Genomic DNA, 57671 nt, shown 5'->3' with positions numbered 1-57671 from the left:
GATCAACCCGGAAGTCTTCGAAGTGGCCGCCTCGTAGCGGGATTGCACGTCCGCCCAGTTGACGACGTTCCAGAAGGCCTTGACGTAGTCGGCCTTGACGTTCTTGTACTGCAGGTAGAAGGCGTGCTCCCACATGTCGACCTGCAACAGCGGAATGACACCGAGCGGGACGTTGGCCTGCTGGTCGTAGAGCTGGAAGGTGAGCAACCGGCCGCCCAGAGTGTCGTAGCCGAGCACCGCCCAGCCCGAGCCCTGTAGGCCGTTTGCGGCGGCGCTGAACTGAGCCTGGAACTTGTCGAACGAGCCGAACTGGTCGTCGATCGCGGCGGCCAGATCACCGGTCGGCTTGTCGCCGCCGTCCGGCGACAGGTTCTTCCACCAGATGGAGTGGTTGACGTGACCGCCCAGGTGGAAGGCCAGGTTCTTCTCGTTCAAGAAGATGGCCGAGTGGTCGCCTTTGGCGCGCGCTTCTTCCAGCTTGGCGACCGCGTCGTTGACGCCTTTGACGTAGGTGGCGTGGTGCTTACTGTGGTGAATCTCGTTGATCTGACCAGAGATATGCGGCTCTAGTGCTGCGTAGTCCCAGTCCAAGTCGGGCAGGGTGTATTCAGCCACGGCTTTCCTTCCTTCGATGAGCGAATCGTCTGTCGTGTCCTTCGCGGGGTCCCGCCACGCGGCAACCTGGCATGTTCAACCCTGCTCCATGACCGCGCGCGCCGCAAGGACGACCCCTGCCTACCCGCCCCGTATACCCCGCGTGCGGCGGAATCAAGCTGGAATCAGGACAAGGCGATGAGGGCGAGGATTGCCAGCAGAGCGAGCGCGATCAGGCCGGCGCGCAGCGCGGCGACGACGTAGGCCTGGTTCCAGGCGGGCGATCCCGAGTACGAATTCGACGGTGTCGAACCCGGACCGAACGAATGTGTGGCCATTAAATGCCTTCCAACTGCACGTCCACCTCGCCGCGCCGAAGGGCCGAGTGAGGTGAGTCACAATGAAGCTCCGCGTCCGCGATCATAACGCTAGAAACCCGGCTTGGAAAACCGGACGCGAGCACGCGTCCGGCTCCGAGTCCCGCCGCGCGTTTGCCGTGGTCGAGAGCTGCGCCGGTGTCTACCAATTGGACGCGGCTCGCACGTTTCGCCCTCCGGGACAACGGGTAACCGAAGGCCTCAGTATGGCGAGCGATTCGCTCGGGGCGCATTGAGACTGTCGATCGACACGCCTCGTTACCGCCGCGTTATCCACAGTTTTACTGGAATCTGGCCGATAGAGGCTGCCTCCGCGACCCATCCCAACTGTGGATAAACCTGTGGAAATTGTGGATAGCTCGATTTAGCTGTGTCGTACGTCACGCCTACCGGCGGTGTGCCGCCTGTCGGTCCCGGGGGCGGGTGTGCTAAGCGAGCCGCCGATCCGCGGTATTGCGTCAGGCACCTATTAGGCTGGTCCGGTGATTCAGGTGTGTTCCCAGTGCGGCACGCGCTGGAACGTGCGCGAACGCCAGCGCAGCTGGTGTCCCCGCTGCCGAGGCGCTCTCATGGCGCCTCTGGCCGACACGCCCCCGGGCGATACCCGATGGAGCGCGCAAGCCGGACCGCAGCTGCCGGTTGCCCCCGCCGCACCCCGCACCCCGCCACGGCTGCCCCCGGGTTTCCGCTGGATAGCGGTGCGCCCCGGTGCGGCACCGCCGATCCGCCGGGTGCGGCGGCCGCTGGGCCCGACACCGCGATATGCGGTGATACCGCGCTGGGGACTGGTCGACCGTGTCGGGCCGGCGGTGCCCACGGTGTCGGACGCGCCGGTCAAAGCGGGACCCAGCCCCCAATTTGTGCGCGCTGTGATGTTCGCGACCCAGTTGGTGCTGGTCGGCGCAGCGCTGATGTATGCCGTGCGCTACGGACTGCTGATCTACAACCGCAACTCGCTGCTGAACTCGCTGGTCGCCGTTGCTGCGGACTGGCTGGGCATCGCCGCCAGCGTCGCCGCGATGGCGGCGACACTGGGCAGCTTCGTCGTCCTCGTCGCGTGGTTGATCGCGCGACGCGCTGCCGCCTTCAGTTATCACGGGCTGCCCGAGCATCGGTCGACCCGCCGGTTGTGGGCCGGCTGCCTGCTGCCCTTCGCCAATCTGGTGATGGCGCCCGTCTACGTCATCGAACTCGCTCTCGTCGAAGACCATTACGAGCGGGTGCGCAAGCCGATCTATCTGTGGTGGCTCGCGTGGGTGGTCAGTTACGCGGTGTCGCTGTTCGCCATCGCCACCAGCTTGTCCAGCGATGCCCAGGGCATCGCCAACAACACCGTCCTGGTGGTGTTCGCGTACGTGGCCGCCGCGGTCACCGTCGCGGGGGTTGCCCGTGTCTTCGAAGGGTTCGAACGCAAACCCGTCGAACGGCCGGCGCACCGATGGCTCGTGGTGGAACGCGATGGGCCAACACCCCCAGTACCAGCCGCTCCGGTTGAGCTGGAGGGACAGGAACCGGCAGCATAGGCCTATGACGCGGGCGGATGAGGTCCTCGCCGGGCACCCTTTCGTGGTTGCCCACCGGGGTGCGTCGTCGTCCCGCCCCGAACACACCCTGGCCGCATACGATCTGGCGCTCAAAGAGGGCGCCGACGGTGTGGAATGCGATGTCCGGCTGTCCCGCGACGGCCACCTGGTGTGCGTTCATGACCGCCGCCTGGACCGGACCTCTACGGGAGAGGGGCCCGTCAGCACGACGACGCTGGCCGAACTGCGGGAACTGGAATACGGCGTGTGGCATGACAGCTGGCGCCCGGACGGTACGCACGGGGATACCGGTCTGCTGACACTCGACGCGCTTGTGGCAATGGTGCTCGACTGGCACCGCCCGGTGAAGATCTTCGTCGAGACCAAACATCCCGTCCGGTATGGCTCACTGGTGGAAAGCAAGCTGCTGGCGCTGCTGCACCGTTTCGGCATCGCCGCGCCGCCGTCCGCGGATCGATCGCGGGCCGTGGTGATGTCGTTTTCCGCCGCCGCGGTCTGGCGGATCCGCAGGGCCGCGCCAATGCTGCCCACGGTGTTGCTGGGCAAGACCGGTCGCTACCTGACCAGCAGCGCCGCGACGGCCGTCGGCGCCACCGCGGTGGGGCCCTCGCTGGCCGCCCTCAGGGACTATCCGCAACTGGTGGACCGTTCGGCGGCCCAGGGCAGATCGGTCTACTGCTGGACCGTCGACGAGTACGAGGACATCGATTTCTGCCGTGAGGTTGGGGTGGCATGGATCGCCACCAACCACCCGGGCCGCACCAAGGCATGGCTGGAAAAGCGGAAGGCGAGCGAGAGTAGCGGCTGAACCCGGCCCCTGCCGAGCTCATATGCCGGACCCGCAACACCGACACCGGACAGGTCACGGCTGGTCCAGCACCGCCGCGGTCGGCACCGGCGCGTCGGCGGCCAGTGCGTCGAACAGTTCGCTGGCGGCGTCGTGATTCCACACGACCACCGAGCCCACGCCGGTGTCGGTGAATTCCGAGATGGGGACCGTCAGCGGCGTGGTGGCGCCGCGCAGAGCCCAGCCGAGGCGGGCGAGATCCCAGGCGTGGTCTCCGCGGTCGACGGTCAGGGCGGCAGCCGCCGCGCGGGGCACCGCATACCAGCGCCACGGGTTCAGCCATACCGCCGGGCTGGACGCACGGTGCAGGAGCGCCGAGATGAACTGCCGTTGGTTGACCATCCGGTCCAGGTCCGCCCGGGGCGTGGCCCGCGATCTGACGTAGCCCAGCGCACTGCGCCCGTTCAGTTGCTGGCAGCCGGCAGGCAGATCCAGCCCCGCCAGCGGATCGCGCATCGGCTCGGTGGGGCACATGGTCACCCCGCCCAGTGCGTCGACCAGAACGGCGAATCCGCCAAAGCCCACCTCCCCGTAGTGGTCCAGCCGCAAGCCGGTGGCCTGCTCGACGGTCTGCGCCAGCAAGGGCGCACCGCCCAGGGAGAAGGCGGCGTTGATCTTGTCGCGGCCGTGGCCGGGAATCGGCACGTAGGAGTCGCGCGGAATCGAGACCAGGGTGGCCCGCGCATTGGACCCGAGCCCCGGTACGTGCACGAGCATGATCGTGTCGGTACGGCCGGCGCCGGCGTCGCCACCGGTGGCCAGTTGCTCCTGCTGCTCGGGGGACAGGTCCTGGCGGCTGTCGGAACCGACGAGCAGCCAGTTGGTGCCGCGGCCAGGGGCCGGCCGGTCTGCGTAGTCGGTCAACACCGTCTGGCGGTGCACCGCGGAGTCGAACCACAGCATGCCGCCCAGTAGGCCGGCGGCCGCCAGCAGCAGCAGGATCACCAGACTCAGGGCGGTGGTACGTAGCCAGCGACGCTTGCCGCGCTGCTTCCGGCGCGTTTTAAACGGGGCGGGCGGCGGTGCCGTGCCGCGGGGTGGCGGCGGTGCTGCGGCGCGGGGCGGCGGTGCCGGCATCGCGGCGCGCACCGGTGCGCGTGGTGGCCGTGGGTCCCGGCGAATGACCTGAGAGGGTTCCGGTCGGGCTGCCGGCCTCGGCTGAGGCGGGTTCGGCCTGCGCAATCCGGGCGGTTCGGGTGGTCGATCGCCGTTCACCCGGCTAACTTACGTCGCCGACGCGGGTTAGTGGCGGGCGCGCAACCCGTTGATGAAGGGACATCCCATCAAGACGCGGATCGCCTGGCGTAGACCGCTCATATCGTCGACCGGCTTGTGAAACGGCAGCCGGACGTCGCGGTCGCCGTCGTTGCCTTCGACGCGGAATCGCACGCCGTAGCGGTCCAGCCCCAGCGGGCGTACCTGGCCGCGGCGCAATGCCGCGGGCAGCCGTGAAACCAGCCGGGCAACCACGTCGTCGTGCGCGGTGGCAAGGTGCCACAGCAACGTCGACTCGATTTCGCAGAAGGGGTCGGGGCGCGCTGCCAGCAGGTCGTCGACCGAGACCGGCTCGGCGCCGGTGGCGTCGGTCACCACCACGGACTCGATCGCGAGCCGGAGCAGGGTGTAGCGCGGTTCATCGCCGGTGTGGTCGGCGGAGCCGGCCCTGTCGACCTGAAGCAGCACCGGGTCGGGGTCCTCGCTGGCGATCAGGTCGAGGAACTTGGCCACCGCGCCCGGCGGGATCTGGTGGAGCCGGCCACGCACCCACACCAGCGACCGGACCGGTTCGCGCACCGGCAGCGGCGCGTAGTCGATGAGCTCCAGCAACGCCTGGGTCCCGCAATGCTCCAGGCCGTCGGCGTCGGTGGTGGGGACCGCCACGGCAAACGTGCCGTCATAGAGCAGATGGTGCACGGGCGTTACGACCGGTTCCCGGCCTTCCACCGCCAGCAGGGCGCCGTCAGCCCGCGAACAGGCGCTGCGGATGCGTTCTGCCGTCGTGGGTGTCGGATGTGCGACCAATGGCACCGCTCCACCTCCTTGTTAGGTAAGCCTAAGGTAACTTGGCGTCGCATCGATAGCAAGGGCGGGCTGGGTCCGCTGCGCCGTTAGGGTTGTGAGCGTGGCCCGCATCGCATACCTCGGTCCTGAGGGAACGTTCACCGAGGCTGCGCTGCTGAAGATGGCAGCCGACGGGCTGATTCCCGGCCAGGACGCCGATGCGCTGCAGCCGTTGCCGGTCGACAGCACGCCCGCCGCCCTGGACGCCGTGCGAGACGGCGCTGCGGATTACGCCTGCGCCCCGATCGAGAATTCGATCGACGGGTCGCTGGCGCCCACCCTGGACAGCCTCGCGCTCGGGTCGCCGCTGCAGGTCTTCGCCGAGACCACCCTGGATGTGTCGTTCAGCATCGTCGCCCAACCCGGCCGCAGCCCCGCCGAGGTGCGCACGCTGGCCGCCTTCCCGGTGGCTGCGGCCCAGGTGCGGCGCTGGGTCACGGCCAATCTGCCCGACACCGAGCTGAAACCGGCTTACTCGAATGCCGACGCCGCGCAACAGGTGGCCGACGGCCGGGTCGACGCCGCGGTCACCTCTCCGCTGGCCGCGTCGCAGCGGGGCCTGGAGGTGCTGGCGGAGGGCGTGGTCGACGAATCCAACGCCCGCACCCGATTCGTGCTGATCGGCCGGCCGGGCCCGCCGCCGGCACGCACCGGCGCCGATCGCACCGCCGTGGTGTTGCGGATCGAGAACGTTCCCGGCGCACTGCTTCAGGCGCTGACCGAGTTCGCGATGCGGGGCATCGACCTCACCCGCATCGAGTCCCGGCCGACCCGCACCCGGCTCGGCACCTACATGTTCTTCGTGGACTGTGTCGGCCACCTCGACGACGACGCCGTCGCCGAGGCACTCATGGCGCTGCACCGTCGTTGTGCCGATGTGCGTTATCTGGGTTCCTGGCCGACGGGCCAGGCTGCGGGTGTGCTGCCGCCGGCATCGGACGAGGCTACGAGCTGGCTGGCGGGATTGCGAAACGGGGAGACACAGCGATGAGCGGCCGGTTGGTGTTGGTGCGGCACGGGCAATCGTTCGGCAACGTCGAACGCCGGCTGGACACCCTCCCGCCGGGAGCGGCGCTGACCCCGCTGGGGCGCGACCAGGCGCGGGCGTTTGCGCGGGGCGGTCACAGCCGGCCGGCCATCCTGGCGCACTCCGTGGCTATCCGCGCGTCGCAAACGGCGGCGGTAATCAGCTCCGAACTCGATATCCCGGCCCAGGAAGTGGCCGGTATCCACGAGGTGCAGGTCGGTGCACTGGAAAACCGCAACGATGACGAGGCGGTGGCCGAGTTCCAGGCCGTCTACAAGCGGTGGCATCTCGGAGAGCTGGACGTCGCGTTGCCCGGCGGCGAGACCGCCAACGACGTCCTGGAACGGTACGTGCCGGTGCTCACCGAGCTGCGGATGCGCTACCTCGACGACGACCGCTGGCACGGCGACATCGTGGTGGTCAGCCACGGCGCGGCGATCCGGCTCGCGGCGGCGGTGCTCGCCGGCGTGGACGGCACCTTCGTGCTCGACAACCCGCTGGACAACGCCGAATCGGTGGCGCTCGCCCCCATTACCGACGGACGGTGGAGTTGTGTGCGCTGGGGTGCCCTTACGCCGCCGTTCCACCCAGCACCCAGCGCCACGCCCGTACGGGACGCTGTGGTGTCAAGCACCGACCCCATGCGCTGATCTGAGCAGATCGCCGGGCGATTCCGCGCACGAGCAACCGATTACGTCGCAGTCGACGACGAACGCATGGGTGAACAACTCGGGGGCGACGCAGTCCGGATCGGTGCATTCCGGCCTGCCCAGCCAGTGACGAATAACGGTGCCGTGGCAGTGGTCTAAGCCTGCCCGGCAGTCGCGGCAGCCTGTGCTCATAAGCCGTTCATAGCACCGGGCGCCGACAGAACCCGGCTGCCGCGCCCGGTCCTACCCGTAAAAGGCTGGCGATCAGGCCCAGCCAAGCTCATCGAGTCGGTCGTCGTCGATGCCGAAGTGGTGGGCGATCTCATGGATCACCGTGATCGCGACCTGGTCCACCACCTCGGTGTCGGACTCGCACACATCCAGCAGCGCGTCGCGATAGATGGTGATGGTGTCCGGCAGCGCTCCGGCGTAGTCGGAGTCACGCTCGGTCAGCGCCACTCCTTCGTACAGCCCGAGCAGGTCGCCCTCCTCAGGGTGGCGGTCGGCGACCAGCACCACGACGTTGTCCATGGCGGCCGTCAACCCCGGCGGGATCAGGTCGAGTGCGTCCGAGACCAACTCGTCGAACCGCTGCGGGTCCATCCGCGCGGCCACGGGCTAGCTGGGTGGGGGCTCGTTGGCGGGCGCGCCGTCGGGTGCCTGCGCCGGTGGCGCACCACCGTCAGCCGGCGGTGGCGCCTGGGTGGGGGACGGTGCCTGGCTGGCCGGCGACGAGGGTGCCCGGGTGGGCGTCACCACCGGCTGTTGGTTGGGCAGGTGCTGATCGCCGGTCGGAGTGGGCGGCGTCTGCGGCTGCTGCTGGGGCTGGGGCTGCTGGGTGGGCAGCTGCACCGGGATCTGCGGGAGGGTGAGCCGTTCCTGGGGAATGTCGGGCGGCGGGACCGGCGCCTGACCGTTGATCAGCAGCGGCCCCTTGGCGCTGTTGAGCAGTGTGGCCCAGCCGCCGTTGCCCAGTGTCGCGCCGATGCTGCAGGCCACCTCGCGGCTGCCCGCCGACCAGCTGGGCAGCGAGATTGTCGGATAGATGAGGGTCAGCGTGGTGGTCCGCAACTTGACAGGCGCGAGGTATGCGTCCGTCATTTTCGTGCAGGTGTCCTTGATGAAACCGTCCTGCTCGGCTTCCGGCGGGAGCGCGTTGGGAAACTTCTCGGCGAGGTTGACCGTGCCGGTGACTTCCATCGAGTGCGGGGCCGAGCAGTCCACCGGCACGTCCACCGGCTGGTTGGTGGCGGGGTCGATGCCCAGGCAGGTCCCCGCCGGCCACACCTTCGACTGGTCGATCTCGGCGATCTTGCCCTTGAACGCGACCTGCTCGTTGTTGGGGCCGGGCAGTTGCAGGCCGCAGAGCATGCGGCGCTCCCCGTTCTGCCGCCATGCCCGGTCGCCCGACCACAGCATGCTGACGGTGAACTTGCTGTTGGGGTCGAACTTGGGACCCAGGTAGCGGCGGACGGCCGGATCGCACTGCTCGGCGTTGATCTGCTGGATGCGGGCCGGCGAGGGGGGCGCGGCACTGGGGCCGTACTCCGAGCCGGGGAACGTGCGCATGTCGACCGACTCGGCGACCTCGAAGCGGTGGTCCTCGGCGCAGTTGACAATGGTGGCCGACTCCGGGGTGCCGTCCGGCCAGTTGAGGCAATCCCCGCTGGTGGCCCGGGCGAACGCGGGGTTGCCCTTGGATCCGGTGCTGGGCACCGGATTGCTGTCGATGAAGCCGGCCAGCCGTCCCGGCCCGGTGCCCACGGCGGGCAGCGCGGTCACCAGGCCGGCGATCAGCAAGCCGCCCAGAGCGGTCAGCAGCAGTCCACGCCGGGTGGCGGACGCCTGCAGGGAGCGCGGCCAACGGAACCCCTCTGACGGCTCGCGCGTCTGGGTCGCGTCGGCCTCCTGCGGCTCCTCGGCAGCCACCGGTTCTGCCACCTCTTCGGCGGCAGTGTCCGGTACCGGTTCTTTCTCGGGCGCGTCCAACATCGGCTCCATTCTGACAGGACCGACGCTGCGGCGTGAAAATCGTTGCTCATGTGAGATCGGGGAGAGTCCCGGGAAGTAGTCTTGCGGCCGTGATCGACCTGAAGCTCCTCCGGGAGGAGCCCGACGCCGTACGACGCTCACAACTCAGCCGCGGCGAGGATCCCGCCCTGGTAGACGCCTTGCTGAGCGCGGACACGGCACGCCGCGCGGCGATCTCGGCCGCCGATTCGCTGCGCGCGGAACAGAAGACGGCCAGCAAGAGCGTGGGCAAGGCGTCGCCCGAGGAACGCCCGGCGTTGTTGGCGCGCGCCAAGGACCTCGCCGAGCAGGTCAAGGCCGCCGAGGCGGACCAGGCCGCCGCCGAGGCGGCGTTCACCGCCGCGCACCTGGCCCTCTCCAACGTCATCATCGACGGGGTCCCGGCCGGAGGAGAAGACGATTACGCGGTCCTGGAGGTAGTCGGTGAACCGCCCGCGCTGGCTGATCCCAAGGACCACCTGGAGCTCGGCGAATCGCTGGGTCTGATCGACATGCAACGCGGCGCCAAGGTCTCGGGGTCGCGGTTCTACTTCCTGACCGGACGCGGCGCGCTGTTGCAGCTGGGGCTGCTGCAACTGGCGTTGCGGGTGGCCGTGGAGAACGGCTTCATACCGATGATCCCGCCGGTGTTGGTGCGTCCGGAGGTGATGTCGGGCACCGGGTTCCTGGGTGCCCATGCCGACGAGGTGTACCGGCTCGAGGCCGACGACCTCTACCTGGTGGGAACGTCGGAGGTGCCGTTGGCCGGGTACCACTCCGGCGAAATTCTGGACCTTGCCGATGGGCCGCTGCGCTACGCCGGGTGGTCGTCGTGTTTTCGCCGCGAAGCGGGCAGCTACGGCAAGGACACCCGCGGCATCATCCGGGTGCATCAGTTCGACAAGGTGGAGGGCTTCGTCTACTGCCGACCGGAGGAGGCTGAAGACGAGCACCAGCGGCTGCTGGGCTGGCAGCGGGAGATGCTGGCGCAGATCGAGGTGCCCTATCGGGTGATCGATGTGGCCGCCGGGGACCTCGGCTCGTCGGCCGCCCGCAAGTACGACTGCGAGGCGTGGGTGCCGACCCAGGCGACCTATCGCGAGCTGACCTCCACCTCGAACTGCACCACGTTCCAGGCACGCCGGCTGGCCACCCGTTACCGGGACGCCAACGGCAAGCCGCAGACGGCGGCCACCCTCAACGGCACGCTGGGCACCACGCGCTGGCTGGTGTCGATCCTGGAGAACCACCAGCAGCCCGACGGCAGTGTGCGGGTACCAGCGGCCCTGGTGCCGTTCGTGGGAACCGAGATCCTCCAACCCGCCGGCTGAGCATTAGCGGACGTCAAATTTGGGCATCCTGTCCGGACTGTTTTGCTGAACTGAGCCGGCGACCGCGCTGCGATTCCGCGGAGCCTTCGGTGGGGGGAGCGCGATGGGTCGGCTTGGCGCGTGGTGGTGGCAGCGCGATCACTTCGATCACCTGGCCTCCCTGTTGCAGTCCCGGGGAATGGCGGGTCGCACCCGGGCCACGATCGCGCTGATCGGCGCGTCGCTGGCCGTCTTGATCCTGGCGACCATGTGGAGCGAAACCGGACCCCGCGGGCCCGCTCGGCTGGTGTGCGCGTTCGCCGCGGCGGCCGGAGCTGCGTCGGGCGCGCTGCTGTGGACGCTGCGCTGGCCGACTCGCCGCCAAGCCGTGGGCTTCGCTGTGTTGTCCAGTGCCAGCATCGGCCTGGCCGCGCTTGCGCAGAGCGATCCGTTGGTCGCCATGCTGGCCTGCACGATCCTGGCGACGATGGCGGGCTACATCGCAGTCTTTCACGGGCCGCCGCTGATGCTGTTCAACTTCGCCATCGCGGCATTGGCGGGTGCGGTGCAGGCTGTGCGCATCTCGGTCGGCTCGGGCGTGGTCAGCGCGCTCTGCGCGTACACGGTGATCCTGACGCTGAACCTGTCGGTGCCGTTCGGAATCCAAGCGGTCGCCCAGATGCTCGGCGTCGACGCCATGCGGGCCGAACGCGATCAGCTCACCGGCCTGCTCAACCGGCGTGCGTTTCACCGGCGCGCCGCCCGGTATCTGCAGCGCGACCGCGCGCTACCGGATCAGCTGGTGGTCACGCTGATCGACCTCGACCGTTTCAAGCAGCTCAACGACCGGCACGGGCACAGCGCCGGCGACGCCGCGCTGGTCGCTGTGGCGTGCGCGTTGCGCGAGTGCACCGACGACACTGCGGAGCTGGCCCGGGTGGGAGGCGAGGAGTTCGTGATCGCCGAGGTCTGTGACCCCGGCGAGGTCGGCCTACGGGCGCAGCGGCTCTGTGACGCCATCGCGGCGCTACCGTTCGGTCTGACCGCCAGCGTCGGCACCGCCGCCGTCTACTGGCTGCCCGACGCCCCGACCTCTATCGATGAACTGATCTGTGCCGCCGATGCCGCCATGTACGTCGCCAAGCGCCGGGGCGGCAATCAGACCTGGCACCACCAGAGTGACTACCGCGGCGACGGCATCAGCGCTTGACCCTTTCCGTCAGGCGGCCACCTTCGGCGCCGGGACCACGGTCGCCCGTTCGTGCCGGTGCTGCCGCTCGATCGTGGCGAAGTAGAAGGCGAACGCGAACGCGAAGCTGGTGAACAGGCTGCTTACGAAGAACAACCAGGGTCGCTTGAACCCGCGCCGGTAGCCGTCGGTGATGGAGAACAGCGGCAGCAGGATCACGTTCGCGATCGTGTAGTCCTGGCCGGCCGAGCCCGCCGCGGGGTTGGTGAACATCAACTGGATGTACTGCGTCCAGCTGCCCGGACCCCAGATCGGGTTGTGCGACCCGTGCGCGTACTCCTGGACGAAGCGGATGTTGAAGTACCAGCCCAATGCGATCGAGGCGACGCCGACGACGTAGTACACGACTTCCAGCGGAGAGAATGCCGGACCGACCGCCGGGCGTGCATAGACCTGCCGGTTGGAGGAGACGATCCAGAAGATGACGGCGATACCGAGGACGGCGTGGGCGATGAGAGACACCATGGGCGCAGTCTCGTCCGGCAAGCGAAGTTTTGTCAATATTGTCATAACCAATTGCTGGGCGGCTGCGGTACCTTAGCGCCATGGTCAGGCCGGCACAGACGGCGCGGAGCGAGCGGACTCGCGAGGCGCTGCGTCAGGCGGCGGTGGTCCGGTTCCTGGCTCAGGGTGTGGAGGACACCTCGGCCGAGCAGATCGCCGCGGACGCCGGGGTCTCGTTACGGACGTTCTACCGGCACTTCAGCTCCAAGCACGATTTGTTGTTCGCTGACTACACCGGGCTGAACTGGTTCCGGGCCGCGCTGGACGCCCGCCCGATCGACGAGGCGGTCATCGATTCGGTGCAGGCGGCGGTGTTCGCCTTCCCGTATGACGTTGAGGCGGTGACCAAGATCGCGACGCTGCGCGGCGGCGAGCTGGACCCCGGCCGGATCGTCCGCCATATCCGGGACGTGCAGGCCGATCTGGCGGAGTCGATCCAGGCACAGCTGCTCCGCCGGGGCTGCACCAATGGTCAGGCGGGTGATGCGAGGTTGCGCAGCACGGTGATCGCCCGGTGTATCGCGGCGGCGATCTTCGGGGCGATGGAGGCCTGGATGTTGGGCAATGACCGGTCGCTCAGCGAACTCGCCAGAATGAGCCATGTGGCGCTGGAGTCGCTGCGGTCCGGCCTCAGCGACTCTTGGGCAACCTGGCCGGCCGGTCAAGTTTCGTCATAATTGACAAAACTTCGGATGCGTGCCAGCCTCCCAGTCAGGAGGTCGGCATGTCTGAATCTGGAAACCAGTACGACGCGATTGTCATCGGCGCGGGCCACAACGGATTGACCGCGGCGGTGATGCTGCAGCGGGCGGGTCTGCGCACCGTCTGCTTGGACGGCAAGCTCTATGCGGGCGGCATGGCCTCCACCGTGGAACTGTTCGACGGCTACCACTTCGAAATCGCCGGCTCAGTGCAGTTTCCGACGTCCCCGGAGGTAATCAGCGAACTCGGCCTGGACACGCTACCGACGGTCGACCTGGAGGTGACGTCGGTCGCGCTGCGCGGAGTCGGTGACGATCCACTGGTCCAGTACAGCGACCCGATGAAGATGTTCGCCCATCTCAATGAGGTTCACGGCGCCGACGCGGTGGCCGGCATGGGTGGTCTGCTGATGTGGGCGCAGGCGCCCACCCGCGCGCTCGGCCGTTTCGAAGCCGGCACGCTACCCAAGACCTTCGATGAGATGTATGCCTGCGCCACCAACGAATTCGAGCGCTCGGCGATCGATGACATGCTGTTCGGCTCCGTCACCGAGGTGCTGGACCGATACTTCCCAGACCGCGAGAAGCACGGCGCGATCCGGGGATCGATGACGGTGCTGGCCGTCAACACCCTTTACCGCGGCCCGTCCACGCCGGGCAGTGCCGCCGCGCTGGCCTTCGGCCTCGGCATTCCGGAGGGCGAGTTGGTCCAGATGAAGAAGTTGCGCGGTGGCATCGGCGCGCTCACCGCGCACCTGGCTCAGGTGCTGGAGGACAACGGCGGCGAAGTCCGGCTGCGCTCCAAGGTCACCGAGATCCTGGTTGCTGACGGCCGGGTGAGCGGAGTGCGCACCGAGGCCGGGGAGACATTGACCGCGCCCATCGTCGTCTCCTCGGTGGCGCCCGACGTGACGCTCAACGACCTGATCGATCCGTCGGTGCTGCCGGCCGAGATCCGGGAACGCTACGGACGCATCGACCACCGCGGCAGCTACCTGCAGATGCACTTCGCGCTGGACGAGACCCCGCAGTTCGTCGCGCCCTACGAGGCACTCAACGACCCCACCATGCAGGCGTCGATCGGCATCTTCTGCACCCCGGAGGAAGTTCAGCAGCAGTGGGAGGACTGCCGCCGCGGGATCGTGCCCGCGGATCCGACGCTGGTGCTGCAGATCCCGTCGGTGCACGATCCCGCTCTGGCGCCCGAAGGCAAGCATGCCGCCTCGGCCTTTGCCCTGTGGTTTCCCATCGAAGGCGGCGCCGACTACGGCCAGGCCAAAGTCGAGATGGGTCAGCGGGTCATCGACAAGATCACCCGGCTGGCGCCGAATTTCGAGCGCAGCATCATCCGCCACACCACCTTCACGCCCAAGCACATGGGCGTGATGTTCGGTGCGCCCGGGGGTGACTACTGCCACGGCCTGCTGAGCTCGAACCAGATCGGCCAGAACCGCCCGGGCCCGAAAGGCTATATCGGACAGCCGATTCCGGTGCAGGGTCTCTACCTGGGTAGTGCCGGATGCCACGGCGGACCGGGCATCACGTTCACCCCGGGCTATAACGCCGGGCGCACGGCACTCGAGGACCGTTAAGGGTTCGCCGAGCCGGCCCGCCGAACGTGAAGCTGTCGTCACGCTCGACGCCGAGCGTGACGCTACAGTCACGTTCGGCGACAGGTCAGCCGCGCTTGTCGAGCAGTTCGTCCAGGCAGGCCAGGAACTCGTCCGGACGCGCCGGGGTGAAGGCGGGTTGCGACCCCGGGATGTCGAGGGTGATCAGCGTCGACTTGAGCGGCCGGTACAGATCCAGCGGCAGCCAGCGGCGCAGGTCCGGGCTGCCCCAGATGTTGAACCGCACGGTGAACAGCCCGAGCGGCTCGGCCTTGTATCCCCGGATCTGGTCCAGGCCGATGACTTTCGCGGTACCCGAGGGAAAATGGTAGCGGCGCAAGGTGATCGCCATCTGATCCAACTGGACGGCGCCGTCGTCGTAGCACAGGTCCGCGTCAGTGCTCATGCCCGGCAGCTCCGCAACTGGTGACCACGGGTGGTCAGGCAGCGCCCGTCCTCCAGCCGCCACTGCCAGCCGTGCAAGTTACAGGTCAGCGTATTGCCCTCGACCACACCGAATTTCGACAGATCGGCCTTGAGGTGGGGACAACGCCGCTGAATTTCCCAGCCGTCCAGCGTGATCGACGCCGAGTCGTCGTGGCTCTCGGCGAACCAGCCGTCGGCGTAGGCGATCCGTTCGTCGGTCAGGCACTTGAAGAAGGTGTACAGGTACTCGTTGTAGCCGCCGACCCGCCAGGCCCGGAAGCGGGTCGACAGGAAGATGGTGTTGACCCAGTCCGGTTCGTTGTCGCGCAGCACCGTGCGCACCAACTCCGGCGCGATCTCGAACCCGTAGCGGAACTTCTCGTCGGGAATGCTCTCCCGCACAGCCCGTTTGGGAAAGTCCAGGATCACCGTCTCCGAGCCGATCACCAGTTCTACCGGGTAACCGATGCCGTCGCAGATCTCGTCGCTCTGCAACATGATCGGCTCGAACAATGCGCGCAACGGCTCGAGCAGCGGCTCTCCGGCCGCCGGAGCCCAGCCGGCTTTCTCCGCGGCCAGCACCGGCGCCATCCGCTCGGCGTAGTCGGCGATGTAGTCGGCCTTGCCGGTGGTGAAGATCGCCTCCACCTGCTCCGTGGGCAGCGGGTGCCGCAGCGAGTTCAGTTCAGAGCCGGTGAAATCGGCGACCGACCCGGGCATCATCAGCAGTCCGCGGTCGTGGCCGTGGCGGCGCATCTGGTCGAGGAACACCATCTGGTCCGGAAAGATGTTGGCCGGATCGTGGCGGTCGTCGTTGAGTTGACGCAGTTCGGGGTCCAGGAAGGCGGGCGGGCCGGCGGACGGCACCACCCACGTCGCGCCGACCTGCGCGATGTACTGCCGCGCCCGGTCCATGCCGCGCTGCCGCTTCTGGGTGGCGAAGGCCTCCTTGGCGCGGGCCGGCATGTCGTAGACCATCGGATACCAGATCGCGCCCGAGTACTGCAGCAGGTGCACGTCGATGTGCCCGAAGTCGGCGGCCAGCACGTCCAGATCGACCGGGCGTGCGTCATTCATGTTGAACACCGTGGTCTGCCCGTCGGAGACCACGAGCGCGGAGTCGCCGATCGGGCCGTCGGCCGGTGCCCGCAGGGCGATGATCATGATGTCGAGGTCGCCCTTAGGGCCGGACAACCGGTGGCTCACCGAGTCCGTGGTCTCGAAGAACCGGTGAAATCCCAGCTTCTCCAACTCATGTCGCAGGTCGGGCACCGGGAAATCCGGCAGCAGCACCACCGCGTCCTTGCTGACGTGCGCATCCAGCAGCTTGGCGTCGAAGTGGTCCTTGTGCAGGTGCGATACGTACAGGTAATCGCAGTCGCCCAGGGCGTCCCAGTCCAGGCCCGAATAGGCCGGCGAGTTGTCGGGGAACGGGAACCACGACCCGAAGTACGCCGGGTTGACCCACGGGTCGCACAAGATGCTGCCCGCCCGGGTCTGGATCAGAAAGCCGGCGTGGCCGACGCTTGTTACCTGCACAAATACCTCTCGGGACCGTGTCTGCGACGCCCCGAGTTTAGCTTGAGTCAGAGCGTCGGGTCTTCCCACAACCGCCGGTAGTAGTCGATGCGCAGGGGGTCGGGGTCGATGCCGTAGGCGGCGAAGAACTCCGGCTCCCAGTTCCGGCCGGGGTAGTTCCAGCGCAATGACAGCGTTGCCACCGCCAAGTCGGCCCACCGGTCGGCCACACCGAGCTCACCCAGATCCACCTGCCCGCAATAGCGGCCGACGTCGTCAATCAGTGTGTTGGGCGCGCAGGCGTCGCCATGGCAGACCACCAGTCGATCGATCGGCGGGGGGTCCTCCAGGTTGGCCCGGTGGGCGGGATGCAGCATCGGCAGCCGGCTGGCCACCGACCAGTCGAACGGGCATGAGGCCACCGGGAGGTTGTCGTGCATTGTGCGCAATCCCACAGCGATGGCAGTGACGGCGACCGCGGGCTGCGCTTGCCAACGCGGGTGCACCGCGGACAGGCCGGGTAAACCGGCGGTGCGCAGCCAGGCCCCGTCCGCTGCGCAACCGAAATCGATGACGGTTGGCACCGGAATGTAGGGCGCAGCCCAAGACAACCGGTGTACTTCGCCGGTGAAATCGGGCGAGTGGACCCCACCCAGCTTGACGAACTCCGCTCCGTCACCCACCCGGAAAGTGATATCGCCCAGCTCGTTGCGCCACACCGCGCGCACCGGCCGCCCGGCGGCCAGCCGACGCACCAGGTCGGGGACCGGCGGCGGCGACGACGGGAAGGACAAGGCTCACCTCTCTGCACTACGCGTTTTGCCCAGTTGGGGTATCTGGCAGCACGGAGCATTAGGCTGAATTGCTGTGGAACCTGCATACGGCACCGCCATCACCCTCGCCCGAATGATCTTCCGCTTGCAGGGTCTGAAGATCACCGTGACCGGCGTCGAGAATCTACCGACCAGTGGTGGCGCCGTGGTCGCGATCAACCACACCGGTTACCTCGACTTCACGCTGGCGGGTCTGCCGGCCTATAAGCAGGGGCTCGGGCGCAAGGTGCGGTTCATGGCCAAGCAGGAGGTCTTCGACCACAAGGTCGCCGGCCCACTGATGCGCTCGTTCCGGCATATCCCGGTGGACCGGGACAGCGGCGCCGCGTCGTATGCCGCAGCCGTCGACAAGCTCAGAGCCGGTGAGCTGGTCGGCGTCTATCCCGAGGCGACGATCAGCCGCAGCTTCGAGATCAAGGAGTTCAAGACCGGCGCCGCCCGGATGGCGATCGAGGCCGGCGTGCCGATCGTTCCGCACGTCGTCTGGGGGGCCCAGCGGATCTGGACCAAGGGTCATCCCAAGAAGATCTTCCGGCCAAAGGTGCCGATTCAGGTGATCGTCGGCGAACCGATCGAACCGACTTTGTCGACCACTGAGCTGACCGCGCTGTTGCATTCCCGCATGCAGCACCTGCTGATTCGCGCCCAGGAGCAGTACGGGCCGCACCCGGCGGGTGAATTCTGGGTGCCGCGGCGGCTGGGCGGCGGCGCCCCGTCGCTGGCCGAGGCCGCCCGCATGGACGCCGAGGAGGCGGCGGCCAAAGCGGCTCGCCGCGCGGAGCGGGCGCACCCCACCGGAGCCCCGGAGCAGTGACCGATGGCGGAGCCCATTTACCGCGCCTGCGAGATCGTGGCCCAGTTCCTGGTTCGGGCCACCGGGACGCGGATCACTTTCATGGGCGAGCAGAACATTCCCGCGCAGGGCGGCGCCGTGATCGCCATCAACCACACCAGTTACGTCGATTTTCTGCCGGCGGGTCTGGCCCTGCGCCGTCGGCACCGCCGGCTGCGGTTCATGATCAAGGCCGAAATGCAGCGGGTGAAAATCGTCAACTTCCTGATCAAGAAGAACGGTGCCATTCCGGTGGACCGCGGCTCCGGCGCGGACGCCTATGCCTCGGCGGTACAGGCGTTGCGCGACGGCGAACTGGTCGCGGTCTATCCGGAAGCCACGATCAGCCGCAGCTTCGAGCTCAAGGACTTCAAGTCGGGCGCCGCGCGGATGGCCATCGAAGCCGAGGTACCGATCGTCCCGCTGATCGTCTGGGGTGCCCAACGAATCTGGACCAAGGGGCTGCCCCGACAACTGGGGCACAAGAAGGTGCCGGTCACCGTGGCGGTGGGCGAACCGGTGCGGGCGGCCCAGGACGTCGCGCGTACCAACGAGGTATTGCGGGAATCGATGGCTGTGCTGCTGCGTCAGGTACAGCAGCACTATCCTCATCCAGCCGGCGAACGCTGGGTGCCACACCGGCTTGGTGGCGGGGCGCCGACGTTGGACGAGGCCGCGCGAATGGACGCTGAGGAGACGGCGGCAAGGGTCGCACGCCGGACACCGCGTCAGTCACGGTAGGGAAAAAGGAGACCGAAAAGATGGCCGAGCCAGTCTTCCGGATACTGGAATATCTCGTTCCGACCGCTATGGCGTTGAACGGCAACAAGATCACGTACCACGGTCTGGAGAACATTCCGTCGCAAGGCGGCGGCATCGTCGCCCTCAATCACACCAGCTATGTGGACTGGATCCCCGCGTCGCTTGCGGCCAAGGAACGCAAGCGCCGGTTGCGGTTCATGATCAAGGCCGAGATGCAGGAGGTGAAGGCGGTCAACTACGTGATCAAGCACATCCAGCTGATCCCGGTCGACCGCAGCATGGGTGCCGACGCCTATGCGGTCGCCGTGCAGCGGCTGCGGGAGGGCGAGCTTATCGGCGTGCATCCGGAGGCGACGATCAGCCGGAGCTTCGAACTCAGGGAGTTCAAGACCGGCGCCGCGCGGATGGCGGTCGAGGCGCAGGTGCCGATCATTCCGATGATCGTCTGGGGTGCACACCGGATCTGGCCGAAGGACCATCCCAAGAAGCTGGTGCGCAGCAAGATTCCCATCACCGCGGCAATCGGGCCGCCGTTGGCTCCGGGAAGCGACCACGAGGCGCTCAACGCCACTCTCCGCCAGGCGATGCAGGCGATGCTGTACTGGGCGCAGGAAAACTATCCGCACCCGCCGGGGGAGCCCTGGGTGCCGCGCCGGTTGGGTGGGAGCGCGCCTACTCCGGACGAGTCCAGAGAATTCCGTATCGCCGAACTCGCCGAACGAGCCCGCAAGCGCGCGCTCTACGACGATGCCGCGAAGAAGCGACAGAAGGCGGGACCCACTGACAACCCCAGCCGCCCGTAACTACGCCTCGGCCCGGGGCTCCGATGCCTGAGCCGACCTCGACGCGAATCTCATCGACGAACCAACCCGCGCTCATCGGGTGTGACGTCGACGGCACCCTGCTCAATGACGAAGAAGCGCTCAGCCCGCGCACACGTGCCGCAGTGCATGCCGCCGTCGCCGGGGGAGCGCACTTCGTGCTGGCCACCGGCCGTCCGCCGCGCTGGATCAGGCCGGTGGTCGAGGCCCTCGGGTTCGCGCCGATGGCGGTGTGCGCGAACGGTGCCGTCATCTACGACCCCGAACACGACAAGGTGTTGTCGGCGCAGACGCTGTCGGTCGACACCCTGGCGGTGTTGGCCGACATCGCGCGGCAGGTGATTCCGGGCGCCGGGCTGGCGGTCGAGCGGATCGGCGAACGCGCTCATGACACCGCGACCCCGCAGTTCATCAGCTCACCGGGCTACGAGCATGCATGGCTCAACCCCGACAACACCGAAGTGTCCTTCGACGACCTGCTGAGCGCGCCGGCGATCAAGCTGCTGATCCGCAAGGCCGGAGCGCTCAGTGCGGACATGGCGGCCGCGCTGGCCGGGCATATCGGCGATGAGGGCGATGTGACCTACTCGACCAACAACGGCCTGCTGGAGATTCTGCCGAGGGGCATCAGTAAAGCAAGCGGTCTGCGCGAGGTCGCCGAACCGCTCGGCATCGCCGAGTCGCAGGTGGTCGCCTTCGGCGACATGCCCAACGACGTCCCGATGCTGCTGCAGGCCGGGCTGGGGGTGGCGATGGGCAACGCGCACCCCGAAGCGGTGGCCGCGGCCGACGAGGTGACGGCACCCAACAGCGCGGACGGTGTGGCACAAGTTCTGGAGCGCTGGTGGTCTTAGCCACGGATGCCGCCGCGATGTGGGAGACTGCCCGCGTGTTGAGGAAAGCGTGCCACGGTGAGAGGGGACCGGAGGCGACCTAGTGGATTCCGAATCAGATCCGCCCGAGGGCGGTAGGACCGAGGAGACCAAGCCCGAGCGCAGTGAGCCGGCTGCGGATCGCCCACGCCGCAGTTCGTTCGGTGCGAATCGGCCGGATAAGGATGCGCCGGCGCCGGACAAAGTGCCCGAGGGGCTGATCCCGCCGATCGGTCAGCCCACGAAGGACACCACACCCAAGCTCAAACCCCTGGGCAGCATTCAGTTCCAGGACGCTGCCACGACCAAGCCCAGGCCGCCGACGCCTGCCGAGTTGCGCGCCCGCAAGAAGCACGAAGAAAAGCAGCGCGAGCTCGAAGAGGCGCGGCAGGCAGCCGAGGCCAAGCGGCAGAAGCAGAAGCGGATCCTGATGGGATCGGCGGCCGCAGTCGGAGTCGTCGGCCTGGTGGCCGGCGTGGGGTACTGGCTGTTGAGGCCGGCCAATGTGACCGCGCAATGCGTCCAGGACGACCCCAATGGTCAGCCGGTGATCGTCCCGGACAGTTACTGCACCGGCCACACGCCGGGCATGAACGGCTTCTTCTTCTGGGGCGGGCACTCCTACCGCTATTACTACGGCAGCTCGGGTTCGGTCGGGCAGCGGCCGATCGGGGGATCGACGAGCATTCCGAAGGGGGCGAACGTCACCACGAAGTCGGGTACCACGATCCAGCGCGGCGGCATCGGGGGCAGCGGCGGCAAGGGCGGCGGCGGCTCGTGAAACGCGTCAGGTCCCAGCCGCGGCCGAACTGGCAGTCGATCGTCGAATCGCAGGGGCTTGTCTACGGGACACCCGCGCGCGATGCCCGTGGCGACGACCGGCCGTATTGGGACGAGTCGGTCTATTACGAGTTCGAGATGGACGAGATCCTGGCGCTGGAAGCCGACGTCGAACTGCTCCACTCGATGTGCCTGAACGCCGTCGAACAGGTGGTCCTGATGGAGCGGTACGCCGATTTCGGCCTGCCGGAATGGAGTTGGCCGCACGTCGCCGAATCGTGGCGCCGTTCGGATCCACATGTGTACGGCCGCTTCGACCTCCGCTATGACGGCCGGCGCCCCGCGGTGCTGCTGGAGTACAACGCCGATACGCCCACCACGTTGCTGGAAGCCGCGATCCTGCAATGGTATTGGCTCAAAGACAAGTTCCCCGAAGACGATCAATGGAACTCATTGCACGAGCAACTGGTCGACCGCTGGAAGATTGTGCGGGATCTATTGCCCAGCAACGAATTACACTTCGCGTGGTCCGGCGTGGAGGCCACCGGCGAGGACCAGATCACGACCACCTATCTACAGGAGACGGCGGCGGAGGCCGGTTTTCAGACGGTCGGGCTGTTGATCGAGGACGTCGGCTGGGACTCCGCGCTGGAGCGATTCGTCGATCTCGAAGAGGACCCGATTCAGGCGATCTTCAAGCTGCACCCGTGGGAGTGGGTGCTCGACGATCAGTTCGGTAAGTATGTGGTGCAGACGCTGCCGCAGACCATGTGGATCGAACCGCTGTGGAAGACGCTGCTGTCCAACAAGGCGATCCTGGCCGTGCTGTGGGAGATGTACCCGGGGCACCCGAACCTGTTGCCCGCCTACCTCGACGACCCGCACGAACTCACCGAATATGTGCGCAAGCCGAAGCTCGGACGTGAAGGCGCGAACGTCACCGTCGTTGGCGCCGGCATGGAGACGGCCACCGGCGGCTTCTACGGCGAAGAGGGATTCGTCTACCAGCTGTTGGACCCGCTTCCCGAGTTCGACGACATGCGACCGGCCCTGGGCGCGTGGGTGGTCGGGGATACCGCTGCGGGGCTCGGCATCCGCGAGACTGCCGGACTCATCACCGATGATGGCGCGGCATTCGTTCCACACCGAATTCCACTGAGATGAACCTTCCCGATATGAACGGAGTTGATCTTCGATGACGACGACGATTGTTGCGCTGCATTCGGACTACTGGAGCTGGCTGGGGCGCGGCGCCGGTGCCATCGTGCTCTACTCGATCCTCGGGCTGGTGCTGATGATCATCGGCTTCTACGCCATTGATCTGACCACGCCGGGGCCGCTGCGCAAGATGGTCAACGCGGGCAAGCCCAACGCCATTCTGGTGGCCGCGGCCGGAATGGTCAGCATGGCTTTCATTGTGGTCATTGCGATTTACTCGTCGTCGGGCAACTTGCGGGAGGGACTGCTGGCGTCGGCGGTCTTCGGTTTGGTCGGTATCGCCTCGCAGGTGGCGATGATGCGGATCGCAGCCGTGGTGATCGGTATCGACATGGACGCGTTGTTCCCCTCCGACGAATTCAGCTACAACGCTTTGATGGTGGCAGCGGCGCAATTCGCGCTGGGGATTGTGGTGTCGGTCGCGATTCTCTGAGGCGGGTCCGCGCGCTACGCCGGCTTTATCGCCAGCGCGAGCTGCTGCGGCGTGTAGTTCACCAACAGGGGAATCAGTCCCGAGAACGGCGTGCCGAAGACGGTGACGTCGAACGGGTTGACGATGCCTGGTAGATGCGGGTCGACTGTCGCGGTAACGGGGTGCGGCGGAACGAGAATTCCGTCTGCCGGCAGGTGCAGCGTGATCGTCACGTTCTGCGGGGGTAAGCCGAACGGAAGATTCGTCGGGACCTGGATCACGCTGTCGAAGGTGTTGTGCGCATTGAGGAACCCGTCGAGTATGTTGGCCGGGGCATCGATGAGGGTGCCGGCCGCCCCCAGGAAATCGCCTGCCGCCAAGGCACCCTCGAATGTTTGCAAGCTGGTCGCCATCGCATCCAGGGCTGAGAACGGAGCGCCGGCTGCCGCGTAGGTGAACACCAGCGGCAAGCCGAAGAATGCGCTGAGCGTCCCCGTCGCGGTCAGCGGTTGATTTAGCTCCGCCGAAATGCTGGGCAAGGTGAGCGTGTTGAGCACGTTGGTAAAGTTCTGAGCCATCTGCCGAGGAATGGATGGCGGCATCAGGTTGGTGAGGAACTGCGCCTCCTGGCCGGGCAGGTTCATGATGGTGAAGAAGTCACCAAGCGGGCCGAGCACCTTCGGGCTCAGCGTGGCGGTGAAGCCAATCGGAATGTTAGCGGTAATGGTCACGGGTCCGGGGTCGAATCCGGTGACCAGGAGATGTTCAAAAGCCAGTCCGACGTCGGCTACCGCGCCGGTGTAATTGCCGGCCAGCAGCGCCCCGAACGCCACCTGGAGCTCGGAGCTGAACTGCGGCAGCCCGGCCACCAACCCGGTGATCCCGTTGACCGCCGAGGTGACAAACGTCTGGGCGAAACCGGCTTGCGTGGCGATGAACTGCTGCACGTAGTACGCGGCGTTGAAGGACATGGCCTGCCGGATGGCAGCTTCGATCGCCGCCGGAAGATTCGGCAGATTGGCGGGGATGTTTGCGATAGCAGTTGCGATCTGCTGTGCATAGCCCGCCTGGTTGGCCAGGAACTGGCGGAGGAAGGGGAAGGGGTCTGCGGCCCAGGCACTTCCGAGGGCTTGGAGGTTGGTGACCGTGTTGGTGACGAGCTGCCCGTATGCGCCGCCCGGCACCGTCGTGGCAGCGGTCGGCGCACTAACCGTACCGGCGAGAAGCTGTCCGGCAGAAGCGATTTCCGCCCCCACGTACGCCGACGCGCTACCGTTGAGCAGGCGCACGAATTCGGCGTGATACGAGGAAACCTGGGCGCTGACGGCTTGAAACTCCTCGCCGAGGCCGCCGAACAATTGCGCGACGCCGGCCGACACCTCGTCCGCGGCGGCGGCCGCAAGGCCGGTGGTGGGCGCCGAGGCCGCCGTCGTGGCCTCCTGAAGCGCCGAGCCGATACTCGTCAGATCTCCGGCTGCCGCTGCGACCCAATCTGGCGTTGTGACCAAGTAAGACATGGCCGAATCCCCTCAGAATGACTTCCCCGCCAGGTGAAGCCTAATCCGCAGCCGCCGTCGCGCGCCGGGATTCCGCGGTTCTCAGCGCCGATTGAGGCGCAGCGGCACCGAAATCGGTCCGCGCAGCGACGGCGTGGTGCTCCATCGCACGGGCCCTGCGAGTTCGAGGCCGTCGACTTCGTCGAGCAGGCAATCGATGGCCGCTGCCGCCTCGAGGCGGGCCAGGTGAGCTCCGAGGCAGAAGTGCAGGCCGTGTCCGAACGCCAGATGTCCAGTGGTATTGCGGTGGATGTCGAAGCGGTCGGGATCCTCGAATTTGGCCGCATCCCGGTTGGCTGCGGCGTAGAACAACAAAGTCCTTGCCCCCCTGGGAATCACCACGTCGTCGACTCGGTAGTCCGTGGTGGCGGTCCGGGTCACCCATTGCACCGGCGAGCCCCACCGGGCTGTCTCTTCGACGGCCGCGGGCAGCAGGCTGCGGTCGGCCTTCAGCTCTGCGAACAGGTCGTGATCTTGCGCCAGTTGAACCAGCAGCACACCCAGCAGGTTGGTCGTCGTCTCGTTCCCCGCGACCAGCAGAACCAGCACGTAGAGAAAGGCCTCTTGATCGGTCAACTCGCCGGCCGCCTTCGCCGCTTGCAGGCAGGTCAACAAATCGTCGGCGGGATGCGTTGCACGCAAGCGTAATTCGGTGTCAGCGAAGCTGCGCAGCCGCAGATAAGCCTGCATCGCCGATCCCATCAGCCGCACGACCTCCGGCAGCGAGCGGGGGCTGAACATCTGCGCAAACCGTTCCGACACCGATCGGAAGGCCGGCCACTGCTCCCGCGGGATTCCCAGAATCCGGGCGATCACGTTGATCGGCATCGGTATGGTCAGCGCCGGAACCATGTCGACCACCGCGCCGCTGCTCAGGTCCGCCACCGCCGCTTCGGCCAACGCCCGGATGTCGTCGCGCCACGTCTGGACCGCACGCTTGCTGAACAGCGGCGCGACGATGTGCCGCAGCCGGGTGTGGTCGGGCGGGTCGGTGAAAATCACCATGTTGGCCACGAACGAGCGCAACATGATGCCGTCCCTCGACGTGAAGACGGTGCTGTCCCGGACGATGGTGTGCACATCGTCGTAGCGTCCGAGCATCCACACACCGAGCCGCTCGTTGACCGTCACCCTGTGCTCCCGAAGACGCCGCAGCTCCGGATACGGATCAGCGATATTGCGCAGCAGCGTGGGGTCGAACGTGGTGCGCGGTACCGACGCGGGCGCCGAATGGGGCCGGGGCCGTCGTAGATCGCGGTATCCGCCGGCGGCGACGGGGCGCCACAGGTCGGCTACCGAGCTGCGCGCCGCCGAGACGAGCGCCAGTGGTGCGGGCCGCAGCAAATCCGTTGCCATGGAGATGACGGTAGAGCCGGGCCTGGGATCCGGTAATGCCCGATTCGGACACACATTTGATATTTTCGGACGCATGCCCGGCGCCGAAGCGCAGATCTGGGACGTTGCGCTGTCGTCGACAACGGGGCGGCACATCCTGGAAACGGCCCGGCGGCACGGCCTCGAACCAGCAGTGTGTCTATCCGGGACGGGGCTGACCGAGGCGGAAGTGCACGATCCGGCCACCGAGATCTACGCCAGCCAGGAGCTGACGATGACGCGCAACCTGATCGGCCGCCTCGGTGACCGGCCCGGGCTCGGTATGGAAACGGGAATGCAGTACAACCTCGCGGACACGGGGATCTTCGGCTACGCCCTGATGGCCAGTCCCACCTTCGGCGACGCCATCGACGTCGCCTGCCGCTACGCCGCGCTGACCGATTCCTACGTGTGCCTGTCCGCCCCGGAGGTGACGGCCGCCGAGGCGGTGATGATCTTCGACGACAGCCGGGTCCCGCGGGATGTCCGGCGCTTCGTCATCGAGCGGGATTTCGCGATCATGCTCAAACTGTTGCCGCTGCTGTTGGGGCGCAATGCCACCCCCTTGACGGTGCGGATGGAGTTGGCCGATCTGCAACTGCCCGTCGACACCGTCGAGCTCGACAATCTGACCGTCGTCGTCCAGAGCGGCCCGCGCAGCGCGCTGATCATGCCGGCCGACCTCATGCAGCGGAGCATGCCCGCCGCCGACGCGCAGACGGCCGCGATCTGCATCCGGCAGTGCGAAGAGCTGTTGAACCGGCGGCGCACCCGTCGGGGGTTCTCGGCATCCGTCCGTACCCGGCTGATTCAGGATTCCTCGGCCATCCCGTCGATGGCCACCGTCGCCAGGGAGCTGTGCATCACCGAGCGCACCCTGCATCGCAGGTTGGCCGGCGAGGGCACCAGTTTCCGCGCGCTGCTCGACGAGGTGCGCGCGGCGCTGGCCGGCGAGCTGTTGAAGTCGGGGCTGACCGTGGAGGAGACCGGGCAGCGGCTCGGGTATTCCGAGACGGCCGCCTTCACCCGCGCGCACATCCGCTGGAACGGGTATCCGCCGAGCCGGCGCCGATGACTTAAGCCTCTGCCGACGGGCCGGCGGCGCCGTTAGCCTCAGCATCCATGAGCAACCAGAGGCCGCTGCTGGGCGCGCTGCTCGCGGCGGGCGGCATCGCCGGCATGTACAACTGGGTGGGTCGACCCCTGATGTACAACTGGGGCGCCACCGACGCGGAGGTGGCCGCCGAACTGCCCGGCGACGAACTCGTCCAGCCCGGATCGGTGCGCACCACCCGCGGGATCACCATCGCCGCACCGCCGGAGGCCGTCTGGCCGTGGCTGGCGCAGATCGGTGAGGATCGCGGCGGCTTCTACAGCTACGACTGGCTGGAACGCTTGGTGGGCACCCATATTCACAACGCCGACACCGTGCATCCGGAATGGCAGAACGTGAAGGTCGGCGACACCGTCTGGCTGGCCCGGCGCTACGGCCGCAACGCGAGCCAGGTGGTCGTGGCGGTCAAGCCGCAGTCGCATCTGGTGTTGATGTCGCGACCGGACTTCGACCGGGTGCAACGCGGCGAAAAGGCCGACGCGTCATGGGCCTTCTACCTGCGGCCGCAGAACGGCGCGACCCGCCTGCTGGCCCGCGGCACCGGGGGTGTGGCCGGGATGGCGTTCTTCGACATACCGCACTTCGTGATGGAACGCGGGATGCTGCGGGGAATCCGCGAGCGCGCCGCCTGCCCGCTCTAGACGTTGTCCCGCAAAGCTTTTGGCGGCACCGTCGCGCCGATCAACGAGACGCCGTCGATGGTGAGCGGTCGGTAGGCGAGGGACTGCAGCCGTTCGGACATGAGTGACACCGGGTCTTCGACGGGTTCCGACAAGCCGGACAGGAATGCCCACTCGTGCTCGTCGCTGCCGAAATAGACCACAGTGGCGAATGTCTCGCGGAATCGCCGCCACGACGACAGCAGGGTCTCGTTGCGCCACAGCGTCGGGCAGCCCGCCTGGTCGACCACCACGCGGCCAAGTGCGCGGCACCGCTGCAGGAAGTCGATGTCGTAGAGGCGGTTGTGCTGCGCGGACCCGGAGCGCTCGTCGGGCAGGTCCACCACCACGACGTCGTATGACAACGGCGCCCCGTCCACGAAGTCCCAACCGTCCCGGTAGTGCATGGTGATCGGGCCGATACCCTGTTCGGCTCTGCGCAATTCGGCCGTCGAATACCCGTAGGGCAGATGTTCGGCGCACAACCGCACCGCTTCACGGTCGATATCGACGTGATCGACGTGGCCGGCTCCGGCGGCGACGGCCAGCTGGCTGATCACCCCCTCCCCGGAGCCGACGATCAGCACGCGCTCGACACGGCCGGCCAGCAACAGCGCGGGCACCAGCAACGCTTCGTGATAGACCAGCTGACTGAATTCGGTGCTCTGGCGTTCGCCGTCGCTGAACAGCGCGACGCCCTGCTCGGTGCGGCCGATAACCAGTTCCTGGTACCGGGTTCGGACGTCGCAGAGCACCTCGGACAGCGTCCAGCTGCGGGTCAGCCCCGGCGCCAACGGTTCGACGAGGGTGCGGGCCGGTTGCGCAGCCGCGCCGAAGATCGTTGGCAGCGGCGGGAATCCGTTGAACTGCACCGACGCGTAACTGCCGGTGTAGGCGCCGGTGTCACAAATCTCGACCGCGTCACCCGGGCGCAGTGTGACCGGCAGCGAATAACGTTGGTACAGAACGTCGTCACCGTCGCACGTGGGCCCCGCCAGCACGGCGTCCGCGACTTCGTCACCGTCGCGCTGCGTCCGCAACCGGTAGCGGATGTACTCGTTCTCGGTTTCGGCGAGACCGCTGTAGCGGCCGACATCGAGGTACACCCAACGGCGGCCGTCGGTCCCGGTGCGCACCGACACCACCTCGCATGCGATGGTGCCGGCGGAACCGACGACCACCCGTCCGGGCTCCACCGCCAGCCTCGGTGGCTGCGCACCGAAATGACGCCGCAGTGACGCCGTGATGGTGTCGGCGATCACCTCGGGATCCGGTGCGTCGCCGGCGTAGGGTAGCGGAAATCCACCGCCGGCGTTTATCGTGGTCAGTCCGCCGACAGCGTCGAATATCGCTGCCGCACAACCAATGCCGATATCCCATGCACCCGCGTCGAGTTGTTGCGACCCGACGTGAAAGCTCACGCCCTCGGCCGCTAGGCCCAACGACCGGGCGCGGGTGAGCAGTTCGCCGGCCTGGTGCGGGACGCAGCCGAATTTGTGTCCGAAGGGAGTCACCGATGACGGGAATGCCGGAGCTATCCGGCATTCCACTCGGGCTCCGGGCGCGTGCTCGGCCAGCACGGCCAGGTCGTGCGCGGTGTCGAACGCGAACAGGCGCACTCCGCGCGCGTACGCCGCCGCCACCGCCGTCGGTTTCTTGATGGTATTGCCGAAGGCCAGCCGACGACCGTCGATCTCCGCGCGGATGCAGGCGTCGGCCTCGCCGACGGAGGCGACGTCGAACGCGGAACCCTCGTCGGCCAGCAGTCGCAGCACCGGCGGGGCGGGATTGGCCTTGACGGCGTACCGGATGTCCGCGTCGGGCAGTGCGGACCGCAGCGCCCGGAAATCTGCGCGCACCCGGTCGAGATCGATCCTCAGGTAGGGCGTTTCGGGCACCCCGTGAGACTAGTTGGGCGGGTGGGCCGGCAACGAGAAGTGTTCGGGCGGCACGTTCGGGCCGCTCGGGGGCTGGGTGGACAGCGGCGTCGCGATCCCGTCCAGGACCTGGGTCATGTTGCCGGTCAGCCGTTCGAAGTTCAACGTCCCGTGCACGAAGTTCTGGGTGATGCGCAGCGGCTCCTGGATCTCCGCGCTGGTCGGCAACCCGAGCGGGCCGCGCTCGTAACTCTGCGCCGCCCAGGCGTCGTAGATGGCACCGGTGACCGGTTGCACGCCGGTGGCCGGCGACCAGTACATCGCGCCCTTGGCGAAGGTGACGAACCGGGATCCGTCCGCGCCGTCGGCCTCCGGTGAGGTCGGCGCGCCCAGCACGCTGGTCATGCCGCCCATCTCCTGCCAGTGCTGGTAGATGGCGCCGCCCTCCAGGGCCTTGATCAGTTCCTCCGGCGGATCGTTGAAATGCGCCGCGATATCCCGGATCTCGTCCATCAGCGCGTAGGCGGCGTTGCCCGGGCAATCGGTGTTGCCGACGTCGCGGTGGGTGAAGATGGCCGGCAGCCTGGCTATCGCGCCTCCCGGATAGGTGGTGTAGGAGCTGCCCGCCGACACCAGCTCCACCGTGCTTTTCGGGTCGACTTCGGCCAGCCCGAGGCGCCAACCCAGCAGGCGTCCGATGGTCCGGATCTGGATGGGGGTGGGGGCGACGTCGTCGAAGTTGCCGAGCATGGCCACGCCCCAGGTCTCCCGGTTGAATCCGCCGGTGTGGAACGCCTCGACCGGCTTGGTGAGGCCGCCCGCGCTGCCTTCGAAGACCTGGCCGTACTTGTCCACCAGGGCGTTGTAGGCGATGTCGCACCAGCCCAGGGTCTTGCTGTGGTAGGTGTAAATCGCCTTGACGATGCCGGCCGATTCCAGCGGCGAGTAGTCGTTGCTGCCGGCGGTGTGGTGGACCACGGCCGCGCGCACGCTGCGGTCGTATTCGGGGCTGCCGCACCGCAGTGACTCGTCGGCGCCCCACTCCGCGCGGCTGATGATCTGCGGCGCCTGGCCCGGCATGGTGACGCCGGTCGGCGGCGTCCAGTGGGTTTCCGCGGGCGCCTGCGGCGGCGAGATGAGGATCGCATTGATGTTCTGCCCGAACGGCTGTTCCTTGGTGGCCGGCCGGTAGCCCAGGCCGCCCGGTTGGGACGGGGCGGGGGGCGCTTGCGTCACCGGGGCGTCGACCGGCCGGGTAACGGCGATCTGCACCGCCGTGGTGGTGCCGACGAACACCGGGTCGGTGCTGCGCGGCTCGGCCGCCGATCCGGCGCCGTCCGGCGCAGAGGTCTGGTACTCGGTCTGATACCAGGGTCCCCATGACCCGTCGGGCTTCTTGGCGCGCACCCGCGCCGACGTGCCGGCCAGGTCGCCGGTCAGCGCCACCAGGGAGAACGGGGTGTCCTGGGTCAGTTCGCGGACGGTCACGCCGCCGCCGAGGCCGATCAGTGGCTGCTCGGCGAGTTGGGTATCGCGTGCCGGAGCCGGTGGGTGGTTCGCGGCCGGGGGACGCATCAAGACCCACGAGACGATGACGACCGTCGCCAGGGCGGCGGTCAGCAGCATCGTGGGTGCGCGGCCGCGAGACACCAGCTGATGTTACGTGTGTGTCTAATGTTTCTTCTGTGACGACACGGCCATTTTGGGCGAGCAGACGTGAAAGCGCCCGGGAGCATTCGCTCCGGGGCGCTTTCACGTCTGCCCGCGGGGGGCAGGAAGCTGTCGACGACACCGCAGAGGATTACCGACTCTGCGGTGCCGTCACGTGACAGGCTTCGCTAAACCGGTGGCGCCTCCGCCACCGCGGCCACCGGCGCCGCCGCTGCTGCGGCCGCGGGCACTCCCGCCGCCGCGGGAATGGCGGGCACGGCCGGCACTCCGGGCGCACCCGCGGTGGGCAGCACCGGTGTCAGGCCGGCCGCACCAGGCACGGCGGGCAGCGCGGGTGCGGCACCCGCCGCCGCCGGAGCACCCGCGGCGCCACCCTGCACCTGCTGCATGATCGCCGGCATGATCAGGCCCTTGAGCAGGTCGATGGCCTGGCTGGCACCCAGCTGGTTGGCCGCCTGCATCAGGTCGCTGACCAGGCCGCCGCCCCCGCTGCTGCCAGTGGCGGCCGGAGAGACCGGCGCAAGCCCGGTGCCGCCACCGCCGAGTCCGGAGGTGTCACCCAGGATCGGGTAGGTGCCGTCGGCACCCGGGTCGAGCCCGACTGGTGTCGAGATCGGAACCTCGCCGGTCGCGGTGGCCGGGCTGAGCGCCGACGGGCTGGTCAGGCCGGGCGCCACGCCGGCCGGGCTGGTCAGCGCCGGGTTGGTCAGGGCCGGATTGACACCCGCGCCGGTCCCGGGCGTCGGAGGTGTCAGCGTGCTACCGGGCAGGGCGCCGGGTGCGGTGGGAGTCAGGCCGGGGCTGGCGAGGCCGGGCGTGGTGCCCAGACCGGTGGTGCCCAGCCCGGGACTGGCCAGGCCGGGTGTGGTGCCTAGGCCGGTGGTCCCCAATCCGGTGCCGGCGCCGCTGGTGCCGCCGAGCGCGGGGACCGGCGGCAGGTTGACACCAAACTGCGAGAGGCCTTGCGACAGCGCGGAGATCAACTCGTTGGGCAGGTCGGCGACGCTGGCGGCCCGCTTGAACTCGTGGTGTTCCACCGGCTTGTTGTCGGCGGTCGATTCGTAAACAAGAAAGTAAGCACACGGACTTGCGACGGCCAGGGCGGCGACCGCGCTCATAGTCTTCGAGAGCTTGCGTCGGCGTCTGTTCGGCACGGAAGTCTCCTCAATCTGGATTATGTGGAGTCGGGGTCGGAGACCCACACGACCGATGGTACGAGTGAGAATGATGTGACTACTGTGGCGATACCGAATCGTGAGGGGAGTGGTTCACAGGTGTGACGTTGGCCCGACGGCACGCCGTTGTTCAGGCCGGCACCTGGGAAAACCCGGGTGGGGCCGACCCGCCAAGTCGGGTTTTGGCAGCAAGGTCGGATACCCTAGGCAACCGATGAACTCCCGTTTCGACCTCCCCGCTCGTTTTGACCTCTATGTCGTCGGCTCCGGATTTTTCGGCCTGACGATCGCCGAGCGCGTGGCCACCCAACTCGACAAGCGAGTTCTCGTTGTCGAGCGTCGCCCGCACCTCGGCGGTAACGCCTATTCCGAACCTGAGCCGCAGACCGGGATCGAAGTCCACAAGTACGGCGCGCACCTGTTCCACACCTCCAATAAGAAGGTGTGGGACTACGTCCGGCAGTTCACCGACTTCACCGGCTACCAGCACCGGGTCTACGCCATGCACAACGGGCAGGCCTACCAGTTCCCGATGGGCCTGGGTCTGGTGTCGCAGTTCTTCGGAAGGTATTTCACCCCTGAGGAGGCCCGCAAGCTCATCGCCGAGCAGGCGGCCGAGATCGACACCGCCGACGCGCAGAACCTGGAAGAGAAAGCCATCTCCCTGATCGGCCGCCCGCTGTACGAGGCGTTCGTCAAGGGCTACACCGCCAAGCAGTGGCAGACCGACCCCAAAGAACTGCCGGCGGCCAACATCACCCGCCTTCCGGTCCGCTACACCTTCGACAACCGCTACTTCAGCGACACCTACGAGGGCCTGCCGGTTGACGGCTACACCGCCTGGTTGAAGAACATGGCCGCCGACGACCGCATCGAGGTCCGGCTGGACACCGACTGGTTCGACGTGCGCGACGAATTGCGCGCCGCCAGCCCCGACGCGCCGGTGGTCTATACCGGCCCGCTGGACCGGTACTTCGACTATGCCGACGGCCGGCTGGGCTGGCGCACACTGGACTTCGAGCTGGAAGTCCTTCCGATCGGCGACTTCCAGGGCACCCCGGTGATGAATTACAACGACCCCGACGTGCCCTACACCCGCATTCACGAGTTCCGTCATTTCCACACCGAGCGTGACTACCCGACCGACAAGACGGTGATCATGCGCGAGTACTCCCGCTTCGCCGAAGACGACGACGAGCCCTACTATCCGATCAATACCGAGGCCGACCGCGCCCTGTTGGCCGCCTACCGGGCCAGGGCGAAGTCCGAGACCGCGGCAGCGAAGGTTCTGTTCGGCGGACGCTTGGGCACCTACCAATACCTGGATATGCATATGGCCATTGCCAGCGCTTTGAGCATGTACGACAACGTCCTTGCGCCGCACCTGAAAGACGGCGCGCCACTAGTGACCGAGGCCGCCTCATGACCGCCGTCAGTCTGCTGTCGCGCATCATCCTGCCGCGTCCCGGCGAGCCCCTCGATGTGCGCAAGCTTTATCTGGAGGAGTCGACCACCAACGCCCGGCGGGCGCACGCGACCAGTCGCACCTCGCTGCAGATCGGCGCCGAGTCCGAGGTGTCGTTCGCGACCTACTTCAACGCGTTCCCGGCCAGCTATTGGCGGCGCTGGTCGATCTGCACCTCGGTGGTGTTGCGCGTGGAGTTGACCGGCACCGGGCGCGTCGACCTCTACCGGACCAAGGCCACCGGGGCCCGCATCTTCGTCGAGGGCCGCGGTTTCAGCGGCACCGACGAACAACCCGCGGTGCTGGAGATCGAGGTCAGCCTGCAGCCGTTCGAGGACGGCGGCTGGATCTGGTTCGACATCACCACCGACACCAAGGTCGCGCTGCTCAGCGGCGGCTGGTATGCCCCCACCCCGGCGCCCGGTACGGCCAACATCGCGGTCGGCATCCCGACCTTCAACCGGCCCGCGGACTGCGTGAACGCACTGCGCGAACTCACCGCCGACCCGATGGTCGACCAGGTCATCGGTGCGGTGATCGTGCCCGATCAGGGCACCCGCAAGGTACGCGACCACCCCGATTTCCCGGCAGCGGCCGAGCGCCTGGGTGCCCGTCTGTCCGTCCACAACCAGCCCAACCTGGGCGGCTCCGGCGGCTACAGCCGGGTGATGTACGAGGCGCTGAAAAACACCGACTGCCAACAGATCCTGTTCATGGACGACGACATCCGCATCGAGCCGGACTCGATCCTGCGGGTGCTGGCAATGAGCCGGTTCGCCAAGACGCCGATGCTGGTCGGCGGCCAGATGCTCAACCTGCAAGAGCCGTCGCACCTGCACATCATGGGCGAGGTGGTGGACCGGACGAACTTCATGTGGACCGCCGCACCGCATGCCGAGTATGACCACGACTTCGCCGAGTACCCGCTCAACGACAAAGAGGACAAGAGCAAGCTGCTGCACCGGCGCATCGACGTCGACTACAACGGCTGGTGGACGTGCATGATCCCGCGGCAGGTCGCCGAGGAGTTGGGCCAGCCGCTGCCGCTGTTCATCAAGTGGGACGACGCCGACTACGGTCTGCGAGCCGCGGAGCACGGCTATCCCACCGTCACCCTGCCCGGCGCCGCGATCTGGCACATGGCCTGGAGCGACAAGGACGATGCGATCGACTGGCAGGCGTACTTCCACCTGCGCAACCGGCTGGTGGTCGCCGCGATGCATTGGGACGGCGACGTCTCCGGCCTGGTTCGCAGCCACTTCAAGGCAACGCTGAAACACCTTGCCTGCCTTGAGTATTCGACCGTCGAGATCCAGAACCGGGCCATCGACGACTTCCTGGCCGGCCCCGAGCACATCTTCTCCATCCTGGAGTCGGCGCTGCCCGAGGTGCGCCAGATGCGTACCGCCTACCCCGACGCGGTGGTGCTGCCGGCGGCCAGCGAGCTCCCGGCGCCGCTGCACAAGAACAAGGTGATGAAGCCGCCGGTCAATCCGGTGGTGATCAGCTACCGGCTGGCCCGCGGCATCCTGCACAACCTCAAGGCCGCCGACCCGGCTCACCATCAGCGTCCCGAGTTCAACGTGCCGACCCAGGACGCGCGCTGGTTCCGGCTGTGCACGGTCGACGGCGTCACCGTCACCACCGCCGACGGCTGCGGCGTGGTCTACCGCCAGCGGGACCGCTCCAAGATGTTCTCGCTGCTGCTGGCGTCGGTGCGCCGGCAACGCCAGCTGGCGCGCCGCTTCGATGAGATGCGCCGGGTTTACCGCGAGGCGCTGCCTGTGCTGTCCAGCAAACAGAAGTGGGAGATGGTGCTGCCCGTTAACGGCTCGGCCGACGCTGCCAGCCATGGTTGAACCGGCCGAGCCGCCGCGTGGTGAGGTCGCAGCAATGGTGGCCGTCCAGTCGGCGCTGACCCAGCGCCCCGGGGTGCTCCCGGTCACCCGTGCCATGTCGCATTTCGGCGAGCACAGCATCGGCTGGCTGCTGATCGCCCTGCTCGGGGCCGTCCTGGATCGGCACCGGCGCCGGGACTGGGTGGTGGCCGGCATCGGCACCTTCGCCGCACACGCCGCTGCCGTGGTGGTCAAGCGAGTGGTTCGGCGCCAGCGGCCTCATCATCCGGCCGTCACGGTCAACGTCGGCACCCCGAGTCAGCTCAGCTTCCCGTCGGCCCACGCCACGTCGACGACGGCCGCGGCGATCCTGCTGGGCCGGGTTACCGGCCTGCCGCTGCCGGTGGTGCTGGTGCCGCCCATGGCGCTGTCACGAATACTGCTGGGTGTGCACTATCCCAGCGACGTCGCCGCCGGCGTGGTTCTCGGTGCCGGAGTGGCCGCAACGGCCGTCCGGGTGGACAACGCGGCCCGACGAAGGTGGGTGCGATGAGCGACGATCTGGTGGAAGTGAGCGGGGCCCCGAAGAACCTGGTGACCGGGGTGATCAAGGCGATCCGCCCGCGGCAGTGGGTCAAGAACGTGCTGGTGCTGGCCGCGCCGCTGGCCGCGGCGGGCAGCGGTGACCACACCCGCCCACGGGATGCGAGCGGGCACGTAGTGCCCTACGACTGGGGCGCCATGGGCGTCAAGGTCGCAATCGCCTTCGTGGTGTTCAGCCTGGCGGCCTCGGCGATTTATCTGATCAACGACGTGCGAGACGTCGAAGCCGACCGGGAGCACCCCACCAAGAGGTTCCGGCCCATCGCCGCCGGTGTGGTGCCCCCGTGGCTGGCCTACACGCTGGCGGTGGTGCTGGGCGCCGCTTCGCTGGGCCTGTCCTGGTGGCTGACGCCCAATCTGGCCGTGGTCATGGCGGTCTACCTGGTGATGCAACTGGGTTACTGCTACGGGCTCAAGCACCAAGCGGTGATCGACATCTGCATCGTCTCCTCGGCGTATCTGATCCGTGCGATCGCCGGCGGCGCGGCCACCGGCATCCCGCTGTCCCAATGGTTTCTGCTGACGGCGGCCTTCGGGTCGCTGTTCATGGTCGCCGGCAAGCGGTACGCCGAGCTGCAATTGTCCGAGCGCACCGGCGCTCAGATCCGCAAGTCGCTGGAGAGCTACACCAGCACGTATCTGCGCTTCGTCTGGACGCTGTCAGCCACCGCGGTGGTGATGTCCTACGGGTTGTGGGCCTTCGAGCGGGACCGCTATTCGGGTTCGTGGTTCGCGGTGTCGATGATTCCGTTCACCATCGCGATCCTGCGCTATGCGGTGGACGTCGACGGTGGGCTGGCCGGGGAACCCGAGGACATCGCGCTGCGTGACCGTGTGCTGCAGCTGCTGGCCCTGGCCTGGATCGCAACAGTTGGTGCTGCTGTTGCTTTCGGCTAGCGAAAGGTTCAAAGCCCTCCAGGCGGCGGCACTCGCGCGGCGACCGTCCGTCCGACGGGTCAAGTGGCCGGTATTCCCTTACACCACCACGGTGCGAATCAGCCTGTGGGTGAGTGTCGCGCTGGTCGCCCTGTTGTTCGGCTGGGGCGCCTGGCAACGCCGCTGGATCGCCGACGACGGGCTGATCGTGCTGCGCACGGTGCGCAACCTATTGGCGGGCAACGGGCCCGTGTTCAACGCCGGTGAGCGGGTGGAGGCCAACACCTCGACTGCCTGGACCTACCTGCTGTACGCCTGCAGCTGGGTGGGCGGTTCCGTGCGACTCGAGTACGTGGCGCTGGCCGTGGCCCTGACACTGTCGGTGGCCGGCGTGGTGCTGTTGATGCTGGGGACGGGCCGGTTGTTCGCGCCCAGCCTGCGTGGTCGCCGGGCGATCATGCTGCCGGCCGGAGCCTTGGTCTACATCGCGGTGCCACCGGCCCGCGACTTCGCGACGTCCGGCCTGGAGAGCGGGCTGGTGATGGCCTATATCGGGCTGCTGTGGTGGATGATGGTTTGCTGGGCTCAGCCGCTGAGGGTGCGTCCGGAAAGCCGGTGGTTCATCGCGGCGCTGGCCTTCGTCGCGGGTTGCAGCGTGCTGGTGCGGCCCGAGCTGGCGCTGATCGGCGGCGCCGCACTGATCATGATGATGATCGCCGCCCGCACCTGGCGGCGTCGCGGGCTCATCGTGCTGGCCGGCGGGCTGCTGCCGGTCGCGTATCAGATCTTCCGGATGGGCTACTACGGCCTGTTGGTCCCGGGGACCGCCCTGGCCAAGGATGCGGCCGGCGACAAATGGTCCCAAGGCCTCATCTATCTCGCGAACTTCAATGCGCCGTACTCGCTGTGGGTGCCGGTCATCCTGCTGGTGCCGCTGAGCGTCGTGCTGGTGCTGGCGCGGCGCCGGCCCTCGTTCATGCGCCCGACGCTGGCGCCCGGCTACGGACGGCTGGCGCGGGCGGTGCAGAGCCCGGCGGCCGTGGTGACGTGGATGGTGGTCAGCGGCCTACTGCAGGCCCTGTACTGGATCCGCCAGGGCGGCGACTTCATGCACGGCCGGGTATTGCTGACGCCGCTGTTCTGTTTGCTGGCGCCGGTCGCCGTGATCCCGGTGGTGATTCCCGACGGCAAGGACTTCTCCAAGGAGGCCGGCTATTGGCTGGCCGGCGGGGTGAGCGCGCTCTGGCTGGCGGTGGCCGGCTGGTCGCTGTGGGCGGCCAACTCGCCGGGCATGGGCGATGACGCCACGCACGTCAGCTACTCCGGCATCGTCGACGAACGCCGCTTCTACGCGCAGGCCACCGGCCGCGCCCACCCGCTGACGGCTGCCGACTACCTGGACTACCCACGGATGGCGGCCGTGCTGGTGGCCCTGGACAACACCCCCGACGGTGCGCTGCTGCTGCCGTCGGGCAATTACACGCAGTGGGACCTGGTGCCGATGATCCCGCCGGGCAGCGCCCCCGGCATTCCCCCGGACCAGAAACCGCAGCACACGGTCTTCTTCACCAATCTGGGGATGCTGGGCATGAACGTCGGTCTGGACGTCAGGGTCATCGACCAGATCGGGCTGGCGAACCCGCTGGCCGCGCACACCGAGCGGCTCAAGCACGGCCGTATCGGTCACGACAAGAACCTGTTCCCGGACTGGGTGGTGGCCGACGGGCCGTGGGTGAAGTGGCCGCCCGGCATCCCCGGCTACCTGGATCAACAGTGGGTCGCCGAGGCCGAAGCGGCGCTGAAGTGTCCGGGGACCCAGGCGGTGCTCAACTCCGTGCGGGCCCCGATGACCCTGCGCCGGTTCGTCTCCAACCTGCTGCACGCTTATGAATTCACGCAGTACCGCATCGACCGGGTGCCGCGCTACGAGCTGATCAGGTGCGGACTTGAGGTGCCGAAGGTGCCGCCGGCGCCGCCACGCGAGTGAGCGGTGCTCTCTGAAGCGAAGGCGGCAGCCGCGGGGCGCGGCGGCTCAGAAAATTTCTAAGAATCCTTATGCGCCGGGTCAGCGCGGTCGATCCACAGCCCTACGCAGACTGACAGCAACATCACAAGTGAGCCTTCACCAGCGTGCACCCGCCCTCGGGCACATGCGCAAACGCCGTCTCCGGCCGCCGACCGCGCGCCCGTAATTTCGGCGAAACCCGGACGGAAGACCCCGAAAGCGCCGTCCCGAAGGAGAGCGTCAGCCTCAAGGTGTGGTTGACTACGGGAGCACTGCAGCGCCGCGTGCGTGCAGTCTGACCCAATTCGGGACGCGCCCCCAAGCACAGCGATGCGTAAGGATGTGCCCACAAGGATGAGGATGAGGAAGCAAGGATGAAGCTTGTTGACAGGTTTCGTGGCGCCGTGACGGGTATGCCGCGCCGCCTGATGGTGGGTGCCGTGGGTGCGGCGCTGCTGTCGGGACTGGTGGGGTTCGTCGGTGGCTCCGCGACCGCGAGTGCGTTCTCGCGTCCAGGGTTGCCGGTGGAATACCTGCAGGTGCCCTCGGCAGCGATGGGCCGCAACATCAAGATCCAGTTCCAGAGTGGTGGAGCCAACTCGCCGGCGCTGTACCTGCTCGACGGCATGCGCGCCCAGGACGACTACAACGGCTGGGACATCAACACTCCGGCGTTCGAGTGGTACAACCAGTCCGGCATTTCCGTGGTCATGCCGGTCGGCGGCCAGTCCAGCTTCTACAGCGACTGGTACAACCCGGCCTGTGGTAAGGCCGGCTGCACCACTTACAAGTGGGAGACCTTCCTGACCAGCGAGCTGCCCGCGTACCTGGCCAGCAACAAGCAGGTCAAGCCGACCGGCAGCGCCGCCGTCGGTCTGTCGATGGCCGGCTCGTCGGCCTTGATCCTGGCGGCTTACCACCCCGACCAGTTCGTCTACGCCGGCTCGCTGTCGGCGCTGCTGGACCCGTCGCAGGCGATGGGCCCGTCGCTGATCGGCCTGGCCATGGGTGACGCCGGTGGTTACAAGGCGTCCGACATGTGGGGTCCCAAGGAGGACCCGGCGTGGCAGCGCAACGACCCGTCGCTGCAGGTCGGCAAGCTGGTCGCCAACAACAGCCGCCTGTGGATCTACTGCGGTGACGGTAAGCCGTCCGACCTCGGTGGCAACAACCTGCCCGCCAAGTTCCTGGAGGGCTTCGTGCGGACCAGCAACCTGAAGTTCCAGGAGGCCTACAACGGCGCTGGTGGCCACAACGCGGTGTTCAACTTCGACGCCAACGGCACGCACGACTGGCCGTACTGGGGCGCGCAGCTCCAGGCCATGAAGGGTGACCTGCAGAGCACGCTGGGTGCGACGCCTGGCGCCGGTCCCGCCACCGCCGCTGCGGTCGGCGTGAACCAGGGCACTGGCACCTAAATCGCGCTGGCGATAAACAACCGTCTGACGGCGGCGACCCAAACGGGTCGCCGCCGTTAGCGTTACCGCCCCCTTTATCCGGCTCCGCCGGGTGTGGTTAGCTACCTGCGGGCTAGGTCTTGTCGTGCACAGCGTCACACCATGGAGGGTGGACATGAGGGGTCTGTCGGTAGTGCTACGGCTGTTCTGCGTTGCCGTGTTGTCGGTCGCGTTCGGGGGTGTGAGCGCGTCGCTGGGTTCTGCGGGGACGGCCAGGGCCGCCGGATTCGAGACCCTGATGGTGCCCTCGGGCGCGATGGGCCGCGACATCCCGGTGGCTTTCCTGGCGGGCGGGCCGCACGCGGTCTACCTGCTGGACGCCGCCGACGCCAACCCCGACGTCAGCAACTGGGTCACCGCCGGCAACGCGATGAACACCCTTGCCGGCAAGGGCATCTCGGTGGTGGCGCCGGCCGGCGGGGCGTTCAGCATGTACACCAACTGGGAGCAGGACGGCAGCAAGCAGTGGGACACCTTCCTGTCCAGCGAGCTTCCTGACTGGCTGGCGGCTAACAAGGGCCTGGCGCCCGGCGGGCACGGCGCGGTCGGCGCGTCCCAGGGCGGCTACGCCGCGTTGGCGCTGGCCGCCTTCCATCCCGACCGCTTCGGCTTTGCCGGTTCGATGTCCGGCTTCCTGTACCCGTCGAACACCTTCACCAACGGCGCGATCCTGGCCGGTCTGCAGCAGTTCGGCGGCGTCGACGGCAACGGCATGTGGGGAGCCCCGCAGCTGGGCCGCTGGAAGTGGCACGACCCGTATGTGCACGCCGCCCTGCTGGCCCAGAACAACACCCGGGTCTGGGTATGGGCACCCACCAACCCCGGCGCCAGCAACCCGGCAGCCATGCTCGGCGCCGGCGCCGAGGCGATGGGCAACAGCAAGGCCTTCTACCAGCAGTACCGCGACGTGGGCGGGCACAACGGCCACTTCGACTTCCCGGGCGGCGGCGACAACGGCTGGGGTTCGTGGGCCGGGGTGCTGGGCGCTATGTCCGGCGACATCGCCGGCGCCATTCGCTAGCGGCGATCGCAAGCGCGGCCGCAGGGATGGAGCCGGGCGCAGCGGGTCGGCGCCATTCGCTAGCGGCGAGGGCCGGTACCCTCTAAGGAGTGCAGCAGAGGGCGGTACGTCCGCATCACCACGCTGCGCGGGTGAGTAGGGCGCGAAGGTGCGTTACCTGGTAAGGCACTTGCCCGACCCATTCGCCGGGACCCGCTGAGGGTCCCCACCGGACTCTGTTAGCGGGAGAAGATGGCTAAGAACAGCGCACAGCGCAAACGCCGCCGACGGCTTGCCTGGGCGGCGGCCGGCTCAATGGCTCTGGTGGTGGCCCTCGTCATCATCGGCGGCGTGATGTTGTTGCGTCAGCCCAACGTGCCACCGAGCGCGGTTCCTCCGGGTGTGCTGCCCCCGGGCCCCACCACGTCCCACCCGAAGAAGCCACGCCCGGCATCACAGGACGCGTCCTGCCCCGACGTGCAGTTGATCTCGGTGCCGGGCACCTGGGAGTCGTGGCCCACGGACGATCCGCTGAACCCGACGCAGTTCCCGAAGGCCTTGCTGCTGAACGTGACCGGGCCGATCAGCCAGCAGTTCGCGCCGGGCCGGGTGCAGACGTACACCGTCCCCTACACCGCGCAGTTCCGTAATCCGCTGAGCGCCGACGGTCAGATGAGTTACAACGAGAGCCGCGCCGAGGGCACCCGGGCCATGGTGAAGGCGATGACCGACATGAACAATCGGTGCCCGCTGACCAGCTACGTGATCGTCGGGTTTTCCCAGGGTGCGGTGATCGGCGGCGACGTCGCCAGCGACATCGGCAACGGCCTCGGCCCCGTCGACGAGGACCTGGTGCTGGGTGTGACGTTGATCGCCGACGGGCGACGCCAGGAGAGCGTCGGCAACAACGTCCCGCCCACCCCACCGGGCGTCGGCGCCGAGATCACCCTGCACGAGGTGCCGGTGCTGTCCGGGCTCGGTCTGACGATGACCGGTGCGCGGCCGGGCGGGTTCGGTGATCTGGACAACCGGACCAACGAGATCTGCGCCGAGGGCGACCTGATCTGTGCCGCACCCAAGGAGGCGTTCAGTCCCGCCAACCTCCCTACCACGTTGAATACGCTGGCCGGCGGGGCGGGGCAGCCCATCCACGCGATGTATGCGACCACCGACTTCTGGAATGCCAACGGCCTGTCCGCCACCCAGTGGACGCTGAATTGGGCCCAGGGCGTGCTGGACAAGGCGCCGCATCCCAAGCACAGCTGATCCGCCCGGTCCCGATTCGATAGCTGAGCTATCGGACACGGCCGCGGTGTGATGGTGGTGACCGCGATCAGGCGTACCTTGTGATTTGGTCTGCCGCCCCCGGCCCCTTAACATTAAGAGAAAATTAAGAGCATGTGGTTGACCCGGGTGGGTCAGAGTTGGCTGCGACAGGCGCCGGTGCGAAACGGGCGCTGGTCGCAGCTGGGCCGCGCGCAGATTTTTCAGCCGGCTCGGCCGGCCACTAGAGGACTACCGTCGGCGCGAGCCGACAACTAGAGAGTTTGTGACAGGAGAGAGCGTCATGGCGTACCACAACCCGTTCATCGTGAACGGCAAGATCCGGTTCCCGTCGAACACCAACCTGGTGCGTCACGTCGAGAAGTGGGCGAAGGTGCGCGGCGACAAGCTGGCGTACCGCTTCCTGGACTACTCCACCGAGCGCGACGGCATCGAGCGCGACATCTTGTGGTCGGAGTTCAGCGCCCGCAACCGCGCCGTGGGCGCGCGGCTGCAGCAGGTCACCCAGCCGGGCGACCGCATCGCCATCCTCTGCCCGCAGAACCTGGACTACATGGTGTCGTTCTTCGGCGCCCTGTACTCCGGCCGGATCGCCGTCCCGCTGTTCGACCCGTCCGAGCCCGGCCACGTCGGCCGTCTGCACGCGGTCCTCGACGACTGCACGCCTTCGACGATCCTGACCACCACCGAATCCGCCGAGGGTGTCCGCAAATTCATCCGCGCGCGTTCGGCCAAGGAACGTCCTCGCGTCATCGCGGTCGACGCCGTGCCGACCGAGGTCGCCTCCACCTGGGTGGAACCCGACGCCGACGAGACCACCACCGCCTACCTGCAGTACACCTCCGGCTCCACCCGCACCCCGACCGGTGTTCAGATCACGCACCTGAACCTGCCCACCAACGTGGTGCAGGTGCTCAACGCCCTGGAAGGTCAGGAAGGCGACCGCGGCGTCAGCTGGCTGCCGTTCTTCCACGACATGGGGCTCATCACGGTGTTGCTGACCTCGGTGCTGGGCCAGAGCTTCACCTTCATGACGCCGGCCGCGTTCGTGCGCCGGCCCGGCCGCTGGATCCGTGAGCTGGCCCGGAAACCCGGTGAGACGGGCGGGACGTTCTCCGCTGCTCCGAACTTCGCCTTCGAGCACGCCGCGGTGCGCGGTCTGCCGCGCGACGACGAGCCGCCCCTGGACCTGAGCAACGTCAAGGGCATCCTGAACGGCAGCGAGCCGGTGTCACCGTCGTCGCTGCGCAAGTTCTTCAAGGCGTTCGAGCCCTACGGCCTCAAGCCCGAGGCGGTCAAGCCGTCCTACGGGCTGGCGGAGGCCACGCTGTTCGTCTCGACCACCCCGATGGACGAGTCGCCCACCGTCATCCACGTCGACCGCGCCGAATTGAACAAGCAGCACTTCGTCGAGGTGGCCGCGGACTCCCCGAACGCGGTCGCACAGGTCTCCGCCGGCAAGATCGGTGTGGACGAGTGGGCCGTCATCGTCGATCCCGAGGCGGCCAGCGAGCTGCCGGACGGGCAGATCGGCGAGATCTGGCTGCACGGCAACAACCTGGGCATCGGCTACTGGGGCAAGGAAGAAGAGACCGCCAACATCTTCAAGAACATCTTGAAGTCGCGGGTCAGCGAGTCGCACGCCGAGGGCGCTCCCGACGACGCGCTGTGGGTGCGCACTGGTGACTACGGCACCTACCACAACGGCCACCTCTACATCGCGGGCCGGATCAAAGACCTCGTCATCATCGACGGCCGTAACCACTACCCGCAGGACCTCGAGTTCACGGCCCAGGAATCCACCAAGGCGTTGCGGGTGGGCTATGTCGCCGCTTTCTCGGTGCCGGCCAACGAGTTGCCGCAGAAGGTCTTCGACGACCCGCACGCCGGCCTGAAGTTCGACCCGGAAGACACCTCCGAGCAGCTGGTGATCGTCGGCGAGCGTGCGGCGGGGACCCACAAGCTCGAGTACCAGCCGATCGCCGACGACATCCGCGCGGCCATCGCCGTCGGTCACGGGGTGACCGTGCGCGACGTGCTGCTGGTGCAGGCCGGCTCGATTCCCCGAACCTCCAGTGGCAAGATCGGCCGCCGCGCCTGCCGCACGGCCTATCTCGACGGCAGTTTGCGCAGCGGCGTGAACTCCGCGACGACCTTCGCCACCTCTGAATGATCGACTGAACAAGGTAGCTGATGTCTGACATAAGCCAGGAGAACTCGCCTTCGCCCGAGAAGCAGCCCATGACGGTCCCCGAGATGCGCAAATGGCTGCGCGAGTGGGTCGGCAAGGCCGTCGGAAAGTCGCCGGACTCGATCGACGAGTCCGTGCCCATGGTCGAGCTGGGTCTGGCGTCGCGCGATGCGGTCGCGATGGCCGCCGACATCGAGGACCTGACCGGTGTCACGCTGTCGGTCGCGGTGGCGTTCCAGCACCCGACCATCGAGTCGCTGGCGACCCGGATCATCGAGGGCGAACCAGAACGGCCCGAGGATGACTCCGACGCGGCCGACTGGACCCGCACCGGTCCCGCCGAGCGCGTCGACATCGCGATCGTGGGCCTGTCCACCCGCCTGCCCGGCGACATGAACACCCCCGACGAGACGTGGGCGGCGTTGATGGAAGGCCGCGACGCGATCACCGACCTGCCCGAGGGCCGCTGGTCGGAATTCCTGGAAGAGCCGCGGCTGGCCGAGCGGGTCGCCAAGGCCCGCACCCGCGGTGGCTACCTGAAGGACATCAAGGGCTTCGACTCCGAGTTCTTCGCCGTGGCCAAGACCGAGGCGGACAACATCGACCCGCAGCAGCGGATGGCCCTCGAGCTGACCTGGGAGGCGCTCGAGCACGCCCGCATTCCGGCGTCCAGCCTGCGCGGCGAGGCCGTCGGCGTCTACGTCGGTGTCAGCAACAACGACTACGGCTTCCTGGCCATCTCCGACCCGACGGTCGCGCACCCGTACGCGATCACCGGCAACTCTGGCGCCATCATCCCCAACCGGGTGTCGTACTTCTTCGATTTCCGCGGCCCGTCGGTCATGGTCGACACCGCCTGCTCGAGTTCTCTGGTGGCGATCCACCAGGGTGTGCAGGCGCTGCGCAACGGCGAGGCCGACGTGGTGGTGGCCGGCGGCGTCAACGCGCTGATCACCCCCGCGGTGACGCTCGGGTTCGACGAGATCGGCGCGGTGCTCTCGCCGGACGGCCGGATCAAGTCCTTCTCCGCCGACGCCGACGGCTACACCCGCTCCGAGGGCGGCGGGATGCTGGTGCTCAAGCGGGTCGACGACGCCCGCCGCGACGGCGACCAGATCCTGGCCGTCATCGCCGGCAGTGCGGTCAACCACGACGGCCGCTCCAACGGACTGATCGCGCCCAACCAAGACGCACAGGCCGAGGTGCTGCGCCGCGCCTACAAAGATGCCGGGATCGATCCGCGCAACGTCGACTACATCGAGGCGCACGGCACCGGCACCATCCTGGGCGACCCGATCGAGGCCGAGGCGCTGGGCCGGGTCGTCGGCAAGGGACGTCCGGCCGACCGGCCGGCGCTGCTCGGCGCGGTCAAGACCAACGTCGGGCACCTGGAATCGGCGGCTGGCGCGGCCAGCATGGCCAAGGTCGTGCTGGCGCTGCAGCACGACAAGTTGCCGCCGTCGATCAACTTCGCCGGACCCAGCCCCTACATCGACTTCGACGCCATGCGTCTGAAGGTGGTCGACCAGGCCACCGACTGGCCCCGTTACGGCGGCTACGCGCTGGCCGGGGTGTCGAGCTTCGGGTTCGGTGGCGCCAACGCGCACCTGGTGGTCCGCGAGGTGTTGCCCCGCGACGTGATCGAGCGCGAGCCCGAGGAGCCGGTGGCCTCACCGCAGGCGGCCGTGGTGTCCGCCGGGGGAGAGCTGACCGAAGGGGTCGGCCACTCGCTGCGTTTCGACGAGTACGGCGAGATCATCGACGACGACGCCCCCGTCGCCGCCGACGACGAGTACGAGCTGCCGGGCGTCACCGAGGAGGCGCTGGCGCTCAAGGAAGCGGCGCTGGAAGAGCTTGCCGGACAGGAACTTCCGGCACCGACGATCCCCCTGGTGATCTCGGCGTTCCTGACCTCGCGTAAGAAGGCCGCCGCTGCCGAACTGGCGGACTGGATGGAAAGCCCTGAAGGGCAGGCATCGTCGCTGGAGTCGATCGGCCGCTCGCTGTCGCGCCGCAACCACGGCCGCTCGCGCGCGGTGGTGCTGGCCCACGACCACGAAGAAGCCATCAAGGGTCTGCGCGCGATCGCCGAGGGCAAGCAGCGGCCGAACGTGTTCAGCACGGACGGCCCGGTGACCAACGGCCCGGTCTGGGTGCTCGCCGGTTTCGGCGCGCAGCACCGCAAGATGGGCAAGAGCCTCTACCTGCGTAACCCCGTCTTCGCCGAGTGGATCGAGAAGGTCGACGCGCTGGTCCAGGACGAGCTGGGTTACTCGGTGCTCGAGCTGATCCTCGACGACTCGCAGGACTACGGCATCGAGACCACCCAGGTCACCATCTTCGCGATCCAGATCGCCCTCGGTGAGCTGCTCAAGCACCACGGCGCCAAGCCCGCCGCGGTGGTCGGGCAGTCCCTCGGTGAGGCGGCGTCGGCGTATTTCGCCGGCGGCCTGTCGCTGCAAGACGCCACCCGCACCATCTGCTCGCGCTCGCACCTGATGGGTGAGGGCGAGGCGATGCTGTTCGGCGAGTACATCCGGTTGATGGCGCTGGTGGAGTACTCCGCCGACGAGATCAAGACGGTGTTCTCCGACTTCCCCGACCTGGAAGTGTGCGTCTACGCCGCGCCCACCCAGACCGTCATCGGCGGCCCGCCCGAGCAGGTGGACGCGATCATCGCCCGCGCGGAATCCGAGGGCAAGTTCGCCCGCAAGTTCCAGACCAAGGGCGCCAGCCACACCCAGCAGATGGACCCGCTGCTCGGTGAACTGGCCGCCGAGTTGCAGGGCATCAAGCCGATGAGCCCGACCTGCGGTATCTACTCCACGGTGCACGAGGGCCGCTACATCAAGCCCGGTAGCGAGCCCATCCACGACGTCGACTACTGGAAGAAGGGCCTGCGCCACAGCGTCTACTTCACCCACGGCATCCGCAACGCCGTCGACAGCGGGCACACCACCTTCCTGGAGCTGGCGCCCAACCCGGTGGCCTTGATGCAGGTCGGTCTGACGACGGCGTCGGCCGGGCTGCATGACGCCCAGCTGATCCCGACGCTGGCCCGCAAGCAGGACGAGGTCGAGTCGATGATCTCGACCATGGCCCAGCTGTTCGTGCACGGCCACGACCTGGACGTGCGGACATTGTTCACCCGGGCTGCTGGCCCGGAAGATTACGCGAACATCCCGCCGACCCGGTTCAAGCGCAAAGAGCACTGGCTGGACGCGCATTTCGCCGGGGATGGCTCGATCCTGATGCCGGGCGCGCACGTCGCCCTGCCGGACGGTCGCCATGTGTGGGAGTACTCGCCGCGGGAGCGGACCCCCGATCTCGTCGCGCTGGTCAAAGCCGCCGCGACGGCGGTGCTGCCGGACGCCGCTGTGACGGCCGCCGAGCAGCGGGCGGTGCCCGGTGAGGGTGCCCGGTTGGTGACGACGCTGACGCGTCATCCCGGCGGGGCTTCGGTGCAGGTGCACGCCCGCATCGACGAGTCCTTCACGCTGGTCTACGACGCCCTGGTGGCCCGCGGCGGTGCCGAGGCGGTGCTGCCGGTGGCGGTCGGGGCCGGTACCGCTGTGGCCGCCGAGTCCACTGCGGTGGCGCCTGTCGAGGAGGACGCCGCCGAGACGCTGACCGACAGCCTGACCAACCGGTACCTGCCGTCCGACGTGGGCCGGTGGTCTCCCGATTCCGGCGAGACCATCGCCGAGCGCCTGGGCACCATCGTGGCGGCGGCCATGGGCTACGAGCCCGAGGACCTGCCCTGGGAGGTGCCGCTGATCGAGCTCGGCCTGGACTCGCTGATGGCCGTGCGGATCAAGAACCGCGTCGAGTACGACTTCGACCTGCCGCCGATCCAGCTGACGGCGGTGCGCGACGCGAACCTGTATGCCGTGGAGAAGCTGATCGAGTACGCGATCGAGCACCGCGACGAGGTCGAGCAGCTGCACGAGTACCAGAAGACGCAGACCGCCGAGGAGATCGCGCGAGCGCAGGCCGAGTTGCTCAGCGGTGCGTCGCCGGCCAGCCTGGTGGCCCCGGCGCCGGACCCGCAGGCAGAGCCCCAAACGCAGCCCGAACCCGCCTCGGAGGCGCCCCCGCCGTCCGACGTGCCGATCCCGCCGCCGCCGACAGATCCGTCCGGCCCGGGCACCAACGGCGCCGCCGGGAATGGCGAGAAACCCACGGCCGGGGCACTCAGCCAGGAGGCGGTCGCCAAGGCGCTCAACTCCGACGTCCCGCCCCGGGACGCCGCCGAGCGCGTCGTCTTCGCGACCTGGGCCGTTGTCACCGGCAAGTCCGCCGGCGGCATCTTCAACCCGTTGCCCAAGCTGGATGACGAGAAGGCCGCCAAGATGGCGCAGCGGCTCTCCGAGCGTGCCGAAGGCCCGATCACCGTCGAGGATGTGCAGACCTCGGAGAACATCGAGGCGCTGGCCGAGAAGGTGCGCAACTACCTGGAGGCCGGCGTGGTCGACGGCTTCGTGCGCACGTTGCGGCCACGGCAGGAGGGCAGCACGCGCACACCGGTGTTCGTGTTCCACCCGGCCGGTGGCTCGACGGTGGTGTACGAGCCGCTGCTCAAGCGGCTGCCGGCGGACACCCCGATGTACGGCTTCGAACGAGTCGAGGGGTCGATCGAAGAGCGTGCCGCGCAATACGTCCCGAAGCTGATCGAGATGCAGGGCGACGGGCCCTACATCCTGGCCGGCTGGTCGCTGGGCGGGGTGCTGGCTTACGCCTGTGCGATCGGGCTGAAGCGGCTGGGCAAGGACGTGCGCTGGGTCGGCCTGATCGACGCGGTGCGCGCCGGTGAGGAGATCCCGCAAACCAAGGAAGAGGTCCGCAAGCGCTGGGACCGCTACGCCAAGTTCGCCGAGAAGACGTTCAACGTCACCATCCCGGCGATCCCGTACGAGCAGCTCGAGGAGCTCGACGACGACGGCCAGGTGCGGTTCGTGCTGGACGCCGTCAGCCAGAGCGGCGTGCAGATCCCGGCCGGCATCATCGAGCATCAGCGCACGTCGTACCTGGACAACCGGGCGATCGACACCGCCGAAATCCAGCCGTTCGATGGCCACGTCACCCTCTACATGGCCGATCGATACCATGACGACGCGATCATGTTCGAGCCGCGGTACGGCATCCGCAAGCCGGATGGCGGCTGGGGCGAGTACGTCGCCGACCTGGAGGTCGTGCCGATCGGTGGTGAGCACATTCAGGCCATCGACGAGCCGATCATCGCCAAGGTGGGCGAACACATGAGTCGCGCGCTGGACGAGATCGAATCCGAAGTGGCTAGTGAGGTAGGGAAGTAAGTGACGGAATTAGCTCCGGAGCCGGCTCCGATCGTCGTGCATTCCACCGCCGAGAAGCTGGCCGAGCTGCGGGCTCGTCTGGAGCAGGCCAAGGAGCCGGGCGGCGAGAAGGCCGCGGCCAAGCGCGACAAGAAGGGCATCCCCAGCGCCCGGGCCCGGGTGCACGCGCTGGTCGATCCGGGCAGCTTCTTCGAGATCGGGGCGCTGTGCAAGACCCCGGGTGATCCCAACGCGCTGTACGGCGATGGCGTGGTCACCGGGCACGCGCTCATCGACGGCCGCCCGGTCGGGGTGTTCTCGCACGACCAGACTGTCTTCCAGGGCACGGTCGGTGAGATGTTCGGCCGCAAGGTGGCCCGGCTGATGGAGTGGTGTGCCATGGTCGGCTGCCCGATCGTCGGCATCCAGGACTCCGGCGGAGCCCGCATCCAGGACGCGGTCACCTCGCTGGCCTGGTACGCCGAGCTGGGTCAGCGACACGAGGCGCTGTCCGGGGTGGTGCCGCAGATCTCCCTGATCTTCGGCAAATGCGCCGGGGGAGCGGTCTATTCGCCGATCCAGGACGACCTGCTGGTCTCGGTGCGCGACCAGGGCTACTTCTTCGTCACCGGTCCCGACGTCATCCGCGAGGTCACCGGCGAGGACGTCACCCTCGACGAGCTCGGCGGATCCGACGCGCAGGCGCGCTACGGCAACATCCACCAGGTGGTGAACTCCGAGGCCGAGGCATTCCAGTACGTACGCGAATTCCTGTCGTTCCTGCCGTCGAACTGCTTCACCAAGCCGCCGGTCATCAATCCCGGACTCGAACCCGAGGTCACCCCGACCGACCTGGAACTCGACTCGATCGTGCCGGACTCCGACAACGCGGCCTACGACATGCACGAGATCCTGTTGCGCATCTTCGACGACGGCGACTTCCTGGAGGTCGCGGCGCAGCACGGGCCGGCCATCATCACCGGTTACGCCCGGGTCGACGGGCGCCCGGTGGGCGTGATCGCCAACCAGCCCATGCACCTGTCCGGGGCCATCGACAACGAGGCCTCCGACAAGGCGGCGCGATTCATCAGGTTCTGCGACTCGTTCCAGATCCCGCTGGTGTTCGTGGTGGACACCCCCGGGTTCCTGCCCGGCGCCGAGGAGGAGAAGCGGGGCATCATCAAGCGCGGCGGCCGGTTCCTGTACTCCGTGGTCGAGGCCGACGTGCCGAAGGTGACCATCACGATCCGCAAGTCCTACGGGGGCGCGTACGCGGTGATGGGCTCGCGGCAGCTGACCGCCGACTTCAACTTCGCCTGGCCCACGGCGCGCATCGCGGTGATCGGCGCGGAGGGCGCAGCGCAATTGCTGGTGAAGCGCTTCCCGGACCCGACCGCTCCCGAGGTCCAGAAGATCAAGAAGGACTTCATCGAGGGCTACAACCTCAACATGGCGATTCCGTGGATCGCCGCCGAGCGTGGCTTCATCGACGCGGTGATCGACCCGCACCAGACCCGATTGTTGCTGCGCAGGTCGTTGCACCTGCTGCGCGACAAGCAAAGCTGGACACGGCTGGCGCGCAAGCACGGGTTGATCCCGGTCTAGTTACCTGGCGCGAGCAGACGCTAAAGCGCCCAATTTCGTGCCGAAATGGGCGCTTTAGCGTCTGCTCGGCGGGGTTAGGCGCCCACCTCAGATGATGTGGCCGTCGGTGCCGTCGACGCCGTCAATCCCCGGGCCGCCGGTGGCGCCGCCGGGCGTCCCGCCGCCGCCGCCGCTGCCGTGAACGCTGCCGGCGCCGCCAGTGCCACCGGAGGTGCCGCCGTCGCCGCCGTCGCCGCCGTTCCCCCCATTGCCGCCGTCGCCGCCTTTACCGCCGGCGACGGTGCCGTTTCCGCCGGTGCCTCCGGTGCTGCCGATGCCGCCGACCCCACCATTGCCGCCCACGCCGAGGTCGGCGTTGCCGCCGCCACCCGCCTTTCCGCCGCTCCCGCCAGCGCCGCCGGCGCCGCCCGTGCCGGCAGATCCGAAGGCGTTGCCGCCCACGCCACCGACTCCGCTGCCACCGCCGTTGCCGCCGGTGCCGCCGTCACCACCGCCGGTTGCCGCGCCGCCGACGCCCCCTAGTCCGCCGGTGCCGCCAGTGCCGCCTGAGCCACCAAGGACGGCGATGCTGCCGGAGCCGCCGCTGCCGCCAGCAGAACCGGTACCGCCGCTGCCGCCGGTGCCGCCATCGCCACCGCCAGTTGCCGCGCCGCCCGCGCCACCGGCGCCTCCGGTGCCGGCTTTGCCCCCGGCACCGCCGGTACCGAAGCTGGTACTGGCGCCGCCCACACCACCCACACCGCTGTTGCCGCCGCTGCCGCCGGCGCCGCCGTCGCCGCCGCCCTCTGCGGCGCCGCCAGCACCACCGACACCACCGTTGCCACCGGTACCGCCGGCGCCGACGACGCTCCGCGCCTTCCCGCCGGTGCCGCCACCGCCGCCGGCGCCGCCGGCGCCGCCGGCGCCTGCTTTGCCATGGTCGTTCGCCGTGCCGCCGATACCGCCGGTGCCGCCGGTGCCGCCACCGCCGCCATTGCCGGCGCTGCCGCCGGAGTTGCTGCCACCGAAGCCGCCGTCGCCGCCGACGCCGGCGCTGCCGCCTAAGCCGCCGTCTCCGCCGTGGCCGCCCCCAGTTGCTGTACCGCCGCCGCCGCCGTCGCCACCGTCTCCGCCCATGCCGCCGCTGCCAGCAGCGCCGGGACCGAACGTGGCCTCGGTGGCCCCGCCGATACCGCCGTTACCGCCGGCACCGCCGTTGCCGGCGCTGCCGCCGTTGGTTGCGGTGCCCCCAAGGCCCCCGGTGCCGCCTTTACCGCCGTCGCCGCCCCTGCCGCTGGTGGGAATATTCCCGGTCGCGCTGCCGCCGCCGCCGCCGTTGCCGGCGTTACCGCCGGCCCCGCCGTTGCCGGCGGTGCCGCCGTTGGTTGCGGTGCCGCCGGTGCCGCCGGTGCCGCCGGTGCCGCCGTCGCCGCCGGTGCCGCCGATGCCGCCGCCGCCGCCCTGATTGATGGCGACATTGCCGCCGGTGCCGCCATTGTTACCGGTGCCGCCGTTGCCGCCATTCCCGCCGAGGCCGACGTCAGTACTGCCGCCCGCACCGCCCGCGCCGCCGTTGCCTCCGCTGCCTCCGACGCCACCGCGAGGGGTATATCCGTCGGCGCCGCTGCCTCCATTCCCGGCATTCCCGGCGATGCCGGCGTTGCCGCCATTGCCGCCGCTGCCCCCGTTGCCGCCGCCGGTGGCTGCACCGCCGGTCCCGCCGGCCCCGCCGTTGCCGCCGTTGCCGCCGTTGCCGCCGTTACCCGTTGGAAAGCCAGCGCTGGCGCCGGCCCCGGCGATGCCGCCGCCACCGCCGCTGCCGCCCTTGCCGCCGCTGCCGCCGCCCGTGGCTGTGCCGCCGTTGCCGCCGCCGCCGCCGGTTCCGCCGTTGCCGCCATTGCCGCCTTGGTAACTTGCAGTACTGGTGCCACCGCTGCCGCCACCGCCGGCCTGGCCGCCATTTCCGCCGTCGCCTGCATCGCCGCCGTTGGTTGCGTTGCCACCAGCGCCACCGTTCCCGGCCATCCCGCCGTTGCCGCCATTGCCACCGGTGCCGAAGTTGGGGAGGTTGCCGCCTTGGCCGCCGATCCCGCTGCTGCCACCGTCACCGCCAGCGCCCCCGTCACCACCGCCGGTGGCCGTACCGCCAATACCGCCGTTGCCGCCGTTGCCACCGGTGCCGCCGACGCCGCCGGGGTCTGCCCCGCTATACCCGAGGCCTCCGGTGCCGCCGTTGCCTCCACTGCCGCCGGCACCACCGCTGCCCGCGTTGCCGCCGTTGGTTGCGGCGCTGCCGGCGCCGCCGACACCGCCGTTGCCGCCGCCACCACCGGCGCCGCCGGGATCAAAAGTCGCGTGACCGCCCGAGCCGCCGTTGCCGCCGGTACCGCCGCGGCCGCCGTTGCCGGCGTCGCCTCCACGGCCGATCGCGCTGCTGGCACCGGGGGCTCCCCCAGTCCCGCCGTTTCCGCCTGCAAGGCCGGCGCCGCCGGCGCTGCTCCCAACGGCGTTGGCGCCCGTGTCGCCGGTCCCGCCTGCGCCGCCGTTGCCACCGCGGCCGCCGAACCCGTCGGTTCCGGTAACGCCGCCGCTGCCGCCGCTGCCTGCTTGACCACCTGTGCCGGCTTTGCCACCGCTTCCGCCGGTGCCGCCATCCCCGCCGACCCGCTGTAAGCCGACGCCGGATCCACCGGCGCCGCCGGTGCCACCGGATCCGCCGATACCGCCGGCGCCGCCGCTGCCGTTGGTGCCGCCGACCACGCTGTTGCCGCCTGTGCCGCCGATGCCGCCGGCGCCACCGGCGAACCCGGTTCCACCGATACCACCGACGGTCGCGGGGTCACCGTTGTCGCCGGCGCCCCCTGTCCGCCGGTGCCGCCGGTGCCGCCATTGCCTGCGTTTCCGGTGGTCCCCCCGGGCCTGCCCAGACCGCCCGCGCCCGCGTTGCCGCCGGCGCCGCCATCGCCGCCGGCGCCGCCGGTCATGTGCCGGCCGACACCTGAGGTTCCGGTGCCCCCGCCGCCTCCAGTGCCACCGTCGCCGCCCTCGCCGCCGTTCCCGTTGACGCCGCCGGTACCGCTGTTGCCGCCTATGCCGCCTTCACCGCCTTTCCCGCCGGTACCACCGGTCATGTCTCCGCCGACGTCGGTACTGCCGGGGCCGCCCTTGCCGCCGGTGCCGCCGTCGCCGCCGTTCCCGCCGCTGCCGTTGGTGCCGCCGGTGCCGCTGCTTCCGCCGGCGCCGCCGGCGCCGCCCTTGCCGCCATCCAGGCCGGTGCCGTGGCCACCCGTGCCTGCTTCGGCGCCGTTGCCGCCGTTGCCGCCGTTGCCCCCGAGACCGCCGGAGCCGTAGTTGCCGTTGTGGCCTCCGGTGCCCCCGACGCCCACCGCGCCGCCGGCCCCGGCGGCGCCGCCGTCTCCACCAATCCCACCGGCACCGCCGCCGAGGAAGGTGCCGACTTCCGATCCGCCGTCCCCACCGGCACCACCGATGCCGCCACTGCCGCCCATGCCGCCGCTCCCGTTGGTGCCGCCGGCACCGCTGTAGCCGCCGGAGCCGCCATTGCCACCTCGGCCGCCGGCGAATCCCGCCTTGCCGGCGCCAGCGGGGCCTCCGCCGCTGCCGGCGGCGCCGCTGTCACCGGCTCCACCGTTGCCGCCGTCGCCGCCGAGACCCCCGGTGCCTGCGTTGCCAGCGGTGCCCCCGGTGCCGCCGGCGCCGGCGAGACCGCCGCCCCCCGCGTTGCCGCCATTGCCGCCGTTGCCGCCGTTGCCGCCGGCCATTTGCAGGCCGACGCCGGATGCACCGTTAGCCCCGGCGCCGCCGGCTCCACCGTTCCCACCTTGACCGCCGCTGCCGTTGATGCCGCCGTTGCCGCTAGTGCCGCCATCACCGGCGTTACCGCCCCTGCCGCCGAGGTAGCCGTCGCCTCCGGCGGCGCCGCTGTCACCGGTGCCCCCGTTGCCGCCGCTGCCGCCTTGACCGCCGGTGCCTGCATTGCCGTCGTGGCCGGCGGTGCCGCCAGCACCGACCAGGCCTCCAGCGCCGGCGTTGCCGCCGTTGCCGCCGTTGCCACCGTCACCGCCGCCCAGGAATTTGCCGACCCCGGACCCACCGTCGCCGCCCGCACCGCCGGCGCCACCGTTCCCGCCGAGGCCGCCGATGCCATTGGTGCCGCCGTTGCCGCTGCTGCCGCCGTGTCCGCCGTTGCCGCCTTTGCCGCCGGCCAGACCGTCGCCGCCGATGCCGCCGGCCGCGCCGACGGGACCACTGTCACCGGTGCCGCCGTGTCCACCATTGCCGCCTAGGCCGCCGCTGCCGAAGTTTCCATCCTGACCGCCGGTGCCCCCGGTGCCGACGAGGCCACCGGTCCCAGCGTTTCCGCCGGCGCCGCCGTCACCGCCTGCGCCTCCGGCCAACCCCAGGCCGACCCCCGAATGACCGTCGCCGCCTGCGCCGCCCGCGCCGCCGTTGCCGCCGAGGCCGCCGGTGCCGTTGGTGCCGCCGGCACCGCTGCTGCCGCCATGTCCGCCGTTGCCGCCGTTGCCGCCAGCCAGGCCGCTGCCCCCGGTGCCGCCGCCGGCTCCGGTGGCACCGCTGTCACCGACACCGCCTTGACCACCGTTGCCGCCCAGGCCGCCGTTGCCCGCCTTTCCGTTCAGGCCGCCGGTCCCGCCGCCCCCTGCCGATCCACCGGCTCCGGCGTCGCCGCCGGCACCACCGTCTCCGCCGGCGCCGCCGATTAAGTCCCGTCCGACGCCCGAGCCGCCATCACCGCCGTCACCGCCTGCGGCGCCGCTGCCACCGGCACCGCCGCTGCCGTTGGTCCCACCGACTCCGCTGGCCCCGCCCGCTCCGCCCTTGCCGCCCTGACCGCCGGCGAAGCCGGTACCGCCGGCACCAGCGGGCCCGCCACCGGTGCCGTTGACTCCGTGGTCACCGGCCGCACCGTCACCGCCCCGCCCGCCCAGACCGCCGGTGCCCGCATTTCCGGCACTCCCGCCGGTGCCTCCGCTGCCAGCGTGCCCGCCGGCTCCGGCGGCACCCCCGGCGCCACCCTCGCCGCCGCCACCACCAGCCAGGCCCAAGCCGACGCCCGAACCACCGGCGCCGCCACTGCCACCGATACCGCCGGCGCCACCAGCACCGCCGTTGCCGTTGGTGCGGCCGGCGACGGCAGCACCACCGGTGCCGCCGACACCGCCGTGTCCGCCGATGCCTCCCGCCTCGCCTACCGCGCCGCCGGCTCCGGTGTCACCGGTGCCACCGGCGCCTCCCGTTCCGCCGGCGCCACCGGTACCGGCGGCACCGACGTTGCCGCCGGTGCCGCCGGTGCCGGTGTGCCCGCCGGAGCCGCCCGCTCCGCCGTTGCCGGCATCGCCACCGGTTCCGCCCGGCAGATGCAAGCCGACACCAGAACTGCCGGTTCCTCCGTTACCGCCGATGCCACCCACACCCCCGGCACCGCCACTGCCATTGACGCCACCCGGGGCGGCGTTGCCACCGGTGCCACCGGTGCCGCCGCCCCCGCCGTTGAAGCCGTGCCCGCCATCCGCCGAACCGGTAGCGCCGCCGCCGCCGGTGCCGCCTGCACCGCCGGTCCCGCCCATACCGGCCGCGCCTGCGTGACCTGCTGCCCCCAAGAACGCGGTGGCGCCGGCGGCTCCACCCGCCCCGGCATCACCGCCGAC

The 57671-nt window shown here is 68.7% G+C and carries 45 protein-coding genes and 1 pseudogene (1 of these 46 running past the window's edge); 28 read left to right on the top strand and 18 right to left on the bottom strand.

Annotated features, from left to right (window positions below):
* Window positions 1–615: the 5' portion of a superoxide dismutase gene (locus tag AWC08_RS12465; RefSeq protein ID WP_055576932.1), read on the bottom strand. 9 nt of this gene lie to the left of the window's left edge; 615 of the gene's 624 nt are visible here — the first part of the coding sequence; it begins with the start codon at window positions 613–615; its stop codon lies off the left edge, out of view.
* A gap of 164 nt (window positions 616–779) precedes the next feature.
* The gene (locus AWC08_RS37055) at window positions 780–932 is read right to left on the bottom strand and encodes a hypothetical protein (protein ID WP_167544960.1); all 153 of its coding nucleotides are present in this window, start codon (window positions 930–932) and stop codon (window positions 780–782) included.
* 521 nt (window positions 933–1453) lie between these two features.
* Between AWC08_RS37055 and AWC08_RS12460 the strand changes: the two genes are divergently transcribed.
* Window positions 1454–2494, top strand: coding sequence for a DUF4328 domain-containing protein (locus AWC08_RS12460; protein WP_085087851.1), 1041 nt, complete (start codon window positions 1454–1456; stop codon window positions 2492–2494).
* 4 nt (window positions 2495–2498) lie between these two features.
* Window positions 2499–3323, top strand: a complete 825-nt coding sequence (locus AWC08_RS12455) for a glycerophosphodiester phosphodiesterase (RefSeq protein ID WP_065135304.1) — start codon at window positions 2499–2501, stop codon at window positions 3321–3323.
* A gap of 54 nt (window positions 3324–3377) precedes the next feature.
* Here the strand turns inward: AWC08_RS12455 and AWC08_RS12450 are convergent, their stop codons facing one another.
* Window positions 3378–4577, bottom strand: coding sequence for an LCP family protein (locus AWC08_RS12450; RefSeq protein ID WP_069434923.1), 1200 nt, complete (start codon window positions 4575–4577; stop codon window positions 3378–3380).
* 27 nt (window positions 4578–4604) lie between these two features.
* A complete protein-coding gene (locus AWC08_RS12445) occupies window positions 4605–5390 on the bottom strand; it encodes a DUF2470 domain-containing protein (protein WP_069434924.1) in 786 nt (261 codons plus the stop codon).
* A gap of 94 nt (window positions 5391–5484) precedes the next feature.
* On the opposite strand from AWC08_RS12445, the gene pheA reads away from it, so the two are divergent.
* A complete protein-coding gene (pheA, locus tag AWC08_RS12440; RefSeq protein ID WP_069434933.1) occupies window positions 5485–6414 on the top strand; it encodes a prephenate dehydratase in 930 nt (309 codons plus the stop codon).
* The gene (locus AWC08_RS12435; protein WP_069434925.1) at window positions 6411–7100 is read left to right on the top strand and encodes a histidine phosphatase family protein; all 690 of its coding nucleotides are present in this window, start codon (window positions 6411–6413) and stop codon (window positions 7098–7100) included. Before pheA ends, AWC08_RS12435 begins: the two co-directional genes overlap by 4 nt.
* Here AWC08_RS12435 and AWC08_RS38185 read toward each other — a convergent pair.
* The 3 genes and pseudogenes from AWC08_RS38185 to AWC08_RS12420 all read right to left on the bottom strand — a co-directional run bounded on the left by AWC08_RS38185 (window position 7077) and on the right by AWC08_RS12420 (window position 9092).
* The gene (locus AWC08_RS38185) at window positions 7077–7292 is read right to left on the bottom strand and encodes a hypothetical protein (RefSeq protein WP_083271343.1); all 216 of its coding nucleotides are present in this window, start codon (window positions 7290–7292) and stop codon (window positions 7077–7079) included. The two genes, AWC08_RS12435 and AWC08_RS38185, sit on opposite strands and share 24 nt — an antisense overlap.
* Window positions 7289–7715 (bottom strand): annotated as a pseudogene (locus AWC08_RS12425) (metallopeptidase family protein). The gene AWC08_RS38185 and the pseudogene AWC08_RS12425 overlap by 4 nt, the downstream one beginning before the upstream one ends.
* Window positions 7716–7718: 3 nt before the next feature.
* Window positions 7719–9092 (bottom strand): septum formation family protein, encoded by a 1374-nt coding sequence (locus AWC08_RS12420; protein ID WP_372513519.1) that lies wholly within the window; start codon window positions 9090–9092, stop codon window positions 7719–7721.
* Window positions 9093–9181: 89 nt separating this feature from the next.
* On the opposite strand from AWC08_RS12420, the gene serS reads away from it, so the two are divergent.
* Entirely contained in the window at window positions 9182–10441 is a 1260-nt protein-coding gene (gene serS, locus AWC08_RS12415) for a serine--tRNA ligase (RefSeq protein ID WP_069434928.1), read from the top strand.
* A gap of 103 nt (window positions 10442–10544) precedes the next feature.
* Entirely contained in the window at window positions 10545–11630 is a 1086-nt protein-coding gene (locus AWC08_RS12410; RefSeq protein ID WP_069434929.1) for a GGDEF domain-containing protein, read from the top strand.
* A 9-nt stretch (window positions 11631–11639) separates the two neighbouring features.
* Here the strand turns inward: AWC08_RS12410 and AWC08_RS12405 are convergent, their stop codons facing one another.
* Window positions 11640–12134: a DUF2834 domain-containing protein gene (locus tag AWC08_RS12405; RefSeq protein WP_065135311.1), complete on the bottom strand. Its 495-nt coding sequence runs from the start codon at window positions 12132–12134 to the stop codon at window positions 11640–11642.
* A gap of 80 nt (window positions 12135–12214) precedes the next feature.
* Here AWC08_RS12405 and AWC08_RS12400 point away from each other — a divergent pair, with 80 nt between their 5' ends.
* Window positions 12215–12850, top strand: coding sequence for a TetR/AcrR family transcriptional regulator (locus tag AWC08_RS12400; protein WP_069434930.1), 636 nt, complete (start codon window positions 12215–12217; stop codon window positions 12848–12850).
* A gap of 47 nt (window positions 12851–12897) precedes the next feature.
* On the top strand, window positions 12898–14466 hold the full coding sequence (locus AWC08_RS12395; protein ID WP_069434931.1) for a phytoene desaturase family protein: 1569 nt from the start codon (window positions 12898–12900) through the stop codon (window positions 14464–14466).
* An 85-nt stretch (window positions 14467–14551) separates the two neighbouring features.
* Here AWC08_RS12395 and AWC08_RS12390 read toward each other — a convergent pair whose 3' ends face one another.
* Genes AWC08_RS12390 through AWC08_RS12380 form a run of 3 tightly spaced genes read right to left on the bottom strand, consistent with a single transcriptional unit; the run spans window position 14552 to window position 17222 of the window.
* The gene (locus tag AWC08_RS12390; protein WP_065135314.1) at window positions 14552–14890 is read right to left on the bottom strand and encodes a hypothetical protein; all 339 of its coding nucleotides are present in this window, start codon (window positions 14888–14890) and stop codon (window positions 14552–14554) included.
* Window positions 14887–16449 (bottom strand): MBL fold metallo-hydrolase, encoded by a 1563-nt coding sequence (locus AWC08_RS12385; protein ID WP_065135315.1) that lies wholly within the window; start codon window positions 16447–16449, stop codon window positions 14887–14889. The genes AWC08_RS12390 and AWC08_RS12385 overlap by 4 nt, the downstream gene beginning before the upstream one ends.
* 47 nt (window positions 16450–16496) lie before the next feature.
* A complete protein-coding gene (locus AWC08_RS12380) occupies window positions 16497–17222 on the bottom strand; it encodes a phosphotransferase (protein ID WP_065135316.1) in 726 nt (241 codons plus the stop codon).
* Between the two features lie 73 nt (window positions 17223–17295).
* Here AWC08_RS12380 and AWC08_RS12375 point away from each other — a divergent pair, with 73 nt between their 5' ends.
* The 7 genes from AWC08_RS12375 to AWC08_RS12345 all read left to right on the top strand — a co-directional run bounded on the left by AWC08_RS12375 (window position 17296) and on the right by AWC08_RS12345 (window position 22979).
* A complete protein-coding gene (locus tag AWC08_RS12375; RefSeq protein ID WP_065135317.1) occupies window positions 17296–18075 on the top strand; it encodes a lysophospholipid acyltransferase family protein in 780 nt (259 codons plus the stop codon).
* 3 nt (window positions 18076–18078) lie between these two features.
* Window positions 18079–18834: a lysophospholipid acyltransferase family protein gene (locus AWC08_RS12370; RefSeq protein WP_065135318.1), complete on the top strand. Its 756-nt coding sequence runs from the start codon at window positions 18079–18081 to the stop codon at window positions 18832–18834.
* Between the two features lie 20 nt (window positions 18835–18854).
* Complete coding sequence (locus AWC08_RS12365) at window positions 18855–19658, top strand: lysophospholipid acyltransferase family protein (RefSeq protein WP_065135319.1); 804 nt, start codon at window positions 18855–18857, stop codon at window positions 19656–19658.
* A 23-nt stretch (window positions 19659–19681) separates the two neighbouring features.
* Window positions 19682–20530, top strand: coding sequence for a Cof-type HAD-IIB family hydrolase (locus AWC08_RS12360; RefSeq protein ID WP_069433400.1), 849 nt, complete (start codon window positions 19682–19684; stop codon window positions 20528–20530).
* A gap of 82 nt (window positions 20531–20612) precedes the next feature.
* Window positions 20613–21329 carry a cell envelope integrity TolA family protein gene (locus tag AWC08_RS12355; RefSeq protein WP_232007828.1) on the top strand — a complete coding sequence of 239 codons (717 nt, stop codon included), beginning with the start codon at window positions 20613–20615 and terminating at the stop codon, window positions 21327–21329.
* Window positions 21326–22492, top strand: coding sequence for a glutathionylspermidine synthase family protein (locus AWC08_RS12350; protein ID WP_065135321.1), 1167 nt, complete (start codon window positions 21326–21328; stop codon window positions 22490–22492). The genes AWC08_RS12355 and AWC08_RS12350 overlap by 4 nt, the downstream gene beginning before the upstream one ends.
* A gap of 31 nt (window positions 22493–22523) precedes the next feature.
* Window positions 22524–22979 carry a DUF350 domain-containing protein gene (locus AWC08_RS12345; RefSeq protein WP_065135322.1) on the top strand — a complete coding sequence of 152 codons (456 nt, stop codon included), beginning with the start codon at window positions 22524–22526 and terminating at the stop codon, window positions 22977–22979.
* A 14-nt stretch (window positions 22980–22993) separates the two neighbouring features.
* On the opposite strand, the gene AWC08_RS12340 is transcribed toward AWC08_RS12345, so the two are convergent.
* Both AWC08_RS12340 and AWC08_RS12335 read right to left on the bottom strand, forming a co-directional pair.
* Entirely contained in the window at window positions 22994–24475 is a 1482-nt protein-coding gene (locus AWC08_RS12340; protein WP_069433401.1) for a PE family protein, read from the bottom strand.
* 81 nt (window positions 24476–24556) lie between these two features.
* Window positions 24557–25870, bottom strand: a complete 1314-nt coding sequence (locus AWC08_RS12335; protein WP_083271101.1) for a cytochrome P450 — start codon at window positions 25868–25870, stop codon at window positions 24557–24559.
* A gap of 73 nt (window positions 25871–25943) precedes the next feature.
* On the opposite strand from AWC08_RS12335, the gene AWC08_RS12330 reads away from it, so the two are divergent.
* Complete coding sequence (locus AWC08_RS12330) at window positions 25944–26963, top strand: AraC family transcriptional regulator (protein ID WP_065135324.1); 1020 nt, start codon at window positions 25944–25946, stop codon at window positions 26961–26963.
* Between the two features lie 47 nt (window positions 26964–27010).
* A complete protein-coding gene (locus AWC08_RS12325; protein WP_069433402.1) occupies window positions 27011–27643 on the top strand; it encodes a hypothetical protein in 633 nt (210 codons plus the stop codon).
* On the opposite strand, the gene AWC08_RS39035 is transcribed toward AWC08_RS12325, so the two are convergent.
* The 3 genes from AWC08_RS39035 to AWC08_RS12310 all read right to left on the bottom strand — a co-directional run bounded on the left by AWC08_RS39035 (window position 27640) and on the right by AWC08_RS12310 (window position 32363).
* On the bottom strand, window positions 27640–29559 hold the full coding sequence (locus AWC08_RS39035; RefSeq protein ID WP_069433403.1) for a spermine/spermidine synthase domain-containing protein: 1920 nt from the start codon (window positions 29557–29559) through the stop codon (window positions 27640–27642). The genes AWC08_RS12325 and AWC08_RS39035 overlap by 4 nt on opposite strands.
* A 9-nt stretch (window positions 29560–29568) precedes the next feature.
* Window positions 29569–31164 carry an LGFP repeat-containing protein gene (locus tag AWC08_RS12315; RefSeq protein ID WP_069433404.1) on the bottom strand — a complete coding sequence of 532 codons (1596 nt, stop codon included), beginning with the start codon at window positions 31162–31164 and terminating at the stop codon, window positions 29569–29571.
* A gap of 212 nt (window positions 31165–31376) precedes the next feature.
* A complete protein-coding gene (locus AWC08_RS12310; protein WP_172835192.1) occupies window positions 31377–32363 on the bottom strand; it encodes a hypothetical protein in 987 nt (328 codons plus the stop codon).
* Window positions 32364–32598: 235 nt separating this feature from the next.
* Here AWC08_RS12310 and glf point away from each other — a divergent pair, with 235 nt between their 5' ends.
* From glf to AWC08_RS12255, 11 genes are all read left to right on the top strand, one after another.
* The gene (glf, locus tag AWC08_RS12305; protein ID WP_065135329.1) at window positions 32599–33810 is read left to right on the top strand and encodes a UDP-galactopyranose mutase; all 1212 of its coding nucleotides are present in this window, start codon (window positions 32599–32601) and stop codon (window positions 33808–33810) included.
* On the top strand, window positions 33807–35708 hold the full coding sequence (locus AWC08_RS12300; RefSeq protein WP_069433405.1) for a glycosyltransferase: 1902 nt from the start codon (window positions 33807–33809) through the stop codon (window positions 35706–35708). Before glf ends, AWC08_RS12300 begins: the two co-directional genes overlap by 4 nt.
* A complete protein-coding gene (locus AWC08_RS12295; RefSeq protein ID WP_065135331.1) occupies window positions 35701–36240 on the top strand; it encodes a phosphatase PAP2 family protein in 540 nt (179 codons plus the stop codon). Before AWC08_RS12300 ends, AWC08_RS12295 begins: the two co-directional genes overlap by 8 nt.
* Window positions 36237–37187, top strand: a complete 951-nt coding sequence (locus AWC08_RS12290; RefSeq protein WP_065135351.1) for a decaprenyl-phosphate phosphoribosyltransferase — start codon at window positions 36237–36239, stop codon at window positions 37185–37187. The genes AWC08_RS12295 and AWC08_RS12290 overlap by 4 nt, the downstream gene beginning before the upstream one ends.
* The gene (aftB, locus tag AWC08_RS12285) at window positions 37174–39153 is read left to right on the top strand and encodes a terminal beta-(1->2)-arabinofuranosyltransferase (protein ID WP_372513518.1); all 1980 of its coding nucleotides are present in this window, start codon (window positions 37174–37176) and stop codon (window positions 39151–39153) included. Before AWC08_RS12290 ends, aftB begins: the two co-directional genes overlap by 14 nt.
* Window positions 39154–39545: 392 nt before the next feature.
* A complete protein-coding gene (gene ag85A, locus AWC08_RS12280) occupies window positions 39546–40589 on the top strand; it encodes a diacylglycerol acyltransferase/mycolyltransferase Ag85A (protein WP_069433407.1) in 1044 nt (347 codons plus the stop codon).
* 154 nt (window positions 40590–40743) lie between these two features.
* Entirely contained in the window at window positions 40744–41649 is a 906-nt protein-coding gene (locus tag AWC08_RS12275; RefSeq protein WP_065135334.1) for an alpha/beta hydrolase-fold protein, read from the top strand.
* Window positions 41650–41880: 231 nt separating this feature from the next.
* Window positions 41881–42894, top strand: a complete 1014-nt coding sequence (gene culp6, locus AWC08_RS12270) for a carboxylesterase Culp6 (RefSeq protein WP_065135335.1) — start codon at window positions 41881–41883, stop codon at window positions 42892–42894.
* 301 nt (window positions 42895–43195) lie between these two features.
* Window positions 43196–45085, top strand: a complete 1890-nt coding sequence (gene fadD32 / locus AWC08_RS12265) for a long-chain-fatty-acid--AMP ligase FadD32 (RefSeq protein WP_069433408.1) — start codon at window positions 43196–43198, stop codon at window positions 45083–45085.
* 20 nt (window positions 45086–45105) lie between these two features.
* On the top strand, window positions 45106–50418 hold the full coding sequence (gene pks13 / locus AWC08_RS12260; RefSeq protein ID WP_085087848.1) for a polyketide synthase Pks13: 5313 nt from the start codon (window positions 45106–45108) through the stop codon (window positions 50416–50418).
* Window positions 50419–52002 (top strand): acyl-CoA carboxylase subunit beta, encoded by a 1584-nt coding sequence (locus AWC08_RS12255; RefSeq protein ID WP_065135338.1) that lies wholly within the window; start codon window positions 50419–50421, stop codon window positions 52000–52002.
* Between the two features lie 87 nt (window positions 52003–52089).
* Here the strand turns inward: AWC08_RS12255 and AWC08_RS37360 are convergent, their stop codons facing one another.
* Together AWC08_RS37360 and AWC08_RS39405 are read right to left on the bottom strand one after the other, a co-directional pair.
* Window positions 52090–53118 (bottom strand): hypothetical protein, encoded by a 1029-nt coding sequence (locus tag AWC08_RS37360; RefSeq protein ID WP_065135339.1) that lies wholly within the window; start codon window positions 53116–53118, stop codon window positions 52090–52092.
* A partial coding sequence (locus tag AWC08_RS39405) for a hypothetical protein (RefSeq protein ID WP_178132178.1) occupies window positions 53043–57671 on the bottom strand: 4629 nt, incomplete at its 5' end. The genes AWC08_RS39405 and AWC08_RS37360, both read right to left, overlap by 76 nt.

Origin of the sequence: Mycobacterium gordonae (assembly GCF_002101675.1) — a bacterium.
GTDB lineage: Bacteria > Actinomycetota > Actinomycetes > Mycobacteriales > Mycobacteriaceae > Mycobacterium > Mycobacterium gordonae.
The sequence above is the reverse complement of the archived record's forward strand: the minus strand, read 5'-3'. Positions and strand labels throughout refer to the sequence as shown.

What these genes read in the sequence shown, in the direction of transcription:
- AWC08_RS37055 (WP_167544960.1), bottom strand. Translation starts at nt 932, where the DNA reads ATGGCCACACATTCGTTCGGTCCGGGTTCGACACCGTCGAATTCGTAC.
- AWC08_RS12455 (WP_065135304.1), top strand. Translation starts at nt 2,499, where the DNA reads ATGACGCGGGCGGATGAGGTCCTCGCCGGGCACCCTTTCGTGGTTGCC.
- AWC08_RS12435 (WP_069434925.1), top strand. Translation starts at nt 6,411, where the DNA reads ATGAGCGGCCGGTTGGTGTTGGTGCGGCACGGGCAATCGTTCGGCAAC.
- AWC08_RS38185 (WP_083271343.1), bottom strand. Translation starts at nt 7,292, where the DNA reads ATGAGCACAGGCTGCCGCGACTGCCGGGCAGGCTTAGACCACTGCCAC.
- AWC08_RS12420 (WP_372513519.1), bottom strand. Translation starts at nt 9,092, where the DNA reads ATGTTGGACGCGCCCGAGAAAGAACCGGTACCGGACACTGCCGCCGAA.
- AWC08_RS12410 (WP_069434929.1), top strand. Translation starts at nt 10,545, where the DNA reads ATGGGTCGGCTTGGCGCGTGGTGGTGGCAGCGCGATCACTTCGATCAC.
- AWC08_RS12405 (WP_065135311.1), bottom strand. Translation starts at nt 12,134, where the DNA reads ATGGTGTCTCTCATCGCCCACGCCGTCCTCGGTATCGCCGTCATCTTC.
- AWC08_RS12400 (WP_069434930.1), top strand. Translation starts at nt 12,215, where the DNA reads ATGGTCAGGCCGGCACAGACGGCGCGGAGCGAGCGGACTCGCGAGGCG.
- AWC08_RS12395 (WP_069434931.1), top strand. Translation starts at nt 12,898, where the DNA reads ATGTCTGAATCTGGAAACCAGTACGACGCGATTGTCATCGGCGCGGGC.
- AWC08_RS12390 (WP_065135314.1), bottom strand. Translation starts at nt 14,890, where the DNA reads ATGAGCACTGACGCGGACCTGTGCTACGACGACGGCGCCGTCCAGTTG.
- AWC08_RS12370 (WP_065135318.1), top strand. Translation starts at nt 18,079, where the DNA reads ATGGCGGAGCCCATTTACCGCGCCTGCGAGATCGTGGCCCAGTTCCTG.
- AWC08_RS12365 (WP_065135319.1), top strand. Translation starts at nt 18,855, where the DNA reads ATGGCCGAGCCAGTCTTCCGGATACTGGAATATCTCGTTCCGACCGCT.
- AWC08_RS12360 (WP_069433400.1), top strand. Translation starts at nt 19,682, where the DNA reads ATGCCTGAGCCGACCTCGACGCGAATCTCATCGACGAACCAACCCGCG.
- AWC08_RS12345 (WP_065135322.1), top strand. Translation starts at nt 22,524, where the DNA reads ATGACGACGACGATTGTTGCGCTGCATTCGGACTACTGGAGCTGGCTG.
- AWC08_RS12340 (WP_069433401.1), bottom strand. Translation starts at nt 24,475, where the DNA reads ATGTCTTACTTGGTCACAACGCCAGATTGGGTCGCAGCGGCAGCCGGA.
- AWC08_RS12335 (WP_083271101.1), bottom strand. Translation starts at nt 25,870, where the DNA reads ATGGCAACGGATTTGCTGCGGCCCGCACCACTGGCGCTCGTCTCGGCG.
- AWC08_RS12330 (WP_065135324.1), top strand. Translation starts at nt 25,944, where the DNA reads ATGCCCGGCGCCGAAGCGCAGATCTGGGACGTTGCGCTGTCGTCGACA.
- AWC08_RS12325 (WP_069433402.1), top strand. Translation starts at nt 27,011, where the DNA reads ATGAGCAACCAGAGGCCGCTGCTGGGCGCGCTGCTCGCGGCGGGCGGC.
- AWC08_RS12315 (WP_069433404.1), bottom strand. Translation starts at nt 31,164, where the DNA reads ATGCTGCTGACCGCCGCCCTGGCGACGGTCGTCATCGTCTCGTGGGTC.
- glf (WP_065135329.1), top strand. Translation starts at nt 32,599, where the DNA reads ATGAACTCCCGTTTCGACCTCCCCGCTCGTTTTGACCTCTATGTCGTC.
- AWC08_RS12300 (WP_069433405.1), top strand. Translation starts at nt 33,807, where the DNA reads ATGACCGCCGTCAGTCTGCTGTCGCGCATCATCCTGCCGCGTCCCGGC.
- AWC08_RS12295 (WP_065135331.1), top strand. Translation starts at nt 35,701, where the DNA reads ATGGTTGAACCGGCCGAGCCGCCGCGTGGTGAGGTCGCAGCAATGGTG.
- AWC08_RS12290 (WP_065135351.1), top strand. Translation starts at nt 36,237, where the DNA reads ATGAGCGACGATCTGGTGGAAGTGAGCGGGGCCCCGAAGAACCTGGTG.
- ag85A (WP_069433407.1), top strand. Translation starts at nt 39,546, where the DNA reads ATGAAGCTTGTTGACAGGTTTCGTGGCGCCGTGACGGGTATGCCGCGC.
- AWC08_RS12275 (WP_065135334.1), top strand. Translation starts at nt 40,744, where the DNA reads ATGAGGGGTCTGTCGGTAGTGCTACGGCTGTTCTGCGTTGCCGTGTTG.
- culp6 (WP_065135335.1), top strand. Translation starts at nt 41,881, where the DNA reads ATGGCTAAGAACAGCGCACAGCGCAAACGCCGCCGACGGCTTGCCTGG.
- fadD32 (WP_069433408.1), top strand. Translation starts at nt 43,196, where the DNA reads ATGGCGTACCACAACCCGTTCATCGTGAACGGCAAGATCCGGTTCCCG.
- pks13 (WP_085087848.1), top strand. Translation starts at nt 45,106, where the DNA reads ATGTCTGACATAAGCCAGGAGAACTCGCCTTCGCCCGAGAAGCAGCCC.
- AWC08_RS37360 (WP_065135339.1), bottom strand. Translation starts at nt 53,118, where the DNA reads ATGGGCGGAGACGGTGGCGACGGCGGCGGCGGCGGTACAGCAACTGGG.